Raw genomic sequence first — 57,671 nt, forward strand, 5'->3', positions numbered from 1 at the left:
TTACCACCAATCCCAAGCATAATGACTCCTTTAAATGTAAAATGATGATTGAAGGCAGTCTATCTAATTTATGTTAGCTTTTACTAAAAATGTTAGATAAATGCTATAAAAATTGTAGATTGTATGGAATGTGTTACGAAAATAAACAATTTATTCTCTTAATATTATATAAACTCAAATAATCAACTAATGCTCCAAAAATAGATGCAACTTATTATATTCTCCACGCTCTAAAAACCTAACCTTCCCGCTTGGCAAATTATTTAAATGCACAAACCCATACGCAATGCGCTTTAAATCCAACACTTCTAAACCAAAATGCGCAAAAAAGCGTCTAAGCTCTCTATTTTTCCCCTCTTTAAGAATCACTTTAATCTTAGAATATTTTGGAGCATTCTTAATGCAAGTGTAACCCACAAATGGCGCAAACTCCATTGCTTTAATCTTACTTTTACTATGCCCCCCAGCAGTTGCATTTTCCAATGCGATTCCATTCTCCATCGCATCAAAAACACTCTCTTTAATAAAACCTGATAGCTTTAGCAAATACACGCGCTCTAGCTCACTCTCCATTAAAGATTGCACAACTTTAACACTATCGCTAAGCAGCAAAAGCCCTTCACTTGCAAAATCTAATCTTCCAATAGGCTTAAAATGCGCAAATCGCTTCGGCAAGGAATCATAAATCACTCTACGCCCCCTATCATCACACTTGCTAACAATTTCTCCCTTTGGCTTATTATACACAATCACAGAGTATTGCTCCTGCTTCCTTAAAAGCTTGCCATTTAAATAAACTTTTGTATTTTTATCCACTTGATAGGAAAAATCACTCACAACTTCCCTATTAATCGTAACCTTGCCTTCTTGAATGAGCCTATCTGCTTCACGCCTTGAAAATTTTGAATGGTGTGCTATGTATTGATTGAGTCGCATTTTAGTTCTTATTTTTTAAATTGAAATTTGTGCGCTTTTAAAAGCATTTTTAATGCGTCCTTATGCTTTCCTTGTAAAATCAATGAAAACCCCCTATTATCTTGCTCCAAGCTACCTCCACAAGAAAATTTTTTCTTTGCCTCTTTTAAAATCACTTGCATTGTTTGCTTGGTTTCAAAAAAGATTCCACAATGCGTAACATCCTTACCGCTTGCCTTTTGTTCATTTATTCCTAAAAAATAACTCTCACGCTCTTTGAGCTCACCCCCTTTAGCGCAAACACAAGCACTCTCTAACTCTCCGCACTTCTTACACACACAATCAAAATCATCGCTAAACTTAGCCCCCATATTCAAATCTAATCGCACCACTGCAACTCACTTAATGCGCTTTTTATCTCACTATGCACTTTAAATCCACTCACCAATTCTAATTCTTGTGTTTGTGTCCTAAAAAGGATTCTAAGTTCGCGCTTCCCGCTATGTATCATTGCAAATTCCCTCAATCTTTGCAAACTTTGACTCTGTGTATTTGCATCAAGCAGCACCAACAAAGGCGCATTAATATCAGCTTTTTCAAGCGCAAAATCCACATTTTCTTTTTTTGCCTCTTCTAAAGTTAGAATCTTTTCAGCTTTGAGTTTTTTAGTTTCATTTTGCTCTTGCACTTGGCATTTAATCGCCACTGGAATCTCTTTGTCTAAGGATTCTATCTTCATCAACATTTGCTCAAAAATCGTCAATTCCACGCTTCCATATAAATCCTGAATTTTTAACATTCCATAGCGTTTGCCATTTTTAGAAAACTTCACAACAACATCCTCAATCTGCCCAAGGATTAAGATTCTGCTATTCTCTGCTAAATCTTTGATTTGATGGCTAGCAGTGTAGTTTATCCCATTAAACTCCTCTTTATACGCATCAAGCGGATGTCCTGAAGCATAAAATCCTAAGCTTTCCTTTTCAAATTCTAAAATCTCTTTTTGACTAAATTCTCCAAGATTTTTCAAATCCAATCGCACACGCATTAGCTCCTCATCATCACCAAAAAGAGAACCTATGGCTTCTTTTTGTGCATTTTGTGCAAGCTTTGCTGCTTCTGTTAAATCCTCCACTTGCTCCAATAAAGATTTGCGCGTATAACCCATTCCATCTAACGCTCCGCTTTTAATAAAAGCTTCAAGTGCTTTTTTATTAACCTTAGCAGGATCAATGCGCTTTAAGAAATCCTCTAAATTCTTAAACTCACCCTTTTGCCTGCGCTCTTCTAAGATAATATTAATCGCAACTTCCCCAGCCCCCTTAATCGCTCCAAGCCCAAAGAGTATGCAAGCCTCACCCTCCACCTCAGCAACGCTAAATTCAAGCTCGGATTTTTGAAAATTTGGAGGAAGAACTTTGATTTTCATTTGATTTGCTTCTTCAATGTATTCTACAATTTTATCCGTATCGTTTTTCTCAGAAGTTAAAAGGGCTGCCATAAACTCTTTTGGGTAATAAGTCTTTAAATATGCTGTTTCAAAGGTAATCATCGCATAAGCTGCGGAGTGGGATTTATTAAATCCATAGCCTGCAAATTTTACAATTAGTTCCCAAAGCTCTTCTGCCTTCTCCCTATCAAAGCCCTGCTTAGCTGCACCATCTGCAAATTTACTTTTATTATCCGCCATAATTTGCGCATCCTTTTTTCCCATTGCACGACGGATTAAGTCTGCCCCACCTAAAGAAAATCCACCAATTTTTTGCACAATTTGCATCACCTGTTCTTGATACACAATCGTCCCATAAGTAGGACGCAAAATGGGTTCTAACTCCGGAAACATATACACAATAGGTTCTTTGCCGTGCTTTCTGTTAATAAAATCATCTACCATTCCTGATTCTAATGGACCAGGACGCCCTAGTGCAATGGTTGCAATAATGTCTTCAAAAGTGCTTGGACGCATTCTTTTATTAATCCCTTGAAACATACTAGATTCTATTTGAAACACTCCTAGCGTGTTCCCACTCTGTAAGGTTTCATACACTTTTTGATCATTCACATCAATGCTTAAAAAATCAATCGCTACACCATAACGATTTTTAACAAGTTTTAGAGTTTCATCAATAAGCGTCAAAGTCTTTAATCCCAAAAAATCAAACTTGATTAAATCCACATCTTCAAGATATTTCATAGAATATTGCGTCGCAATGATTCCATCGCGCTGTGAGCGATAAAGCGGGGCTTTGTGCCATAACTCTTGCGTGGAATCTATAACCACCGCTGCTGCGTGCGTTCCTGGATTTCTCTTTGTGCCTTCCAAAATCAAGGCAAACTCCCACACCTTCTTTGCAAGAGGATCTCTTGTAAGGAGCTCTGCAATTTTAGGCTCTTTATTATAAGCAGCCTCCAAAGTAATTTCTAGCTCCTTTGGAATTAGTTTTGCAAAGTTATCTGCATCATTATAAGGCATTCCCATAACACGCGCAACATCTCTAATTACCGCCTTTGCCTTCATCATACCAAAGGTAACCACTTGCGCAACATTATGCCTGCCATATTTTTCTGTAACATAGTCTAAAATCTCTCCGCGCCGATTTTGACAAAAATCCATATCAATATCAGGCATACTCACGCGCTCAGGATTTAAAAACCGCTCAAAAAGCAAATCGTATTTTAAAGGATCAATATTTGTGATTTCTAAACAAAATGCCACCAAACTCCCAGCAGCACTTCCCCTACCCGGACCTACTGGGATTCCACGCTCTTTTGCCGCACGCACAAAATCCCATACAATTAGCATATAACCAGAAAATTTCATAGAATTAATGATTTCTATTTCTTTTTCTAAACGCTCTTTATATTTTGTATGCTCTTCTTTTGGAATCCTTATAAGACGCTTCTCTAAACCTTCTCTGCATTTATAAGCAAAATACTCGCTATCTTGCGTGAAATCCTTTCCTTCAGCCTTAGCATATTCTTGCGTGAATTTAAAACTAGGAGGCGTTGGATCCCCTAAATGCAACTCTAAATTACATTTATCTGCAATCTCTTGCGTGTTTGCTAATGCTTCAGGCAAATCTGCATAAAGCTCTGCCATTTGCTCTGGAGTTTTGACATAAAATTCTTGCACAGTGTGGCGCATACGATTAGGATCATTAAAGTCTTTGCCAAAGCCGATACAAAATGCCACTTCCTGCGCTGTGGAATCGCTTTGCCTTGTGTAATGCGTGTCGTTTGTGGCAATGATTTTAATCCCCGTTTCTTGTGAGAGCCTTAAGAGTTGATGATCAATAAATTGTTGCTCCTCAATGCCGTGGCGCATAAGCTCTAAATAAAAATCCTCACCAAAGATTTCTTTATACTCTAATGCAACTTCCTTTGCCCTATCATAACCCTTGCGCCCCTTGTTATCATCTTTTTTTACATTCAAATGCCATTGCACTTCGCCATTTAAACACGCACTGCTACAAATTAGCCCTGCACTGCGCTCTCTTAACATTTTTTTACTAATGCGTGGCTTCATATGGAATCCATACAAACACGCTTGAGAGCTTAGATACATTAGGTTTTTATAACCTTCTAAATTCTTTGCGTATAGGCATAAATGGAAGCGTTGATTGCTTTTATCACCAATTTCTTCTGCATTGTGCAAATAAGCCTCCATTCCTAAAATAGGCTTAATCCCCTCAGCTTTCATCGCCTTATAAAACTCAATTGCGCCAAACATATTGCCGTGGTCTGTCATTGCCACACTATCCATTCCACATTCTTTGATTTTTTTAGCAAGCACTTTAATTTTATTCAAGCCATCTAATAAAGAATATTCCGTATGCAAATGCAAATGCGTAAATTTTGGAGCTTGACTCATTTTCAAACCTTTTAAAAAATTTGTGCGATTCTAACCTAAACTAACTAATAGAGATATAAGACTCGCTTTAAGGGCGCAGTGTTTTTAGCTCTTGTGTAATTTTTTCTAATTTTTGGCGTTGCTCAACTAACGCATTTTGATTTGTTTCAAGCACAACTTTAGGCGCATTTGCTACAAATTTTTCATTCTTTAGCATTGCTTCTAACTTAATAATTTCTTTTTGTGTTTTTTGCGCTTGTTTTTCTAAACGCTCAATAATAGGTGTTAAATCAATATCAGCAATGGGTAAATACGATTCTAACTTTTCTGTAATATCCACAATGCAATTTGGAATCTTTTCTTGCACAATCTCTAGCGATTCCACCTTTGCAAGCTTACAAACATAGCTAGTGAATAGCACTTGCATAGATTGTGGAATATCCACATTCACATACGCCTTAGCAATCTTTTGATTTGCTAAATCAATGGTAGCCTTAGCGCGTCTAATAGAAACAATGGAATCTAAAATCTTGCTAAAAGTCGCAAAGTTCTCCGCATTTGTGTAGCTTAGACTTGGAAAGGGGCGCACCATAATAGAGCCACTTTGCTCTAACTCTGAGCCATCTAGCCTATGCCACAAATAATCGCTAACAAAAGGCATATAAGGGTGCAATAAAAGTAGAGATTCCTTAAACACAGCACCAAGCTCAAGGATGGAATCCTTATCCGCCTTGCTTAGCTCAATCCCCCAATCACAAAACTCATTCCACAAAAAGCGATACAGCACGCTTGCACCATCATTAAAACGATAGGATTCCAAATGCTCACGCACTTCCTTGATATTTTGACTCAAAAGCTCGGTAAAATATTGTCCAAGCGGAGTTTTTGGAATGCCAAGCTCGCTTAAATTTGGAAATCTCTCCGCATTTAAAAGTAAGAAATTTGTCGCATTATAAAGCTTGTTTGTGAAGTTTTTTGACACTTCCATTTGTTGCGATGAGAGCTTCACATCACGCCCCTGCGCACAAAGAATCGCTAAAGTAAAGCGCAACACATCAGCACTATATTCTTCAATTTTTTCTAAAGGATCTACCACATTGCCTTTAGATTTACTCATTTTATTCCCAAATTCATCGCGCACAAGAGCGTGTAAATAAATATCAGGATAAGGAAGCGTCTTTAAGAAATGCTCCCCCATCATTAGCATTCTAGCCACCCAAAAAAACAAAATATCAAACCCTGTAATTAAAAGAGAATTAGGATAAAACTCCTGCATATCATTAAGATTCCATAATTCCCCCTTACCAAACTCACCATTTGCACACCCAAGTGTTGAAAAGGGCCACAACGCCGAGCTAAACCAAGTATCTAGCACATCAGGATCTTGCGTAATATTCAAGCTCTCACAATGCTTGCACGATTTTGGAGTCTCCACACTTGCAAATTGCCCCCCACAATCCCCACAATAAAACACAGGAATTTGATGCCCCCACCAAAGTTGCCTTGAAATACACCAATCACGCAATTCACGCATCCAAGCATTATAATTATTCTTCCATTGTTGCGGAAAGAAACGGCTTGCATCTGCATTTATCTTTTCAATCGCTCCAACTGCCACTTCCTTTTTCAAAAACCATTGCTTTGAAAGGTAGGGCTCTATCACATTCCCACAGCGATAGCAATGCCCCACTTGATTCTTATAATCTTCAATTTTTTCCACAAATCCAAGCGATTCTAACTTTTCTACAATGCGACTTCTTGCTTCTAATCGCTCTAATCCTACAAATTCCCCCGCATTTTCATTTAAGATTCCATCTTTATCAAAAATCACAATCTGCTCTAAATTATGCCGCCTCCCCACTTCATAGTCATTCACATCGTGTGCAGGCGTTACCTTAACCGCCCCTGTTCCAAACTCCCTATCCACATAAGAATCCGCAATAATAGGAATCTTTCGCCCAAGCAATGGTAGCACAACGCTTTTTCCAATTAAATGCCTAAAACGCTCATCTTGTGGATTTACCATTACCGCACTATCGCCAAAGTAAGTTTCAGGACGCGTGGTAGCCACCACAACATAATCCTTGCTATCTTCTAAGAAATAACGCAAATAATACAACTTGCCCTGATTCTCTCTATACTCCACTTCAATATCCGATAATGCGCCATCGTGCGTGCACCAATTAACTAGATACTCCCCTTGAATAATCAAGCCTTCATCATAAAGTTTGACAAAAACTTCCCTAACAGCATTTTGTAAGCCTTCATCCATCGTAAAGCGCGTCCTACTCCAAGCAGGCGAGCTTCCAAGTTTGCGCATTTGATTTAAAATCATCCCCCCGCTTTTTTCTTTCCACTCCCACACCTTTTTAATAAACCCCTCACGCCCTAAATCTTCTTTTTGGATTCCATCTTTTAAGAGTTGCTTTTCTACCACATTTTGCGTGGCAATCCCAGCGTGATCTAAGCCCGGCTGCCACAGCGTTTTATAGCCATCCATCCTTTTAAATCGCGTGATAATATCAATAAGCGTATGATTTAATGCGTGTCCAATGTGCAAACTCCCTGTAACATTTGGTGGTGGAAGCATAATACAAAAATTTTTGCCACTCTTTTGGATTGCTTTATTGCCATCAATCTCAAAATACCCCGCCTTCTCCCAAAACTCATAATACCGACTCTCCACTTCTTTAGGATTATAAGAAGTTGCCTTTTGTGAAGATTGTGTTTGTTGCATAAAAAGCCTTTTTATCTTAGCAATTAAAAACTGGAATGCTTTTTGCTAAGTTGCTAGATGAATTTTTAATCTCAAAATTCTACCAAAGATTCTTTAAAATCTATTTTCAACAGGAAGTTCATAAAAATAGGCTTTGGAATAAAAACTTTATGGTAGAATTAAACTGACAAACAAGGAGTGCATTATGAAAGGCGAAAGGTTTCAAGTTAAATCCCCCATTTTAGGTTTTGATAATATCAGCGAAGTAAGCTTTGCAGAAGTAGATGATGGTGCATTAGCATTTCTCTCTATGGATAATAATGCGGAATTGCTTTTAATTAACCCCTATAAAGTGCGTGAATACTCTTTTGAAGTGCCAACAGCAATCCAAATACTATTGGATATGAAATCTAGCTCTAATGTGAAAGTCTTTTGCGTGTTTGTGCGCGAAAATGAAGCAGAAGTGCGCATTAATTTCTTAGCCCCCATTATTTTAAATTTTGATAATAACACGCTTGCCCAAGTTGTGCTAAACACAAAAGATTATCCAAACTTTGGTGTTGCAGAATCCATTAAGAACTACATCAAAGCGTAATTAATTGCCCTTATCCCATCTAAATTCCCAGCAAAAAGAAGCTTGCCAAGCCCCAAGCGGATACAATCTAGTCATCGCATCTGCTGGCACAGGTAAGACTTCTACTATTGTTGGGAGAATCTCTTTTTTGCTTCAAAATGGAATCCTTCCTAGCGAAATTCTACTTTTAACCTTTACCAACAAAGCCGCTGCTGAAATGCTATCCCGCCTTAGCACAAAATTTGATGCAAAAATTGTTAAAAATATTGAAGCAGGCACTTTTCACGCCGTTGCTTATCGGCATTTAAAGGCTAAGGATTCTGTCATCTTAAAGCAACCAAAAGAACTAAAAGTGCTTTTTAAAAGCCTATATGATAAACGCATTTTTTTAAATGCGCAAGAAAATACTCCTTATAGCGCAAACTATCTGTATGATTTGTTTTCCCTTTATTTTAATGCGACAATTTCTGAGAGCTTTGCAGAATGGTTAAAGCATAAAAACTCTCAACAACTAGAATATGCAGAGATTTATTTAGATGTTTGGGAGGAATTTAAAGCCCTAAAGCAAGAATATCACTATGTAGATTACAACGACTTATTGCTAAACTACAAAGCAAGCTTGCTACAAAATATGGAATCGCATTTATATAAAGAAGTCTTGGTAGATGAATACCAAGACACAAATCCTTTGCAAGATTCCATTCTCCAAGCATTAAACCCACCATCACTCTTTTGTGTAGGCGATTATGACCAAAGCATTTATGCTTTTAACGGAGCGGATATTAGCATTATTGCTAGCTTTAAAGAGCGTTATCCTAATGGAAAAATTTATAGCTTAACGAAAAATTATCGCTCCACAGCATCAATCTTAAACCTTGCAAATCGCGTCATTGAAAAAAATCCGCGCATTTATCCTAAAAAACTTGAAGTCGTAAAGACGCAAAACTTTGGAAACCCTGAACTGCTTGTGTATGAGGAGCTATTTTTACAATACGCAGGAATTGCCAATAAAATCAAGCTATCAAACCGCTCTTACCAAGAAATTGCTATCATTTTTAGAAACAATTCTAGTGCTGATGGCATTGAAGCTAGCTTGCGTGAAATTGGGATTCCAACACGCCGCAAAGGGGGAGTTAGCTTTTTTGACTCTAAAGAAGTGGTGTATATGCTAAATCTATGCACCTTGCTTTTTAATCCAAAGGATATGATGGCTTTTATCCACACTCTAAGCCACACAAAAGGAATCGGAAACGCCTTAGCAAAAGACATTTACGAAGCCTTATTGCTTTTAGGGAAGGGAAATTTAAGGCAAGGAATCTTACATCCAGATGCTACCATTAAAGAGCCTTTCAAAAAAGGAATCCAAAACACACAACTAGGACTTTTTGATGATTTTTTAGAATTCAATAACACAGCGCGATTCCACACACTACCCTTAGAGGAAGGTTTTAAAAACAATGCTATTTTAAGCCATCCTAAGCTAACTAAAGAGGGGGCAGAATTTTTAAACGCCCTGTATTGTTTTTTTAAGTTTTTTAACACTTACGATAAGCCCTACACATTAATCGCTAAGATGCAGATGCTACCGATTTTTCAAATCGTCGCACAAAAGTTTGCAAAAGAGAGAGCCATCACAAAAGAAGGTGTGATTTTAGAAGAAAAACGCCAAGAAGCCCTAGAGAAAATTCATCGTAAAATCTCTCTTTTAAAAAACTTAGCAGAGCATTATGAGGACATAGGACGCTTTTTAAATGCAATGATTCTAGGTTCTAATGAAATGAGTGAGGGGGAAGGAGTGCATCTCCTTAGCATTCACGCTAGCAAGGGATTAGAGTTTTCTGAAGTGTATATCGTAGATTTAATGGAAGGGAGATTTCCTAACAAAAAGCTAATGCAACAAGGCGGAAGCTTAGAAGAAGAGCGCAGATTGTTTTATGTCGCCATAACACGCGCCAAAGAGAATCTTTATCTTAGCTATGCCAAAAAAGATGCACTAAAAAATATGAATTACGAAGGCTCAACCTTTCTTTATGAAGCCGGACTTTTAAAAAGCTCTTTAACTTAATTTAGATTCCATTTACTCAATAAATCTCTAATAATTCAAAATCTTTTATAATTGTCTTCTTTGGTGTATAAGGCTTTGCAAACTCATTGCCAACCTGATAAATGGGTAAAAACTTAAAATCACTTGAAACAAAATCTTCCCCATAAACATAAAAATGTTCTTGCTTTTCTTGCTCTTTTCTTTCCTTGTGCTCCTTAGGCACTTTTGGAAGCTCTAATGCCACACGCTGCATATCTTTTCCCTTAAAATATGATTCCAATTCTTTAATGCGCCAAGCAACTTCTTGATAATACTTCTCTGCTTGCGTATTTGCGCTTGTGCTTTTTTTCCAACTATAACCTTTATTATAGGACTTGATGATATTCTTCCAATTTCCCTTATGCTCCTTTTGCCAAAACTTCAGCTCCAAAATCGCAATTTTTGCGGCAAACTCATCGTCCTCTACAAGCATTGCACCCACCATATTTTGCGTAAAACCATTTTGCTTTAATTGCGGATAGCGGTTAATCACTCCGGGTATATAAGCGTGAAAATTCCCTGCACTTGGATCTTGAAAATTCATTTTATACTCACCTGCACAAGACTCTTTCCAAGCAATTGCTGCAAGTGTTAGCCCAAACCCTTCACTCTCTCCTGCAAGATAAGAGCGCAAAAGCACTTCTTTTTGGGATTTTGAAAACTGCGCTAAAGGGACACAAGCATTTTTAAAATCGACTTTTGGAGCAGCAAATGCAACACCAAAAAGCATCAAACTTAAAATAATCCTTTGCATAACAACTCCTTATGCAAGTGTCATAGCAATTTTTATTCCAAATCCTACTTGCTTAAAACCTTTAGAAATCTATACATAAAGGTTTTTTAGCATAGTTTCATAAGCTTTTTTAGTCCCGGGTCGCACATCCGTCATAAGACTTACAATAATAATCACCAAAGAAGCCGCAACAAAACCCGGCACAATTTCATAGAGTGGAAAATTAAAAGCTACTGCTAAGAAATTTTTCCAAATTACCACCACAACAGCCCCTGTAATCATCCCTGCAATAGCACCCCAGCGCGTCATTCTACTCCAAAAAAGAGAGAACAGCATTACTGCTCCAAAACTTGCTCCAAAACCTGCCCACGCATAAGCGACTATGCTTAAAACACTTGAATTTTTATCCGTAGAAATAACAAAGGCAACTAAAGCCACAAGCAAAACACCGATTCTACCTAGCCTCATTACATTTTGTGCGCTAGCATCTTGTTTGAAAATACGGCGATAAAAATCCTCTGCCAAAGTAGAGCTTGACACAAGAAGTTGCGAACTAGCCGTGCTCATAATGGCAGCTAAAATAGCACTAAGTAAAACCCCCGCTATCCAAGAATTAAAGAGAAGCTGACTCATTACGATAAAAATTTTTTCAGGATCCTGCAAACTTAAGTTAAATTTATACACATAAGCCACACCTAAAATCCCTATAAAACACGCTCCAATAAGAGAAATTACCATCCAAGAAATCCCTACAAAAGTAGCAATTGGTATCTCTTTTGTAGAACGAATGGACATAAAGCGCACCAAAATATGTGGCTGTCCAAAATACCCAAGCCCCCAAGCAAGAGCTGAAATCATAGCAAGCGTTGAAACTCCTTCTCCCATAGACAAATGTTGCGGCTTAATTTGTGTGATGATTTGCATAGCCTCATCATAGCCACCAAGATTAGATAGCATTACCAAGGGCACAACTATCAAAGCACCCATCATCAAAAGCCCCTGAACCATATCTGTCCAACACACTGCCTTATATCCACCCAAAAAGGTATAAACTACGATAATAAGTGTGCCAATACTAAGGGCATAACCATAATCAATTCCAAAAGTGCTTTCAAAAAGCTTCGCCCCTCCTACAAGTCCAGCAGAAACATAGAAAGTAAAAAATACTAAAATCACCACCGCACACACAATGCGTAAAATGTGCTTATCATCATCAAAGCGCGTTTCAAAATAATCAGGTATAGTAATGCTATTTGCAATCACGCTTGTATAGATTCTAAGCCTTTTTGCCACAAAACTCCAATTCAAAAATGCCCCCACGCTAAGTCCTATGGCAATATAACTCTCCACAAGCCCACTTGCATATAAAGCTCCGGGTAAGCCTAGCAAAAGCCACCCACTCATATCGCTAGCCCCAGCACTTAGAGCTGAAACCACAGGACCAAGTGAACGACCGCCCAAAAAGTAATCCTCTGCACTTTTATTACTCTTAAAAAAATAAAAACCAATAAAAAGCATTAAAGCAGAATAAGCAATAAAAGTGATAGCAATTGGCACATTAATTGTAATAGATTCCATATTTTTCCTTTTTAATGATTTAAAGCACGAGAACCCAAATTTCCATAGCGATGATAGGATATACTTAGTGCTTTTTCATTATGATAATACAACAACTCAAAGCGTCCATTTAATAAAGGCTTATCGCGGATAATGATTTTTGCTTCTTTTGCGCAAGCTTGATATAAAGAATCAGTCTTATCTGCTTGAGCGTGATAACGGATCCTCTCAAATTTAGTGCTTTGAGCAATAAATTGTTCTTTGCTTTCCTTCACAAACTTCGCTTGCAAGCTAGCTTTCTTACAAATCTCACTAGCTAGCTTGATGATTTCTTGCTCGTCGTGGCTGATATAAAGTTCTATGTCTAAAGTGTTTGCAGCTAAAACTACTCCCAAAACATCTTGCAAATTATCATTCTCGCACACCCTAAAGGCTATGTTTTTAATCTTTGTGTAGGAGAAAAGATTATCCTCACCACGGATATTGACATAGTCTTTTGCTACACCAAACTCGTGCTTGTAGTGATAGGCGTAAGACTGCGCCATTACAATAGCATTATACATAGCCTTTTTAGCACTCTCATCAATGCGTAAATCAAGCTTCTGCAAAGCTTTTGAGAAGCTATTTTCTAGCACATTTGTATCCACCTTTGCACTTATATTTGTAAATTGCGTGATATAGTTGTAAATCCCCACTTTTCTACCAAAGCCTATAGCAGATTTTTTCACCCCACCAAAAGGCTGTCTTAACACGATAGCACCTGTTGTAGGCTTGTTGATATAAATATTGCCTGCTTCAATATGTGTGTGAAAATACTCCCATTCGCGCTCATCTAAGCTCTCAAATCCAGCCGTAAGCCCATATCCTGTGGAATTAACAAGGGCAATCGCCTCTTGCAAATCCTTTGCTCTCATCACGCTTAATATTGGCGCAAACAGCTCATTCATATGCGTAAAAGCACCCTTTTTAACACCATATTTGATACCCGGCGTCATTAAATGGGGATTATCATCAATAAATGTAGGTTTCAATGCCCACTCTTCACCAGATTCTAGCACATTCATAGCTTTTAAAAGCTTCTCGCTTGGCTTATCACACAATGCCCCCAACTTATTTTTAAACACAAAAGGATTGCCCACAGCTAAAGAGCTTGCTGCATCTACAAGGGTTTTTTTAAACTCTTCATCATCATACACCTCATCCTCTAGCACAAGCAAAGAAGTCGCCGAGCATTTCTGCCCAGAATTTGAAAAGGCAGAGTGGATAATGTTTTTCACTGCACTATCTCTATCAGCAAATTTAGAAACTATGGTAGCATTTTTACCCCCTGTTTCTGCGCTTAAAAGCAGAGTTGGGTTTGCTTTTAGCATAGCATATGCTGTGTCTTCACCGCCTGTTAAAATAGAAAAATTTATCGCCGCATCACTTAAAATGTGTGTGGATATATCGCTACCCTTAGCAGGCAGGAAAATCAGAGCATCCTTTGGAATCCCAGCATCCCAGAAGCATTGACAAAGCATAAAGCCTGTGAGTGTTGAGAGTGATGATGGCTTATAGAGCACAACATTACCCGCTGCTAATGGGGCTGCTATCGTGCCTACTGAAATACCCACAGGAAAATTCCACGGCGCAATGGTAACACCTATACCCTTTGGCGTGAAAGTTGTCTGTGGGTTCTGTTCTCTAAGCTTTTGTAAAGAATGCGGATAAAACTCCACAAAATCAATAGCCTCGCTTACTTCAGGATCAATCTCTAAAAAAGTCTTGCCTGTCTCTAATGCCGCAAGCCCTATCAAATCACCCCTACGCTCACGCATAAGTTGCGCTACTTTTGCTAAAATCGCATAAATTTCTTCAAAGCTTTTTTGGGGATATGTAGAAGCCTTAGCCACTTCTAAAGCATTTTTTAACTCCTTTTCACCAGCTAGATGCGCCTTTCCTATGGTGCGATTTGTGATTTTGTCTTTGACTTCTAGGGTGTTTAAGCACGCCTTTTTACAATCTAGCTCTCCAATAACAGGATAAACAGCATAAGCACTCAAATTCTCATACTTAGCCCTAATAGTTTCAGCCCATAGGCGATTTTGCGCTAGGATAAAATCTGTATCGCTTTCATTGTGGAATGTTTTTGTCTCAAATGAGCTTGGCACTTTAGAGATTTGATTTCTGTTTTGCGTTCTGCGTGTGGTATTATCAAGGCTTTTTATACCATCAAGTGCGTTTAAAAAGATAGCTTTTTGCTCCTCCCAAGCCTTTGAATCAACTTGTAAATTGAAAAAATAGCGCATAAAGTTATCTTCACTTGTATTTTCATCAAGACGGCGCACGAGATAAGCGATAGCATTGTTGAAATGCGATTCATCACACACAGGGGCATAGAGAATTACATCGTGCATTTTAGAAAGCTCATAAGAACACTGCAAACTCATACCCTCTAGCATTTCAAAGGTAAAGCTAGCCTGCGCTCCTGCCTCATTAATGCGCGTATAAGCATAGGCAATTTCAAAGATATTATGGCTTGCTATGCCGATATTTATGTATTTAAAATTTTCATTTTCTAGCACCAAATCAAGCATTTTATTGTAATTGCTATCAGTATCCATCTTTTTGCTAAAGGTCGGCAGCTCCCAGCCTCTTTGACTTGCTATAGTTTCTTCGCTCTCCATATTTGCGCCTTTAACGAAGCGAATTTTAATAGGCTGCATACCCTTTAAAACCCTTTCTTTTGAAAAGGCAAGTAACTTTTCAAGGTATCCATAAGAATCAGGAATATAAGCTTGCAAGACAATCCCTGCTCTAATGTCAAACTTCGCTACACTCTCCATAAAGGCAGCTACTGTGAGCTCTAAATCCCTAAACTCTTCCATATCTAAATTGATAAATTTGCTCACACCTTGCTTTTTCTCTTCTTCTAATGCAATAGCATAGAGTTTATCAAGTCTTTTTACCACTTCATCTTTAGAATAGTCAAAATCTATGATGTTAATTTGTGAAAAAATAGTCGTGATTTTGATAGAAATATAAGTGATATAGCTTGATTGTAGAGCCTCTTCATATTTTTGCATACGATATTTGCTCTCCATCTCGCCTAGCACCTCTTCGCCGATGAGATTGACATTAAGCGTGATATTTTGCTCCTGCTTGCGTCTAGCGATGTGTGGAGCTAGAAAACTCTCACTAGAATCTAAAACCATAGCCTTTGTGTCATTGCGCAAATGTGAGATGAAAAATGGCACACTAAGCTTGGGAGCGAGTTTGCCAATATGCAAAAAAGTAAAAAGCAAACATTTCTCAAATGCAGAGAAAAAATCCGCTATACCATATTTACCTAGCGTGTGTTCTATCAGCTCAAAACTCGCATTTGCATCTTTGCAACGAAAAGAGCGATCAAGTAATTCTATGAGCATAACTTTATTTGTAGGATTGTTTAGGAGTTTTTGCATTTTAGCGTGAAATTGCCTTTCAGTGGTAGATAAATTTTTAGCAATTGCACACTGCAATTCTTCAGCTAAAATCAATGCCTTGTGTACCATTTTGTAATAATCCTTTCATTTTTTCAAAATAATACAAAAAAATGCTTTATCTTTACATTATTTTAAGGCAATACTTACTCATGGCATTTTAATTTGTATAATTTAGTAACAATTTAAAATAAAAAAAACAATGCTTTATTAGAAATCACTTTTACATTTTTATTGAACAAGTTTTAATTTAAAAGTAGCAACCGCTCCGCTTTTATCTTTACGATTTTCCAATGTTACACTCCCTCCAAGCGCAGTTGCTGCTTTGTTTGCTAAAAACAATCCCAACCCCATTCCTTCCTGTTCTCCACTTCTTTTAAAAGGTGCGAAAACATCAAAGTCTGTGGCAATTCCACCCCCTTCATCTAGCACTTCTATTTTTAAGATTCCATTTTCTACATAGCTTTTTAAGCATACCGCCTTATCTTTTGGAGTAAATTTAAACGCATTTTGCAAGAAATTTTGAACAATTTGTCTTAGTAATACTAGCTTAATTGGAATCTCTAAACCCTGTGTTTGAAGAATACAATCAAATTTCCTATCTTTGTGTAACAATGCAAAATCCCTTACAATACTCTCTAGCACACTTTGAACATCAATCCTTTTTGCATTCTCCATTGGCAAAGCGTGCATCAAATCAAAAAGCACTTTAATACTAGCTTGTGCTTCATCGACACTTTTTATATTTTCCCTCAATGCATCAACATACATCTCATTCTTACGCTGTTTTAAGAGCGTAACCTCACATTTTGCCTTAATGACTGCTAAGGGAGTTTTTAGCTCGTGTGCGATTCCACTATAAAGCTGTTTTTGAGCTGTATAATATGTTTCTATACGCTCTAAAAATGCTATGAGTGCTTGTGTTATGGGAGTCTTTGGAATTGTAATAGGATTTAAATGCTTCACTTTTAATGCGTTTAAAGCAGTAATTACCCCCTTAAATTGCTCTTTTAGATTCCTTTTATTTTGCCACATCAACACTGCAATCATCATCCAAACAATAACATTCAAAAACACCAAAGCCAAACCCAATAAATTTAAAAGCCTAACTTCTTGTGTAATATCTTGCGCAATTTGTAGCGTTTTATCTTGGAAGGGTATTTGCAAAACATATTCCAAGCTCCCTGCATTAATGTGTTTTTTAAAAGCAATGCTTGGTGTTTTAAAATCCAAAATTGCAACTCCTTCTAAAAGCGTATCATCAAAATATTGATGGGCAATTTTTTGGAGTTTGGATTCTATATTATCATAAGTTGTGGTGTGAGCATAAACATAAAAAAGTATAGAAAGCACCGCCAAAAAGGCGATAAAAGCACATATAAAAACTTTTTGCAATAAACTAAGCACCTTTTGGATAGCAGAATCTATATCCCCTGCGTCTTACTGTCTCAATGGTTGCAATATTAAGTGGCTTATCCATTTTTTGACGGATTTGATTGATTGCTACTTCAATAACATTTGGCGTTACAAGCTCTGGCTCCTCCCAAATTGCATCTAGTAATTGCTCTTTTGAAACAATTTGATCTCTATGGCGTGCAAGATGCGTTAGCACTTCAAAAGGCTTGCCCTTAAGCTCAATTTCTTGTCCTTTGTAAGTAATTTTTTCCTCATCAGGATTAATCACTAAATCTTCAATTTCAATAAGATTTGTCCCACCAAAACGCAAGCGCGCTTCAATTCTAGCAACCAAAACACTAAAATCAAAGGGTTTTGCTAAGAAATCATCAGCCCCCGCCTTTAAAGCTTCTACTTCACTTTGCGCATCATCCTTTGCAGAAATAATAACAACTGCTGTGCGCGGTGATTTATTTTTGACTTGATTAATAATCTCTAAACCATTTCCATCCGGCAACATCCAATCCACAAGCACCAAATCATAATTACGAATGCTAATATAATATGCACCATCTTTTAAATTTTCTGCGACATCAGTTTGATAATTAAACTCATTTAAGCCCTCAGTAATCGTCTTATTAAGGCTAACTTCATCTTCAATAATCAAGATTCTCATCCCTTATATCCTTAGTGATAGAATTAAAAAATTTCAGAATTGTATCATAACTTTAGCTATTTTTAAACAAAGTTTTATGAAAAATTAAAAAAATAATAAGGATTTTTTAATATTAAAGGAATGATTTTGGATTCCGCATTTTAAATGAAATTTATCAATGCACGGAATCCAAACTTTAAAAGATTAAATTCTACGCTGCTTTAAAACATCAGCTATCAAAAAGGAAAGTTCAATCGCTTGGCTTGCATTCAATCTAGGATCGCATTGTGTGTTGTAGTTACAGCCCAAATTTTCTTCTGTAATTGCTTGCATTCCCCCAACACATTCTGTTACATCTTCCCCTGTCATCTCTAAATGCACGCCACCAGCATAAGTCCCCACACTCCTATGAATCTCAAAAAACGCTTTCACTTCACTCAAAATACTATCAAAAGAACGGGTTTTATAACCACTGCTTGCCTTTGTTGTATTGCCGTGCATTGGATCAATACTCCACACAATCTCTTTGCCCTCACTCTTAATGGATTTTAAGAGTTTTGGAAGTTTTTGAAGAATTGCATCTGCACCCATACGCACAATCAAATTCAAACGCCCTGCTTCATTATTTGGATTTAAAATCTCACAAATCCCTAAAATATCATCTTTTGTAGCATTTGGTCCAATTTTTACGCCCACAGGATTTTCAACACCGCGCAAAAATTCTAAATGTGCGCCATCTAAATTGCGCGTGCGCTCGCCAATCCAAAGCATATGCGCAGAACAATCATACCAATCACCCGTTAAATGATCTTTGCGCGTTAATGCTTCTTCATAATTTAAAAGCAATGCTTCGTGGGAAGTGAAAAACTCTGTTTCGTGTAGCGTTGGTGTGTTTTTTGCAGTGATTCCACACGCCTCCATAAATGCTAAAGTCTGCGTGATTTTATCTGCCATTTCACAAAATCTTTCACTTTGCACACTATTTACAAAATCAAGATTCCACCTTTGCACTTGATTTAAATCTGCTAAACCACCTTGTGCAAATGCACGGATTAAATTTAATGTAGCAGCAGATTGATGATAAGCTTGTAAAATTCTCTTAGGATCAGCCTCTCTAGCCTCAGCACTAAACTCCATTCCATTAATAATATCCCCACGATAGCTTGGCAATGTGATTCCATCAATGGTTTCTGTGTCATTACTTCTAGGTTTTGCAAATTGCCCCGCTAAGCGTCCAACTTTCACAACTGGACAGGCTCCTGCATAAGTTAAAACTACTGCCATTTGCAAAATCACTTTAAATAAATCCCGAATCCTTACTGCATTAAAATGCACAAAACTCTCTGCACAATCCCCACCCTGTAATAAAAAAGCTTCGCCCTTTGAAACCTTTGCCAAGTGCGCCTTGAGCGATCTTGCTTCTCCTGCAAAAACCAAAGGGGGATATTGACTAAGTTCATTTTGGATGCGATTTAATGCTTCTAAGTCTTTATAAATAGGTTGCTGTAACGCAATTTTATCACGCCAGCTTTTAAGATTCCAATTTGTTGCTTGCATAAAATATCCTAATAATTATTTTTACTATAAACTCTATATTATTTGATAGATTAAAGTGGATATTCTACCGCACAAAAAATAAAATCATTCTTTTACTGCACCTTGCTTTTATTTGCCTAAATACACTTGGCGTGGGCGTGTAATTCTTGCGTGTGGATTTTTAATATGCTCCATAACTTGCGCACACCAACCCGGCATTCTACCAATCACAAAAATAGGCGTAAATAGAGTTACAGGAATCCTAAGGGCAGTTAAAATAATTCCACTATAAAAATCCACATTAGGATAAAGATTTCTTTCTTTAAAATAATCATCATTGAGTGCGACTTCTTCAAGCTTTTCAGCAATCTCACTTAAGCGTGCATTCATTTTAATGCCTTTTTTGTTTAACTCATCTTTTAATGCTTTAATTGCTTTTGCACGCGGATCATAACTTTTATACACGCGATGCCCAAAGCCCATTAGCCTAAAGGGATCATTTTTATCTTTTGCACGCTCTATAAACTTATCGACATTATTCACATCACCAATTTCTGCAAGCTGCACCAAAACTTTCTCATTAGCTCCCCCGTGTGCTGGTCCCCAAAGCGCATTAATGCCCGCAGAAATCGCTGCATAGGGATGCACACCTGTGGAAGCAACATTGCGCACCGTTGTTGTAGAAGCATTTTGTCCGTGGTCTGCGTGCAGAGTAAAAATTTTATCTAATGCTTCCACTTCCAAAGGCGTAATTTCTTCTTCCCCTTTAAGCGTATATTTTAACTTCCCATCTGGATACGCACGCAACATATAAAGAAAATTCTCCACATAATCCCTACTAATATCTGGATAAACAAAGGGAATACCAATGGAATTGCGATAAGAAAATGCTACCAAAGTTGTGATTTTTGCAATGATTCTACGCGCCATTGTTTGGTAATCCTTTTCTTCTTCCATTGCATTATGATCAAAATAAAATGTAGAAAGTGCCGCTACTGCTGAACTTAAATTTGCCATAGGATGCCCGCCATCTGGAAATGCACTAAAGATATTTATCAGCCCTTCGTGCAAAAATCCACGATGACGCAATTCTAAGTCAAACTCTTTAGATTCCTTTTCATCTTTTGGTGCTTCACCTGTGATTAATAGCTTTGCAACATCTGTAAAGCGATATTTTTCCACAATCTCTTCAATTGGCAAACCCTTATAGAGCAAATGTCCATTTTTACCATCAACAAAGCTAATTGTGGATTGACAACCTGCTGTTGAACCATAACCTGGATCATAGGAAAAAATATTTGTGCGCTCAAATAATTTACTAAAATCAACCGCCTTAGGACCCCTTGTGCAGTCAATCAAATCAAAATCAAACTTTTCGCCTGTTTCATTATTAATCAGTGTAATCGTTCCCATACTTAATTCCTTAAATAAATTTGAATTTTTCCCTATTCTAACGCACTTTTTTCAAATAAGTCAAAAAAATGTTTAAATCTTTCCCAAAAATTTACCAATTTTTGATAATTTTACACATCCTTAATGGTAGATAATATCAATATCACTACTTGGATTAAATTCAAAAATCTCCGTATCCATTTTACCATCCACCACAATATTAGAAAAAAGAATTTCCACTTTATTAGCAAAACCATCGCTAAAATGCACCTCTTTTAAGATTCCATTCTCTAGCAATAATGTGTATTTTTGCTGCAAAATCTCTGCTTCATAATGGTTATCTTTTACCTTTTTTGCATTCTTTAGCAGGCTTAGTAAATCCATATTTTCTTGCAATTGCGTAAAAATTGCCTGCTTTAACTTCGGTTCAAAAATAATCATTGTTGCATTATGGATATAAATCTCTTTAGGGATTGGCACTTCATACTTCCAAAGCACACTAGTTGGTGCTAGAGCCTTAAGTGTTCCTGTGTATTTTAAAACACTTCCCTGCCCCTCAAAGGAATGCACCCTTTGTTCAAAATTTGCACTAAAACTTTGGATTACCTGTAAATCCTTTGCCTCTGCTAGCGCATTTAAAACACAAATAACGATTCCAACTTTTAAAAAATTTTTTATAAAAACTCTTAAACTTCTCATCGCAAAGACTCTAATGTTTAGAATCTTTATGCAAGAAATATAGCCCAACAGCAAGCGATAAAATAGAAATTGCAAAGAAAAGCATATCCTGCGAAGTTTTCAATCCCATATTTAGAACTTTTGAGAAAAACGCCACAATAAGAGCCATAACAATCACTTTAGCCAACTTATCTTTAAGCTGATCTAAAGTATGGATTTCTAAGACTTTAGATTGACTTTCATCTTTAATTTCAATTTTAGCAATAAATAATTCATACAAACCAAAGGCAAAAATTAAAAGCACCACAGCAATCAAATACAAGTCAATTGCCATAATAATAGAATTTAACAAAATTGTATGGATGTCCGCTTCATCGGCTAATGCACCCATATAATACAAATAAGTTTCTTTTGCTACCTTTATAATATCCACACTTGCTACAATAAACAGCAAAATTGATCCAATCAGCGATAAAACCACTGCCAAAAGGATAAACAACCGCGCATTCCACATTAATTTTTCAAACAATACTCTCAAAGATAAAATCCTTCTTTCAAAATAAATGGCAATTATAGCAAAAACTTGCGCATTGCTTTACCCTTAAACATTGAGCATTAATTTTTATATTATGCAACTTTAAGCATAATTTTTTAGATTCCATTTTAGAATTTATCTCCAACACACAAAATAAGGAAAGAATGATGCGTTATCTGTATCTACTGCTTACAATGGTTTTCTTTTATGCTTGTTCCTCTACGGATTACACAAACCGCTCACAACTAATGCTTTTAAACGCAGAGGAGGAAATAACACTTGGTGAGCAAAGTGCTAAAGAAATCCTAAAGAGTGCAAAGATTAGCAAAAATGCCACGCAAACAAAAAAAGTAGAGCGCGTAGGAAGTAAAATTGCAAGCGTTGCAAATCGTCCAGATTTCAAATGGGAATTTTATTTATTAGAAGACGCACAAACGAATGCTTTTTGTTTGCCCGGCGGAAAGGTATTTGTCTATACAGGATTGCTTGAGTTAGTTAGCAATGATGATGAACTTGCTGTTATTCTCTCTCACGAAATTGCACACACTATTTTAAGGCACGGCGCAGAGAGAATGAGTATGCAAAATATCCGTCAAATTGGTGGTAGCCTTTTAGGACTTATTGTGCAATCACAAGCTCCAGAATACACTTCACTTTTTAATCAAGCCTATAACATAGGTAGCAATGTTGGCATAATGCTCCCATTTAGTCGCTCTCACGAATTAGAAGCAGATAAAGTTGGAATCACTTTGATGCAAAAAGCAGGCTATAACACAAAAGCAGCAATTACCTTTTGGCAAAAAATGGCGGCAAAAGGCAAAGGCGGTTCAGACTTCCTATCCACACACCCAAGCGATACCAAACGCATACAAGCCATTGAAGAGATTTTAAACCACAAATAAGTATTATTGGAATCCTAAAACACAATAGTTTTATTATTATAGATAAAAATCTTCTCTTCTAAGGCTAGGTTTAACGCCTTAGCAAGCACGATTTTTTCCACATCGCGCCCACTTTTTTGCATAGCTTTCCAGCCCATTGCGTGATTTACCTTTATAATATCTTGGTAAATAATAGGTCCTTCATCTAAGGCATTATTCACAAAATGTGCCGTTGCACCAATCATCTTAACACCCCGTTCATACGCTTGCTTATAAGGATTTGCACCAATAAAAGCCGGCAAAAAGCTATGATGGATATTAATCATTCTCCCTTCAAACTCCCCTACAAACTCAGGGCTTAAAATCCGCATATATTTAGCAAGCACAATGTAATCGCAAGGATATTTTCTAAGCTCTTGTAACACCTTTGCTTCGTGTTCTTTGCGACTTAAATTCTCACTCAAAACACAAATAAAAGGCAAACCAAATTTCTGACACAAAGACTTTAAGGAATCGTAATTTGAAACCACCGCCAAAATATCCGCATTTAACTCCCCACTATCATAGCGGATAAGTAAATCCCCTAAGCAATGGCTTTCCTTAGTGCATAAAATCACAATCTTTCTGCGCTTTACTACAAATATCTCTACTTTAGCTTCACTAGAGAGCAACTTCAAAATCTCACTCTTAAGCGCATTTATATCACAATTCCCTAGCATTTCTGAACGCATAAAAAAGAGATTATTCTCCACATCTACAAACTCATCGTTTCTTAAAATATTCAAATTAAAATCAAAAATCACGCGAGTAATTTCTGCAATTAAGCCTTTCTTATCTAGGCTTTGGATTTTTAAAATCATTTTCATTATATGTTTCTACTGCACTTTACTAAATTGCTCTAAGCCTTTAAGGATTCCGTTTTGGATTCCATTAGAGATTTGCTCACCAAAGATTTTTTCTAAATACACTTCTAATTTATCTTTCTCTTTCTCTAACCATTTTGGCTCTAAAATATTTGCCTTTTGAAAGAGCAACATTTGCGCTTCATAAATACTTCCTACCTTATCCACAAGCCCAAGCTCTAGCGCATTTTTCGCACTTAGGATTCTACCTTGCGCAAAATTTGGCTCCTCTGCAATATCAAGCTTCCTTGCGTTTGCCACTTCCTCTACAAACGCCCAATATTGCTCTTTAACCAAATCCTTTAGCATTCCTTCTTCTTCCTTATTCCAAGCACGCATAAATGTTCCCGCTTCTTTATAGACTCCCGCTTTAATGGTTTGTGTAGTGATTCCTAGCTTTTTAGCAAGCTCACTTATATCCACTCCATTAACAATCACTCCAATAGAACCTAACATTGCCCCACGATTTGCAACAATAGAATCCGCCCACATGCCTGCTAGATAACTCCCACTTGCCATTGCTCCTTGCGCATAAGCCACCACGGGTATTTTAGAATTCACGCGCTTAATGGCTTCAGAAATCTCAACACTAGGTGCAAGCGCACCACCGGGGGAGTCAATCACAAGTAAAATTCCTTTTAAATGTGGATTTTTCTCTAGCAATTCTAACTCTCCTAAAAAAGCATCACTTTGAAAAATCGCCCCATACAAATTAATCCTTGCAACATTTGCGTCATCTACCTTTGCTTCTCTCTCAGGCATAAAAATTAGCACCACAACAAGCAAGAAAATCAACGCCTTTAAATGCTTCCCTATAAATTCCAAAGGTTTAATAAAAAAATCCAAAAATCGCATAAATGCCCCATAAATTTTAATCAACTAAAAATTATAGCACACTCAAAAACATTAAAGTCTATTTTTGTTAAGATTCCGCCTTATATTTTGTTTTTAAGGTATGGATTCTATGCAAAAGATTCGTAACTTCTCCATCATTGCTCACATTGACCACGGAAAATCTACGCTTGCTGATTGCTTAATCCAAGCTTGTGGAGCAATTAGCGCAAGGGAGATGAGCGCGCAAGTTATGGACACAATGGAGATTGAAAAAGAGCGTGGAATCACTATTAAAGCACAAAGTGTGCGTTTAAACTACAACTATAAAGGCGAAAACTACATTTTAAACCTTATTGATACCCCCGGGCATGTGGATTTTAGCTATGAAGTCTCTCGCTCTCTTGCAAGTTGTGAAGGCGCATTACTTGTTGTAGATGCAAGTCAAGGTGTAGAAGCCCAAACCATCGCAAATGTGTATATCGCCTTAGAAAATAACCTTGAAATCATCCCTGTGCTAAATAAGATTGATTTACCCGCAGCAAATCCACAGCGTGTCAAAGATGAGATAGAGCAAACCATAGGGCTTGATTGCGCAAATGCACTAGAAGTGAGTGCTAAGGCAAATATCGGCATTAAAGAATTGCTAGATAGCATTGTTGAAAAAATCCCTGCTCCAAGTGGCGATGCTAATGCTCCAACAAAAGCCTTGATTTATGATTCTTGGTTTGACAACTACTTAGGCGCATTAGCCCTTGTGCGTGTGATAGATGGGAATATCTCTTTAGGGCAGAATCTTTACATTATGGGAAGTGGTAAAAACCACGAAGTTTTAGGGCTAATGTATCCCCACCCCCTGCGCCAAGAAAAGACAAAAAACATTAAAAGCGGTGAAATTGGAATCGTAATTTTAGGGCTAAAAAATGTTACAGATATTGCCGTTGGCGATACAATGACAGATTTTAAGAATAAGACAAAAGAACCCATTGCCGGCTTTGAGCCTGCTAAACCCTTTGTGTTTGCGGGGATTTATCCCATTGACACAGATAAATTTGAAGATTTACGCGATGCGCTTGATAAGCTTAAGCTTAATGACTCTAGCTTAACCTATGAGCCTGAAACTTCTGTGGCATTAGGTTTTGGATTCCGCATAGGCTTTTTAGGGCTTTTACATATGGAAGTGATTAAAGAACGCTTAGAGCGTGAGTTTGGATTAGATTTAATTGCCACAGCACCCACGGTTGTGTATGAAGTAAGACAAACAGATGGCAAGATTCTCTACATTCAAAACCCAAGCGAACTCCCACCAGAGCAGAAAATTGCACAGATTAAAGAGCCTTATGTGCGTGCAACCATTATCGTTCCTAGCGAGTTTTTAGGCAATATGATAACCCTGCTTAACAAAAGGCGTGGAATCCAAAAGAAAATGGAATATCTCCAAGAAACGCGTGTGCTTTTAGAATATGCGATTCCAACAAATGAAATTGTTATGGACTTTTATGACAAGCTAAAATCCTGCACCAAAGGCTATGCAAGCTTTGATTATGAGCCGCTAGACTATCAAGAAGGCGATTTAGTCAAGCTTGATATTCGTGTGGCTAATGAAATTGTAGATGCGCTAAGCATTATCGTGCCCAAGTCTAAGGCGTATGAGCGCGGAAAAGAGCTTGTAGAAGCAATGAAAGCAATCATCCCAAGACAGCTTTTTGAAGTGGCAATCCAAGCAAGTATCGGCAATAAAATCATTGCTAGAGAAACAATCAAATCAATGGGCAAAAATGTAACCGCAAAATGCTATGGTGGCGACATTACAAGAAAAAGAAAATTATTAGAAAAGCAAAAAGAAGGCAAAAAGAGAATGAAAGCCATTGGCAAAGTTACCCTGCCGCAAGAAGCCTTTCTAGCTGTGCTAAAGATTGATTAACCTCCGCTTTTGCAAGGATATTTTAGCATTATTCATTAATGTTTAAAGTCTTAGCCTCCTTTAAGATTAGTTTTCTTATGTAGGTGCTTGATTCAGTGTTAAATTCTAGCTCCATCAATTTTTTTAGCGTTTCATACTCTTTTTGATTGAGCCTGCAAACGACCATATGTTCCCTTCTTAATTCTTTATCAATTGTTTTTCTACCTAATGATTTTTTCTCTGCTTTGCTATATGTTTTTTGAGAGCTTGTTTCAGACTTTAAGGCTTCATCAATTGTAAAAGGCTTTTTTTCCATTATGCTTTTTCCTTTCTAATAAATTGTAAAAGTCTTTGGTATTCATTAAAGAAATTTGTATAGCTTAATCTTGAGAGATTATTTTCATTATAGAGTTCAGTAAAAGAAGCCCCACTGCTCATAGAATTTTCAATAATTTTTGAAAATTTAAAAAAGAAAAGATTTAAGTCTGTGAAATTACTTTCAAGAGTTTCACAAATTTGATTTTTTTCTTTACAAACTCTACCATCATTACCTATTTCATTTAAAGTTTCTAGCGTTCTAAGCAATGAATTATAATTGCTTGTGCAAGGAATAATAATAATATCGCCCTCTTCCACAATGCTTAATACACCTTTTTCTACAAAACCGCCAAAATCATAAACGCAATTGTCTATTTTTTTTGGTGTTGGTAGAATTTTTGCTTTTTTAGGATAAATTTTTTCAATAATAGAATTATCATTGCTCTGCAAAAAATATCCCAAATCTTTACCTTTTTTATTTATGATAGATATAATCATCATTTAGCCTTTAAACTTAAATGTATAACATTATATTCTATTATTTATTAATAGAGTATAAAATATACTTATAATTAGTTAAAGCTATATTAGCTATACTTATGCTTTGCATAAACACGGCTAAATACATAGAACAAGATTCTATAAATTTGCAAACAGGAGAAGTTATGAAAAATGCATTATTGCAAGATTTAGAAAATCGCTTTGAAACCTTAAAGTATGTTAGAAATTTAGCACAAAGTTATGATGAAAAATTGTTTTGTTATCTTTTAGAACAAAGCACATACAAAAATGAATTTAAAAATAGATTTTTTATTATGCGCAATAACGCTTATATTTTTAAGCTTAATGACTTTTTAACCTTCTTAGATCTTAGAAGTTTAAGCGGTAGCTTCACAAGCTATACAAATAAAATAGGACTAGCATTTAAAACAAAAAGATTCCTAAAAGCACATAATGAAGTTGTGCTAAATTTTGCGTTTAAAGATGGAGTGATAAAAGGCGGACAAAGTAAAGATGAAGACAAAAAGAATGAAATATTTTTCAATGAGATTCTAGCAAAAGATGAAATAGATGTGCTATTTGCTAGAAAGGCTTTGCAAAACTTTGAACTTGTGGGGCATTCAGTATTGAGCGATAAATCGCATAAAGCTTTGGCGGAAGCGGCGGCACTTACGCAAAGTAAGCTTCTTGCTTCCGCTTCGCAAAGCCACAATTTCTCATCTCAAGGCTTAGAATGCCAAGATTCTAGTATAGATTGCTACGAAAAATCTAACGATTTTTCTCGCAATGACAATGAAGCAAAATCTCAAAATGACAAGCACAAAACAAATCCCCCTTCTCCGTCATTGCAAGGGAGCGAAGCAATCCATAATCAAAAAGCGAATTCTAAGAATCAAAAAGCAGAAAATAGCACACAGCTTAAAGATAGCTTAAAAGCAGGGGCTAATCTCTTAATCAAAGGCAATAATCTTTTAGCTTTACATTCTTTAAAAAAGAAGTTTGCAAATCAAGTCAAGCTAATCTATATTGATCCGCCTTATAACACAGGCAATGATAGCTTTAATTATAATGATAACTTCAATCACTCCACTTGGCTAACCTTTATGAAAAATCGCCTTGAAGTAGCTAAAGAGTTTTTAAGAGATGATGGCGTGATATTTATACAATGTGATGACAACGAACAAGCTTATTTAAAAGTGCTTTGTGATGAGATTTTTGGGAGGGAGAATTTTGTAGCTACAATTTGTTGGCGTAAAAAAACAGGCGGCGGACAAGATTCTATATATTTTGCTAAAGAACACGAATATATCCTATGTTATCAAAAACAAAAATGGCAGATTATAGATAGCACACAAGAACAAAATGAAAAAGATTTTAGCAAAATTATCAATGGCAAAAAAGCAAGGATTTCTAAACTTGAGAAATGGGGTATTGGGGCTTTAAAGACAGATGCACCTAGTCTTTATTATGCGATTAAAGACCCAAATGGAAACGATTTTTATCCTGTTGCACCAAATGGAGCAGATGGGCGTTGGCGAAAAAAACCTGAAAATTTAGATAAAGAACATATTTTTTGGCAAGAAGATTCTAAAGGAAGATTAACGCCTTATGAAGTGATATATTTTGACGAAGTAAAACATATTGATAAAATATTGAAAACTCGCACTATGTGGCTAGAAAATGGCAATACAACACAAGCCACAAATGAAATAAAAGCCCTTTTTGAAAATGGCAATACAACGCTTTTTGCCACGCCTAAGCCCGAAGCCCTAATTAAACGCATTATAGAAATATCAACACAAGAAAACGACTTAGTAATGGACTTCTTTGCAGGAAGTGGCACCACTTTAGCTGTAGCTCATAAAACGAAACGCAAGTGGATAGGTATAGAACAAATGGAGTATATAGAATCTATTACAAAAGAGCGGCTTAAAAAAGTAACAGAAGGTGAGCAAGGTGGTATCAGCAAAGCAGTAAATTGGCAAGGAGGTGGGAGCTTTATCTATGCAGAGTTAATGCCTTTAAATGCGACATATAAAGAAAAAATACAAAATATAAATGATGCAAAAATGCTAGATTCTATTTATAAAGATTTAGAATCTAAAGCCTTTTTAGATTATCGTATAGATTTAGATAGTCTTTTAAAAAATAAAGAGTTTAAAGACTTAGATTTACAAGACAAAAAAGAAGCCTTGCTAAGCATTTTAGATTCCAATATGGACTATGTGTTATATGGAGATATACAAGATGAGGATTATGCAATCTCTAGCGAAGTTATAGAACTTAATAAAATATTTTATGGTGATAGCGATGAGTAAAAAACTATATGAAACCTTACTAGAAGAGTTTGGAAAAAGAGGATTAGAAGAGATAGAGATACCTTTTTATATCAAAGAAAATTTATCCAAAGAGCTAAGAATCTACCAAGAAAAAGCACTGAAATATTATTATGCTAATGGAGATTCTATAAAACAAAATCATTTAATGTTTAATATGGCAACAGGTAGTGGCAAAACGCTCATAATGGCTGCTTTAATGCTTGAATGTTATAAGAATGGATATAGGGATTTTATTTTCTTTGTCAATTCTAATTCTATACTAGAAAAAACTAAGGCGAATTTTGCTGATAAATCTTCAAGTAAATATCTTTTTAAAGAAAATATTAATATAGATTCTAAAAATGTAGAAATTAATATTATTAATAATCTAAGTGAGAGTAAAGAGGAATGCATCAATATACATTTTACAACGATACAAGCTTTATACTCTTTGTTTAAAACAGAAAAGGAAAATTCTTTAAGTTTTAGTGATTTAGTGGATAAAAAGATTGTGTTATTAGCCGATGAAGCACACCATTTAAATAGCAATACCAAAAGTAAAAGTGAAAAAGAAAATAAAGAGGGGTGGGAGAAAAATATACATAAGGCTTATGCAAGCAATAAAGAAAATTTATTATTTGAATTTAGTGCTACAATACCACAAGAGGCTAATGTTTTAGAAAAATATACAGATAAAATCATTTATGAATATGCTTTAAAAGAGTTTTGCAAAGATGGCTATTCTAAACGGATATTTCTAACAAAATATAGCAATGAAACCTTAGAGTATAGAATCTTAGGCAGTATGCTAGCAAGCCTTTATAGAGAGCTACTCGCACAAAAGCATAATATACGATTAAAACCTGTAATAATGTATAAGAGTGAATCTATAAATGAATCAAAACAAAATCAAAAGCTTTTTATAGATTTTTTAGAAAATTTAGAAGATTCTCAAATAAGTAGATTCTATGAAAATATTGATAAACAAAGTGAGCTTTTACATAAAAGCTTAGAATTTTTTAAAAAAGAATATGGCTTATCGTATGCAAATAACATTATTCACTTTTTAAAGAATAACTTTAAATCATTGTATATATTAAACACAAATAATGAAAAAGAGCTTGAAAAAAATCAAGTATTATTAAATACCTTAGAAGATATAAGCAATGAAATAAGAGTGATTTTTTCAGTAGATAAACTCAATGAAGGTTGGGATGTGCTAAACCTTTTTGATATAGTAAGACTTGGAGGCAATAAAGCTAGTAAGGCTATTACAACTAAGGAAGTGCAGCTTATAGGAAGAGGTGCTAGATATTATCCTTTTAAAACACCTTCATTGGAATTTAATGATAATTCCAATGATGATTTTATGTCTATAAGAAAATATGATAATGACTTAGACAATGAGCTAAATGCATTGGAGAGACTAAGCTACCATACTATTAATGATGTCGCATTTATTAAAAATCTTAATGAAAGTATGAATAAGCAGGGCTTGTTATTTGAAGAAGAAAAAATGCGTGTGGATTTAATTGTCAATGAAAAGATAAAGCCTATTATTGATAATAACGAAATTTATTATGCTAATAATAAAAGGACTAGAAGAATAGATTTAACACATTTTTCTATGACAAGAACTGAAATAGAGCAGAAAATAAAAGGACTACAAATTCCACTTTTTTCAAACTCTATAAAAGAGAGTGAAGAAAAATTTGAAAAAATGAAAGAAGAATATGATTTGCAAAACTCTTCAACACTTGAATCCCTTATAGAGACTAAATATTTTTTAAAAGCAATGAATATGTTAGGACTTAGTTTTAAAGAAATTAATAAGAATCTTGACTTCACAAGCAAAAGGGATTTTATAGAAAATTATTTAAAAAAAATATATGTATGCTTTTCAAAAAAACAAACATTTAATATGGAAAATAATATTGAAATAGCAAAGTATGTTTTGAAAAATTTTAAATCCTTAAAGCAAAGTATCAAGCAGGAATATGAAGTAAGGGATTTTGAGGCTCATAAATTTAATATAGGCGATAGAATAATCTTTAAAAACAATGATGATAAATTTGAAGATTCTAAATTTACTTGGTTATACCATAAGGCTTTTTGCTATGATAGTAAGCTAGAAATAGAGTTTTTGGAATTTATACAGAGCAAAAAAGATGATATTGATGCGATATTTTCTCAATGGTTTATTGTGCGAAATGAAGGATTTAAAGAATTTAAAATTTATGATAATCGCAAAGATGAAGTAACTTATGGAATGGGCTTTGAGCCTGATTTTATTTTCTTTGGCAAAAGATTGGATGAAAAGAATGATAAGTTTTTAAGTATTCAATGTTTTATAGAAATAAAGGGAGAGCATTTAGTGCATAAGGATAGCTGGAAAGAGAAGTTTTTAGAAATCTTAAAGGGTGAAAAAATTAATGCAGAGATAAATAAAACATTGACATTAGAATCTTTACCATTTTTCATAGATAAAGATATAAGCAAAAATCAAACATTTATTGATGAATTTGACGAGTTTTTAAATAAACAGAAATAAAAATATTAAGCCCTATTCTTTATCATCCATTTATTTATTGTGTTTAAAATTTTGCAAATATTTATAAATTGCTTCAATCTCATTTGCTGTTAAATAATACTTTGGCATCACACGCTTTCCTTTTTGCAAAGCATCTTTAAAAGTTTCAAAATCTAAATTATTAATGCGCGGAGCATAAATAAATTTTGTCTGACCTTTGTGCGTGTAATTTGCAATTTTATCCCCCTGCCCATATTGTCCGTGGCATTCCACACAACCAATTCCGCGCGGATTTTCATAAAGCATTTTTCCATATTCAAGCGGAGTAATAAAACTTTCTCCTGCCTTCAAAAACACTACACTGCATATAAAAGCTAGCATAAAATACAAAGCAATCCCTTTAAAATTTTCTCAAATCATAGCAAAAATAGATTTAAATGCACTTGTAAAGGCTTTAGTAAAAATTCTAAATTGGCTTAAAGATATAAAAACTTTACTTTTACTATAATTGCAAAATTATTTTAAAAAATTTTAATTTTTAAGGGCTTAGGAATGCAAATTTTAGATGGAAAGGCACTCGCACAAGAGATTGAAAACACTATCCAACAAGAAGTGCAACTTCTAAATAAAGAAGGCATAACTCCCGGGCTTGCTGTGATTTTAGTTGGCAATGATCCTGCTTCACAAAGCTATATCAATATGAAAGCAAAGGCTTGCAAGCGCACTGGAATCTACTCTATCACACACGAAATGCCAGAAAATATCAAGCAAGAATCCCTCTTACAAACCATTGCAATGCTTAATCAAAACCCAAACATTGATGGAATCCTAGTGCAACTCCCATTACCAAAACACATTGACACAACTGCTGTTTTAGAAACCATTGCGCCGCACAAAGATGTTGATGGATTCCATCCTTTTAATATGGGGCGCATTTTTGCAAATCTTGATGGCTTCATTCCTGCTACACCAATGGGAGTTATCACGCTTTTAAAGCATTACAACATTGCATTACAAGGGAAAAATGTAGTCATTGTTGGTGCTAGCAATATCGTTGGCAAACCTTTAGCCGCCCTATTTTTAAACCAAAACGCAACCATTACGCTTTGTCATATTTACACACAAGATTTAATCCAGCACACCAAAAAAGCGGATATTTTATGTGTGGCTGTGGGAAAACCAAATCTTATTTCAAAAGATATGGTAAAAGAAGGAGCAATCGTTGTGGATATAGGGATTAGTAAATTAGATGATGGTAAAATCCTAGGCGATGTGGATTTTTTAAATGTCTCTCCAAAATGCAGCTTCATCACTCCAGTCCCCGGTGGCGTTGGACCAATGACAATTGCTTCACTGCTACAAAATACACTAAAAGCGGCAAAACTCCGCACTAAAAAACACTAAGGATTCCAATGCGCAATATTTTTGTTAAATTCTTTCATTTTGCAAATAGCTGGATAGGCACAATTGTGATTGTGCTTGGGGTTATTTTTTTTGGCATACAAGCCTTTGTGATTCCAAGCGGAAGTATGTTAAACACGCTACTTATTGGAGATAATCTCTTTGTTAAAAAATTTTCTTATGGAATCCCAACACCTACAATTCCTTGGATTGAATTACAAATTTTGCCCGATTTTAACAAGAATGGACATTTATTTGAAGGAAAACGACCAGAGCGCGGAGATATTGTCGTTTTCAGAGATCCCAATGCACCAAAAATCCACTTTGTTAAGCGCAATGTTGCCATTGGTGGTGATGAAATTCTCTACACAAAAGAAGGATTATGGGTGCATTTTAGCAGTGCTTCTAACTACAAAGACACGAGTGCTAAATCACTTACATTTAATAACAAAACATTCTACTATGAACCTTACGCAAAGCATCACGCGGGAGTGCATTACACAGACACTTCCCTAGATGCTTTCCACCAACTCATAATTTTACAGCACAATGGTGAGAAAATTGCAATGGAACCTGTGCGCTTGAGCAATGGTGCCTTAGGATTCCACGCTATTGTTAAGGAGGATGAATATTTTATGATGGGTGATAACCGCAATAATTCTAGCGACTCTCGCTTTTGGGGTGCTGTGCCTTATAGATACATTGTAGGCAAACCTTGGCTTATCTATTTCAGTTGGGATGATGCTTTTAATATCCGTTGGGAGCGCATTGGAAAAAGTGTAGAAAGCTTAGAAAAACAAGCCCTTAAAACAAAAATGGAATCCTAAATGTTTGACATTCCATTGCTTTATAAAATTCCCATTATGATGCTTGCGCTTTTAGTAGCAATCATCGGGCACGAGATAATGCACGGCTACATTGCACTAAGGTTTGGCGACACAACGGCACGCGATGCAAAACGCCTAAGTTTAAATCCCATTGTCCATATTGATTTAATCGGCTCAATTGTAATCCCCGGAGCTTTGTTTTTAGCAAATGCTCCTTTTTTATTTGGTTGGGCAAAGCCAGTGCCTGTGCGCATTGATCGCGTTGTGTATAATGGCGGATATTTTGGAGCTTTTAGTGTTTCAATAGCAGGCGTGGCGTATAATTTTACTCTAGCAGTGTTTGCTAGTGTTTTAATTTACACACTAGAGAGTAATAGATTTATCGCATTAGAAAATGGACATTTTCTTTTATTGCTGTTTCTTTATTTTTTCTTACAACTTCTCATTTATAATGTTGTGCTAGCTGTGTTTAATCTTATTCCGATTCCACCTTTAGATGGTGCAAATGCAGTGGCTTATTTTGGATTAATGTTTAAAAATGATTTTTTTGCAAGAATTTTTAATAAGATTCCACCAATGACTGGAATGCTAGCACTCATCATCCTCTTAAGCACACCGCTATCAAATCTCATTTTTATCCCCGTGCAATCCATTATTAATTTGCTTTTATAGGAGATTTTATGCAGTTTTTCATCGCAAGTGATCACGCAGGTTTTCATCTAAAAACTTCCGTTTTAGAAATGTTAAAACAAATGGAATATGAAGTGATAGATTTAGGACCAACGGATGCAGAGCGTGTGGATTATCCAGATTTTGCAAATATTTTATGCAAAAAGGTATTAGAAAATACAGGAAGTTTTGGAGTCTTAATTTGTGGTAGCGGAATTGGAATGAGTATTGCTGCTAATCGCCATCAAGGAATCCGTGCTGCACTTTGCACAGAGCCTTATAGTGCTGCGATGAGCCGTGCGCACAATAACGCCAATGTGCTTTGCCTTGGTGCGCGCATAGTTGGAATCGGAATGGTAGAAAGCATTCTAAAAAGCTTTTGTGAAGGAGTTTTTGAAGGTGGTCGTCACGCTTGTCGCATAGACAAATTACAATAAAGGAATCTTTATGGCGCAATTTACGCAATGGCTATTTTTAACCACTTTTATTCTTTTTATTTTATTTATGGTTGTTAAAACTTTCTTTTACAAAAGCATTGCCCAAAAAGAAGAAAAAAACAGCGCAGTGATGAAACTCACCTTGCAAGAAGCAGAGATTCTAATCCGCAAACACCAACTCCAACTCCAAAGAGCACTAGGAAACATTGACATTCTAACTGATGAAATCACTGCCCTACGCAATGAAGTCAAAGCCTTAAAACAACGCAATTCTCAATACCGCGTAGAGAGCGAAAAATACAAAAGTAAAATTAAAGATTTAGAACAAAAAATTGAAGCACTGCTATAACACTAATGCGCATTTTAAGCGTGCCAATTCTTTTTGGATTCCATAAATTTTCCACGCACTGCCTTTGCAAAGGGAATAAAAGCGTGGCGGTGTTTTTTAGCAAGATTTTGCATTTTTTTTAATCGCATTTTAGGAATTGCATAAAGCATTTGGTATTCCTCCGGTGCATACAACCAATCTCCTTTAGGCTTAAAAACTCTGAAACTTAAGCGATTTAAACGGCTAAGGCGTGGAAGCTCCATAAAGATTCCATCTGAAATATCCATTCCAGCCCTTGCAATAAAATTAAGTTCTAAAAGCATTTTGGGATATAAAATTGGCTTTGCAAAGCGCGTGTTGCTTTGGATTTTGCTATTTTTATGGAATCGTAATGCGATTTTTAATGCCTTTGCGTTTTTGCCAAAAGCCTGTGTTTTGCAATGCGTTAGCACACTATTTGGACTAATATAGCCTAAAATATCCCCCTTTTTAATGCCTGCTCTAGTTAGAATTCTGCCTTTTTGCACTTTGCCTAAAAGCGTTAGTGAAAAATGTAGTTTATCTCCAGCAATCGTATCGCCGCCAATGATTTTAACCCTATGCTTTAAAGCGCATCTTCCTATTACATTAGCAAGACTGCTAACTTCCTTAAAACTCTTTGGCAAGGCAAGTGTCAAAAGGCAAAAAGATGGAATCGCATTCATCGCATAAATATCTGAGAGATTCACAACAAAGCATTTTTCCACAAGGGATTCCAAACTCCCCCACACACGCTTAAAATGCACATTTTCAAAAAATGCATCACTTGCCACAATATAGCCTGAGCAATCCCTAGCAATCAACACCCCATCATCGCCAATTCCTTCTGTCGCACCGCTTTGCACTAGGGAGCGGATAAACGCCTTCTCTCTATCTTGCATCCATTAATCAATTTTCATACTCAAATCCACCCAAACTGCTTGATGGATAATCGCACCTGATGAAATCGCATCTACTCCACTTTTTGCATACTCTAAGACATTTTCTAGCGTGATATTGCCACTGGCTTCTAAAAGCACATTTGGAGCTATTGCATTGCGCATTTTGACAACATCTTTAATGCTCTCAATGTCCATATTATCGCACATTAAAATATCAATCTCAGCTTCTAATGCTTCCTTTGCCTGCAATAAATTCTCGCATTCTACTTCAATCTTTGCGGTAAATGGAATCTTTTTGCGAATGTCTTTGACAAATTTATTTAACGCTAAAATCCTTGTTAAATGCGTATCTTTTAACATCAAACAATCATCTAATCCTAAGCGATGATTGATAGCACCACCATTGCGCGTGGAGTATTTTTCAAAATCCCTAAGCAACGGGCGCGTTTTACGCGTATCAAGCAAGATACAATTTGTGCCTTCAAGCTTTTGCACAAATTTATGCGTAAGTGTTGCAATCCCACTAGAATGCTCTAAGAGATTTAAAATTGTGCGCTCTGCACTTAAAATCTCTGTCATTTTTCCCTTGAAAGTTACAAGTTTTTCACCTCTTCTAAAAGGCATTCCATCTTCAAAGGTAAATTGACATTCTGTGTTTAAAAGCTCACACAAACGCTCCACATACATTTTACCCGATAGAATCCCCTCTTCTCTAGCGATGATATAGGCTTCAATTTCTGTATGATTTTGCATACGCATATACAAATCCCCACGCCCAATGTCTTCTTTAAGCACTTCTTTTAAAAAATCATCTAATAAAATTTTGTGCATCTTTTTCCTTTTTAAGATAATTCTAACATTTTATCCAATGCCTGTTTTGCTTTTTTTACAATGTTTTCATCAAGTAAAATCTCATTAAAAGGCTTATTTTCCTTAAGAGACTCCAAACATTTCAACACATCTTCAAGCGTTGTTTCATTCATTGTTGGACACTCTGGCTTTGTAGCACTCAGCACAAAGGTGTTTTGGATTCCATTAACTTTTGGTCTTAGACGATTTACCAAGTTAAACTCCGTCCCAACGGCAATTTTTTGATTAGAATCTAACCCTTGCACATATTTAATAATCTGACTTGTAGAACCCACAAAATCTGCTTTTTCTACGACTTCAGGCTTGCATTCTGGATGCACAACAATTAAAATCCCCGGATATTTTGCACGATAAAAATCGATGTCTTTTGTGCTAAAGAGTTGATGCACAGAGCAAAATCCGTGATAACAAACCACATCTGCATCCCTAACTTTATCCACACTATCCACACCTAAAATCGCACTTTTTAGCCCATTTTGGTGCGCAAGATTCTGCCCTAAACAATAATCGGGCAAAAAGAAAATCTTTTTTTTCTGTTTGAGTGCGTATTCTAAAATCTTAGAAGCATTAGAGCTTGTGCAAACCACACCACCTAGTTCTGCAACTTTTGCCTTAACCTCGGCATTAGAATTAATATAAGTTACGGGAAAAATTTCTGCAATTCCATACTCTTTTAATTGCGCAATAGAAGTATCAAAATAATCGCTATCAATCATTCTAGCCATAGAACAGCAAGCAATTTTTGGCATAAATACGCGTTTTTTTGGAGCTAAAATCTTCACACTCTGCCCCATAAAGCCAACCCCACAAAAGATAATCTTTGATTTTTCACTTGCACTTGCCTTGCGTGATAACTCTAAGCTATCGCCTGTTAAATCCGCCATTTCCACCACTGCATCGCGCTGATAATAATGCGCAACAAGCAGTGCGTCAAGTTCTTTTAATAACTCTTTAATACGCATTTTCATTTTCTAATCCTTATGTCATTTTGGATTCCAACTTTTTATCAATCTTTTTAGCAATACATTGACCAAAATAGACTTTTTCTTTAAGCCTTAAATCATACTTCCAATTTTTACTCAACAAAACAATGGTTGAACCCATTAAAAAACTTCCTATCTCTTCGCCCTTTTTTACAGCAATGGGTGTGTGAAAAAGTAGCGTTTTAGACTCCTTAAATCCCACAACTTCAGGTGCGAAGTTAATTTGGATTCTCCCTACATTTAGCGCACCAATAGCAACAAAATATAATGTAGCACCAAAATCATCTTCACACTCTAGCACAACGCGCTTATTTTTGCTAAACACTTCATTATACCTTAAAAGTGCCTTTTCACTCACACTTAAAAGCCGCCCTGCAATAAACTCTAAGCGTTTTATCTTTAAGTTAAGCGGAGCGTGGAAGCGGTGATAATCCCTAGGTGAGAGATAGAAATTAACATAAGCATAGCCCTCCTCTAGTCTTGTTTTTATAAAATCACTCACGAAATAGGGCTTTCCTTTAATTTGCATCGCACAATTCTCTGTGCATTCCCCAAACTCCATAATCACGGAATCACAAGGGGAAATCATATAGGATTGCGTTGTATCAAAATTACGCATTTTTAGAAGAGAGCGCGTAAAAAGTGCATTGAGTGTAGGATAATTTGCAAGCGTATCAAACTCATCAAGCTTAATATCAAAAATCCTAACATAAATGCGATTGATTAAATTTTGAATCAATGGCGGAAAAGCGCAAGAAGCAAACTTCTCAAACAAAAAAGAGATATAATTTGTATAATGCAAAACTACTCCCTTACCCAAAGGGGATTTTCTTCTAAATTTGGACGATTACATAAAACTTCAAAAGGCTTAAAACGCTCTTTATAGCCCATTGATGCGTGATTTTGTATCCAATAACCCGGATAAAGATATTTAATATTATACTCTTTTGCGATTTCTATTTGTTTAAGAATGGAATATGTTCCAATAGAATATTGCGCAAAATCGTGGTCATAGAAGCAATACACCGCTGAAATTGCCTGCGCCATCACATCTGCATACGCAACACCAATCAGCTGACTCCCCATATAATAATCAAACTCATAGCCAAAATCCAAAAACCCTTGCACAAAAGTATTATAATAAGCATCAAGTGTAATCTTATGATATTCCCAGCCCTTTTTACTCTGCATCTTTTGGTGGTATTTGTCATAAAGCACTAAATGCGCTTTACTCACCCAAGGACGCCTAATTTGTAAGGTTATGGGATGCTTTAAAACACGCTTATGGGATTTTGAAAACACAAACTTTTCACAATCTTGGCGCATAGAAACACAAGCCTCACAAGCAGTGCAAATAGGAACAAAAAAGTAATTTCCAAAACGCCTCCAACCACGCTCTAGCAAATGCACATAAAAAGGAATCGTGCAATCTTTTATGTAAAAATAACGAAACCTTGCTTCAAAATTTGCAATATAACTACAAGGACGCAGATCCTGGGCTAGCTCATACACTTCCATTATTTTAAGCTAATATTTAATCCTGTATTTTGCGGTATGGACGCATTTTTTTGAAAATCTTTTTTAGCATTTGTAACTTTATGGAGATAATTTCTAGCTTCTTCGTATTTTAAGGAAGTGCGTAACTTCCTATACACTTCTGCTGAAGTCATAGAATTAATGATTTTTACTGCCTTTGCCCTGTCCTTATCAAACACACTTAACACATTTCCACTTCCTGTATTATACGCCGCAATGACACAATATTCGTGAGAGAGTGCATTATTGACACCTTTAATATAGCGCGTGAAGAGAATGTCTAAATACGCTGAACCATATTGAATATTAGTCTTTGGAGTAAAAAGCATATCTTTAGTTGGGATTCCATCTTTTTTATTCAAAGCTTTATATACATCTCTGCCAGCACTCCCGGGGACTACTTGCATAAGCCCATAAGCTGGAATATGGCTAACAGCATAAGGATTAAAACTGCTCTCTGTCTTAATAATAGCAAAAATCAATGCTTGCTCTAAGTTATACTCCTTTGCATAAAGCGCAACATACTCACCATATTTATGCTCGCTTTTAATAGCGTGATCTTTTACCATATTAAATTGCACATAATAAACCTTTTTACTCTCCCCTTTTTCTATGATTTGTTTTGTTTGCAATTGATTTGCAAGAAGATAGTCTGCATAGCGATTTGCGCGCCAAGGATAAAGCACAACTTTACCTTCATTATCCTTTACCAAATCTGCCAAATAAGGCTTACCCTTAAAAGAAACTTCTTTATCCGAATACAAATCCACTTGCTCGGGATCTTCTGGAGTTAGCAATGTTGTTACAATTGCTTTCTTTAAAGATGCCTTAGGATCTTTTGTATCCAAAGTCGCAACAGAAATCACACCTTTAGCAAAATCCACTTGTGCGCGTGAAAGATAAGAATCTGTGTATTTCACATAAACATCTTGTGAAGCAGTAGGAGCATTATTCTCACCCCATTGCTTTGCTACTTTTTGCGTTAAAACTGCAACAACTTTTTTGAAATTCACCTGCAAATTTGCAATGTCTTTTTCAAGCTGCTCAGGATTTAATGCGTAATCTACCACCTTTTTAACCACTTGCTCTTTTGAAATTTCACCCATTAAAAAGCTAGGATTATAAATTAAATCCCGATAGCCTAGCAGACAGCCACTAAACAAAACTATGCAAATAACACTAATGCCAAAAATCTTTAAAGTTTTAAAAGAGGGTTTCAAAGGGCTAACATTTCAGCTTGTATTTCTTTTGTTTTTTGCTTACCCACAAAAACACTCGCTAGATAAAAGGCGAACTCCAAAGCCGTTGCTGGACCTCTTGAAGTGATAACATTGCCCTCTTGAATCACATTAGAATCGGCTTTGTAGTGTGGATTTTCAATCATTTTTTCAATGCTAGGATAGCAAGTGAAGGATTGCTCTTTTAAGATTCCGTGTTTAAAGAGTGCTAAGGGTGCTGCACAAATTGCAGCGATGATTTTACCTTTTGCATTAAGTTTTTCCAACACTTCTTTAAGGATGCTAGAAGCAATTAGATTTTGCGTGCCTTCCCAACCCCCGGGAAATACAATCCCATCTAAACTTTTGCAATCTACGGCATTTAAAAATTTATCTGCAACAACTTTCACACCCTTTTGTGATTCCACAATCAAGTTAGAATCCAAAATATCATTTTTAAATTCCAACTTTTCTTCTACATTTGCTTCCACTTTGGCTACAATCACATTGCAATCTGCACGCCTTAAAACATCAATCACGCTAATTGCTTCAAGCTCTTCAAATCCCTTTGCTAAGACAACCAAAACATTTACTGCCATACATTATCCTATTTTACTTTATCTAAATATTCACCTGTCTCTGTATTAACGCGGATTAAATCCCCTTCTAACACATGGTAAGGCACTTGCACAACCGCACCCGTTTCAAGCGTAGCGGGCTTTTTACCCGCACTTGTTGTGTCGCCTTTAAAATTTGGCGGAGTTTCTGTAATTTTTAGCTCAACACTCTGTGGCACACTCACCGTAATTGCCTTACCATTGTGGAACATAATGCTAACTACCATTCCATCAATCATCCATTTTGCCGCTTCACCCACTTGATTTTCATCAAGTCCGATTTGCTCATAGTTTTCATTATCCATAAACTGAAAATACTCGCCATCGTGGTATAAAAATTGCATAGAGCGTTCTTGTAGATTCGGCTCTTCACATTTATCTCCTGCGTGAAAAGTCTTTTCAAGCACTCTGCCATCTAAAAACGACTTCATTTTCACACGCACAAACGCCGCCCCCTTGCCCGGCTTTACATGTTGATACTCTGTGATTCTATAAGGAATCCCTTCTAGCTCAACTTTTAAGCCCTTTTTTAAATCTCCCATTGCATACGCCATATTTTTCCTTTTTAAATCTTATTTACACTCTTTAAAACACTTATCCTAATGGAATAGCCTTATTTTTACTTTGATAATTCAATTTTAGCTTTTTTGCGTAGCTCTTCACCTTCTTTTTTTACTTCTTCGTGGAACTTCTGAAGTTTTAGTTGTTGCTCAATCTGCCCCTTAATATCCTTTAAAGCAATTGTTCCTGCTGGTTTCTTATCTTCAGCTAAAATAATATGGTAACCAAATTGTGTTTTTACAGGAGCTGTTGTGTATGCTCCCTTTTGGAGCTTAAATGCAGCATCTGCAAACTCAGGCACAACCTGATTTTTTGCGATATAGCCCAACTCTCCACCATTGCTTGCAGAACTATCCTTAGATTTTTCTTTTGCAAGTGCATCAAACTTGCTTGCAACATTTTTACCCGCCTTTTTAAGCTCTGCAATAATTGCTTTTGCTTCCTCTTCACCACTGACTAAAATATGGCTCACTTTCACGGTTTCAGGTTGCGCAAATTTGCTTTTATTTTCGTTATAAAATTTTGTAATCTCCGATTCTGGAATTTTAACTTTATCCATTTGCTTACGCATCCAAACCTCAAGCATTAAATCATCTTCAATGTTAGTAATGGCTTCTTTATATTCTTTTGAATCTTGTATTTTTTCTTTTTTGGCTTGCTCAATTAGTAATTTACGCTCAATTGCTTGGTTAATGATTTGTGTTTTTGCTTCTTGCGGCAATTGATCAAAGGCAACACCCGGCATTGCACGCATCAAAGCTGCAATGTCTTTGTCTGTAACATCAGAACCATTAACCTGTGCATAAGTTTTGGCAAAACTCGCATTTTGCAATAATGCAAACGCAATCACTGAGCTTACAAGAATTTTTTTCATTGCTGAACCTTTTTATAAAATTTGCGAAATTTTACCTTGAAATATTTAAATGTTTAATTAATATTAATTTTATGCAGACGAAATAGCCCCATTTAAATCCTAAAAACTCCCAGTTAAAGACACCCAAAGTCTTCTTCCCTCTTCAATGCGATTGTATTGTGAAACATAAGTTTTCCTCTCTTTATCTTGCACAAAACTATCTGTAAAGGATTTATCCAATAAATTATGCACAGCAACATTCAATTTCCAAGCATCATTAATGGCATAAGTCATCCCAACACCTAGTAAAAAAACATTTTTATAATAATCCCCTATGGCTGCATCTCCCCCTGTATATCTCCTACCCTGCCATTGCCCTTTAATGTAAGGATGGAAATTATGCACCTTATATCCTATCTTTGAAACAATATTATGCTTTAAAGTATTCCTCTCTGGCTTGCCAATGTCTTTTTTAATAGAAGATTCTTGCACTTCAGAATCCAAGTAAGTATAAGAAATATCAGCATTGAGTTTTTCATAAAATGTTACTCCTCCTGCTAATTCTAAACCCATATAGCGCACTTCTCCGTGGTTAATTGCTTGAAAACATCTATCATAAGTGCATTCTCCTATGCTAGAAATTTGCCCTCCTTTATTAACACTAGTGCTTGAAATTTTATCCTTAAAGTCTGTCAAAAACCCTGTGGCACTAAGATAATAGGAATCCCAATTATAAATAGCACCCAACTCATAGTTTAAAGAAGTTTCCTCTTTTAAGCTTGGATTTCCATAAACTGGAAACCTTCCCTGCCCAGAAAAATTATAATATCCAGCAATCAAACGATTAGGTTGCGGGGCTTTAAAACCCGTTGCCACTCCCCCTTTTAGAGTCAATGCTTGGCTAGGGTTATACACAAAATACACACGCGGAGAAAGATTATTTCCAAAGACTTCGTGCTTATTATATCGCGCACCAAAAGTCAAATGCGCATTTTGAGATAAAGAGAATTCATCTTCAGCAAAGATTCCTAGTAGATATTGATCAAATTTTGTAGGATTTGCAATATTATCCTGCATTTTTTCTACACGATATTCTATCCCTGTGCTAAGGATATTCCTCTCCCCTAAAGGCAAAATTGCCTTCATATCCGCAATAATGTCTTCAGCAATAATATCTCTATTCTTCCCTAAATGTGGCTGTGTAGAAAGCCCTACAACCTCACGCCCATCGTTTGTTACACGATTATACTGCAACGCAGAATCTAAAGTAAAACTTTCATAAATCCCTTGATGCCTTAAAAATGTTACAAGCTTATCAATCTGCATAGTTTTTGTGTAACCACCTGTTAAACCCCCATTCTTTAGGGGCTTAGTAAGCGTCCCAAGTTGCCCATTTGCATTATCAAAAATACTCTTAGAATAATCCACATCAAAGGTTATGCTATCCTGATGGCGCAATAAATAATCAAGACGGACTCCTACATTATGATTATTAGCTCTTGTGGGACTTTGCGCTTGATTAGCCTCTAAGATTTTCCCATCAGGTCTTGTATAAGTTACATCAGAACCTGCCCTATAAAACTCTCTAGCCCTTAAAGTTAATCCAAGTTTATCCCCCCTAATAGGTCCGCTCCCATAAACACTTACACCATAAGTATTTCCCCACGATGAATCCTGTTGGAACAATGCTTCAGTTTGCAGACTAACTCCCCATTTTTGTGGTGTTTTTTTCGTTACAATATTCACAACACCACCAAGCGCATCAGAACCATAAAGCGTGCTCATAGGTCCTTTAATAACCTCTATGCGCTCTATGGCTGAAATGGGTGGCAAAAATGCAGAAGTAACCTCATTAAATCCATTTGGTCCAACTTCCCCTCCAACACTCTGCCTTCTACCATCCACTAAAATTAAAGTGTAACCTGTGATTCCACGCATTGTGATATTATAAGAACCTGTTTTTCCCTTACTTGCAAACAAATCCACACCCGGTATATCAGCAATCGCCTCCGCAACATCACGATAAGGCTTACTTTCTAAATCCCCTCTTTTAATCACAGAAATACTTGCTGGAGCTTCTTTAATATCTTGCTCAAAGCCTGAAGCACTCACAACAGAATCTTCTAATAAAAATCTCTCTGTTTGCGCATATACTCCTTGAATCAAAAGCCCTGCTAATGGAATTAAAACGAAACTTTTATACATTCAACATCCTTTGTTATATTCTTTTAGTTAAAAATATTTTTAACAATTTAAATACTATAATAATTGTTATTAATATTAAATAAAAACATCATAGACTAACAATAATGATTTTAATTATTATATAAGTTTCCATCTTTATAATTTTAATTCTTAAAATACTTAAAGCTCAAGGAAATTATGCAATGGAAATTCTCAAGTCCTACATTGACATTGTGATTTTTGGAATCTTAGGTTTAATGGCTTTTATTGCCATTTGGTGCGTGATTGAGCGTTTATTATTTTTTAGAAAATTAAATCTTAAAGACTTTAGCTCTCAAGATAGTTTTGATGATGCCATCACAGAAAATCTAACAACCTTACACATTATCTATTCCAATGCCCCCTATGTTGGATTGCTTGGCACGGTAATTGGAATTATGATAACTTTTTATGATATGGGGATGAGTGGAAACATTGATGTGAAATCTATCGTTGTTGGGCTATCTCTAGCCCTTAAAGCAACTGCGCTTGGATTATTAGTAGCAATTCCTAGTCTTATGGCTTATAATGCTCTTTTTAGAAAAGTAAATCTCCTAAGCACACGCTATAAAGCAAACAAAGAGCAATTATGATAAAAATGCAAAAAACAGAAGGGTTAAACATTATCCCCTTCATTGATATTATTTTAGTGCTTTTAGCAATGGTGCTTAGTATCTCTACTTTTATTGCACACGGAGAGATTAAACTAGAGCTTCCAAAGACAGATTCTAGCACGCAATCTACGCCCAATAAAGATAAGATTCAAATTGCAATTAATGCAGAAAATATCTTTTTTCTTGATGGAAAAGAATCCAATCTACAAGAGATTCAAACCAAATTAGATTCCACACATAAAACAACAGCCATAGAACTTAAAAGCGATAAAAATGCAAAATTTGACAGCTTTATTCAAGTCATTGATATTTTGCGCAAAAACCATCACGAAAACTTCCAAATCATAACAGAGAAAGCACAATGAACATATTTCTAAACCACAAATCTCAAGCCTTTTACATTACAAGCTTTTGTTTTTTACCTTTATTTTTAGGATTCCTATATAGCATTTCAGTGTTTAAAGTTGCTCCTCAAAAACAAGAATCTTTCAATCTAGCAATGCAACAATTCATTACCCAAGCTCCAAAAACTCAAGAAATTCCAAAAATCACACAAACTCCACAACCAAAACCCATACAACCCCAAACAAAGCCTAAAACACAAGAAATGCCTAAACCCATTCCCAAAAAACCAAAAGAGCTTCCCTCCAAAAATCCTGCCAAAACCTATAAACAAACCCCTCCCGCACAGCCTTCTAACCCCACTGCCACTCCGCAACCTCACACATCCCAAATGCCAGCAGTATCCCCTATTCCAACTGAAGAGTTTGTTGAAATTCTATCCTTTGGAAAAGACAACCACCCCTTCTTAAAAGCAGTTAAACAAGCAATAGATTCTAATATAAGCTACCCACGACAGGCACGAAAAATGCACATACAAGGCGAAGTGATAGTAGAATTTTTATGGACAAAAGACAAAATTCTCAAAGATTTAAAAGTGCGCAAAAGCTCTAGTCACCCCATCCTTGATGCAAGCGCACTGAAAACAATCCAAAAAGCATCACTGCATTTCCCAGCGCACACAAACGATGTGCATTTACAAATTCCCATTGTTTTTATGCTAAAAAGATTTTAAGAGAGAACCCGTAATTTTCAAGTGCATTTTATGATTTATTAATGATTTCTGTTATAGAAATAAAAATTTAGAAATTTAGATCAATTTGTAAAACATTAAAGGATACACAATGCTTCCTCTAAAAGATACCTTTTCCATTGCTGATAGTGTTTTAGGAATTGCCGCGGATGAAAATAAAATCTATGCTATTGATAATCGCTATAATGTTTATGTATTCTCGCATAAAAGCAGAACTCTAGAACAATCCACCTCCCTTAAAAGCAATAAACATCCTCTTTTTGACTTTAGTAAAGCAGTAGGTTTTGCCAATCAACAAAAACGCTTTGCAATTGGCTTTAGCGGATCTAATGTAGGGTCTGTAATTAGCTTAGAAGAAAACATCAGAGAACTAGAGTCACTAACTTGGCAAAAAAAAGAAATCACCAATGCTGTATTTTCCCCTAATGATACCTACTTAGCAACCGGAGGGGAATGCGGAAGAATTGTTGTGTATTATGGAGATAATTATAATTTTCTATTAAGCTCCTCGCCTTTTTCTGATGCAGTTTCTACGATTTCTTTTAGCGATGATGAGCATTATGCCCTAGGAGCCAGCTTTAGTGGCGAACTTATTGTAGCAGATATCCCCTATGATAAAATCATCACTAAAATAACATTTAGTAGCGTGGTTGAAGATGCACTTTTTGACAAAGATAACACAAGAATTTTTTGCATCACACGCGATGGCGAAACAATCCTATATGACTTAATAGAAAATAAAATCCTTAGCAAAAATCAACTCAAACACACTTGGCTTACACTTTGCAAAAGAATCCCAAATACAGATTTTGCCCTCATTGGCTCCAGAGATAATCTCTTATATCTCGTAAGAATCTCCTCAAATAAGCTTGTAGAAACCTTAAGGGTTAGACACCAAGGAATCACCGCTATGCATTTTTATCAAAATTTTTTATTTTTAGGGTATAGCGATGGCGTCATTGAATCCTACGATACTGCATTTCAAATGGAAGCCTTCTTACGCATCTTAGAAATTGGCAACCTAAGGGATATTACAGCAATGTTTTATCAGGATAATATCTTTTTATGCACCTTAAAAACCTACAAAGAAAAACTAGATGCACAATGGAAAGAAGCCTTAAAAAAAGCTATTGTTTTGTTGTCTAAAAACTCGGTTGAAGAAGCAGTTACATTAGTTGATCCTTTTATGCGTGATTTAGAAAAAAAACAAGAATTTAACACTTGCTTAGAACAAATCCATTACATAGCAGATTTCATTGATACAGCAGAAGAAAAAAATTACATTAAAGCCTATGCTCTTGCAGAAAAATACCCTTCTGTTAAAAATACTCTAGCCTACGAAAAAATAGAGCAATTTTGGCAACAAGTTTTTAACACCTGCCAAACTCTTCTTATCGAAGATGCTACGCTAAACATCAACAAAGCAAAAAAACTTTTAAGCGTATTTGCTAGTGTAGAATCCAAAAAAGGAGACATACAGCTGTTGCTCAATAATGCAAATGTCTTTTTAGAAGCAGAGCAAGCCTATAAAAATAGAAATATTGTTCCCTACTTTTCCTTATGTGAGAAATTTCACTTCTTAAAAGAAACTAAAACTTACAAAAAAGCCATCTATACAAGCAGAAATCTACTCAAACAAGCAAGCATACTTGAGAAGAAAAATGAGATCGCACAAGCATTAAAATTATGCGAATACCTCAATAATATTCCTTTGTTTAAAGATATCACCAATGCAAAACTCAAAACTCTTCATCTTAAGGAAAAATTCTTAAAAGCTTGTGCAGACAACAACATAAAAGAAGCTTTTAATCTAGCAGAAACAAGCATTGAATTAAAAAATCTCCAAGAGTTCAAAACACTTTATGATGCATTTTTAAACATCTTTGACAAAGCATTTAAAGCAGCAACAAACGGAGAGCCAAAAATTGTGCTAGAGCTGCTAAAAGACTATACAACCATTGGCAATTTAAGAACAAAAATTAACACACTTTTAAAAGCCGCTTATCTAAAAGAATTCCAATCCAACAACTCAACACGCTCAAAAAACATTAATTGGCACGATAGCTTCAATGAATACATTAAACGCTATGGCAAAGATGAAGACATTATAAAAGTTGCGAAAGAATTAAGATTATATCCCATTTTAGAACATATTTTAGAATCCAAAAAAGACGCTCTGCAATGCTCTCTTATTGAACCTATGGCAAAATCCTTGATTGTAATGGAAACCCAAGAATCGTTTTAGATTCCGCCTTTTTGGTGATGAGCACTCCTAATTCTGTTATTTTCAAGCACTGCTTTTCCTTCGTTAATCAATACACTTAATGCGCGCTTAAAAGCCTTTTTACTCATATTACATTGCGCATAGATTTCTAAGGGTTTACTATCATAGTTTAACTCTAGCACTCCCTTAACCTGAAGCAATTCTAAGAGTATTTTGGATTCCAACTTTTTATCATTTTTAGACAAAGGATGCTTTAAGCTTAAATCACATTTTCCATTGGGATAAATCCGCTTAATATAACCTTCTCTAGCCGTATAAAGCACAAACTCACCAAAAATTTCATTATGATAAAGCAAGCCTAAATTTTCCCCATTCACCACACATTCAAAGCCTAATGGGGTTTTTCTAAAAGGTAGAATTTCCACTTTATCCCCCATTTTCAATGTCTTTAAATTCGCCTTAAAATCACACAAAAAGGGCTTAATATTCTCCTTTGCAAGCAAACGATTCTCTCTATCTAAAGTCAAAAACACCGCCACTTCACTGCCAATAGGATAATTTTGTGGAATCTTTGTTGGCATAAACACATCTTTAGCAACTCCTAAATCTAAAAAACAGCCTAAATGATTTTTATCCACCACTTTTAACACTGCAATTTCCCCTCTTTGCGCCTTTGGCTTAAGCGTTGTTGCCACAGGGCGATCACTAGAATCTGTGTATAAAAACACTTCTATTTTATCGCCAATTTTTGCCCCGCTTGGCACATAAACATTAGGAAGCAACACCTCATCAACATCAAGCAAATACGCCCCCTGCTTTGCAAAACGCACAATTTCAAGCGTTTTAACTAATCCAATACTTTTCAATCTCTATTCCACATTAATTATAAGATTTATCAATATGAAAAGCGCGATAAAACTTCTCTAAATCCCCATAATCTTTTAAAAGCCCCTTAGCCTCCAAGCCCCTTAGCACTTCTATGGAGCAATCCGTTTCCCTAGGCCACTCCCTAAAATGCCCATCACGCACATCTTTATCTGTTGCGTCTATGAAAACAATAGAATCTAAAATCACCACATCGCGCTTTGCGTCAATATTATTCACCACACGCCAAAGTAGCATATATAAATTTTCTAAATCATTTTTTGCGTTATCCACAACCACAACAATGCGCGCGTGCTTTTGCAAGACTTCTAAATCATTTAAGCCCTCTAAATCATTTTTGGATTCCAACTTTTTACATCCTAAAATCGCCTGAGTTATGGAATCCTTTTTCTCCACCGCAACTAAGACGATAGGATTTTTCGTCTCTGTGTAAATTTGCCTAACGCGCCTAACCTCCACGCCTTTTTCTAGCGCATTTGCTAAAATCTCTTGCAAAGCATTATCACTAAGCACTTCACATTCCTTTAAATCCTTAGCATAATCTTGCGTGCAATCCACCCCTAGCTTCCCCCCCCTTGCAAACTCAGGAGAAGCGTGATCTAGCGCATCACACACACCATCGCTAATTAAACAATTCTTAACGCTAAAGCGATTTAAGAGATAAGGGATAATCTCTAAATCTTGAAGTTTTGGCGCATTTTCATCTACAAAAATTGCGTGTTTGACAAAACTCATCTGCCCCACTCCCCAAAAGGCGTGCATACTCTGTTTTGCAGCATTAGGAAAGCGTGCCTTCATTTTTGCTAAAATGAGATTATGGAACACCCCATTTTCAGGCATATAATAATCCACTAAATCCGGCGTTGTTGTTTGCAATAAGGGCAAAAAGATTCGCTCTGTGGGATAGCCTAAATACTTATCTTCTAAAGGGGGCTTGCCCACCACAGTGGCTAGATACACAGGATTTTTCTTAGAAGTAATCGCGCACACTTTAAGCACAGGATAAGGCTCAATAGGCGTGTAAAACCCAGTGTGGTCGCCAAATCTCCCTTCATCACGCATTGTAGGCTCTACAAAGCCCTCAATCACAAAATCCGCATCATAAGGCACGCATAAATCATTACTGACGCAACGCACAAGTTTTGCCTTTTGCTTTTTGATAAAGCCATAGAGCATTAATTCATACATTCCATAAGGCAGTGGCGCAGTGGCACACCAAGTATAAAGCGGATCTCCACCAATAGCAATGCTAACAGGCATTTTCTTACCCGCCTTGCGATATTCTTCTAGCAAATGCACGCTATCTTTATGGATTTGCCAATGCAGCCCTAAATGATTTTTATCATACACCTGCAAGCGATACATTCCAAGATTGCGCACACTTCCATCAAGGCTTTGCGTGTAGCACTGCCCCATTGTGATAAATCTCCCGCCATCATCACTCCAAGTTTTAAGCACAGGAATTGCTTCTAAATCCACTTCACTGCCTTGCTTAATCACTTCTTGGCACAAGCCCCTACCCTTTAAAATCTTAGGCGATAAGTTGCGCAAATTCCAAAGACCAGGAAGCAAAGCTAGAGCCTGCTTAAAGCTTCTAGGGGGCTTTAGTTTAAGTAGCCTTGCAACTTCACTTGCTTGAGCTTCCACATCTCCAAGGAGCAATTCTACAAGCTTAAAACTCCCAAAAAGATTCATAAGCACAGGCGTTTCATACTGCACACCCCTAGCCTTATCCACAGGATTAACAAACAACAACGCCTTAGAATCCCTGCTTTTAACTTCTAAATACGCTAAATGTGGAATCTCTAACTCCACATCTAAAGGCTCACTAATCACTTTTAGCGCGTTATTTGCTTTTAGCTTATCAATGGTTTGTCGCATTTGCACTCCTTATTTTGCAATCAATGTTTTCTCTATCCTTCCATTATCTATTGCCTTTAATTTAAAGGCTTCTACGCATTTTCCCTCACACACTTCGCATACAATCATTTGAAAAATGCTAGGGATTCCGCTTTTTTCTGGCACACTTAAGCGGTTAGGAATCCCTGTTAAAAAGCGATTAATAGGCTCTTCACACTCCATTCCTATCACACTTTCCCTAGCTCCACTCATTCCCACATCACTCACGCCAAAACTTCCTTCAAAAATCTCTAAATCATCTGTTCCAATATGCGTATGCGTGCCAAAAATCGCTGCAATTTTACCCTTTAGCATCATAAACATCGCACGCTTCTCACTTGTAGCCTCCGCGTGAAAATCCACAATAATATTCCTAATCCCTTCCTTTTGCAAGGCTTCAATGGTAGCATTTGCACAGATAAAAGCATTATCACATTGTGGCATACCAAAATGCCCCATTAAATTTAACACCGCAAATTTTTCCCCCTCCACATCCCCCTTATACACGCCACTTCCAACAACACCTTTAGGATAATTATGCGGACGCAACACGCTAGAGTTTTCAAGGGCTAAAAATGCGATAACCTCCTTTTTATCCCAAGTGTGATTCCCCCCTGTAAAAATATCCACCCCATAGCCTTGAAGCTCGGCAATGCTTTTACCTGTTAATCCAAACCCGTGGCTTGCATTCTCCCCATTTGCAATCACAACATCAAGGCAATAATCCTGCCTTACTTCCTTCACATAACGCGCAACTTGATTCCTACCAACCCTACCTACAATATCACCAATAAATCCAAAGCGCATTCCTATCCTTTTTGTAGCTTTTCTAAATGCAAAAACACCGCCTTTAGCACATCATCTTCATCCTTGCTACTTGCTTTAATGCTTGTCTTATCGCCATTATTTGAAGTAAAACTAATGTTTTGCTGATAATTCATAATGCTTGTAATCCCACATTCTCTTGCGATAATCTTAATACGGATTAAATCCAAAAACTGCCTTGTGTAAATATCTAAACGCCCAAATCTCTCTTCAATCTCCCCTTCTATTTCAAACACAGCCTTTTGCTCCTTACATTTTGATAAACGCCTATAAATCTCTAAACGCAAGCGTTCAGACTCTATTAACTCCGCATTTAAAAACGCCGTTACGCTTAATTTAACCTCTACATTTGCTTCCTTTTGCGCCACATTTCCACTTAAGGCAAAAATTGCATCTTCAAGCATTCTAAGATAAAGCGAGTAGCCAATATTTTTAATATGCCCACTTTGTGCCTCCCCTAGCAAATTCCCTCCACCGCGAATTTCTAAATCGTGATAGGCTAACGCCCCCCCACTACCTAAAAAGGAATTTTTCTCTAAAGCTAATAAACGCTTTTTAGCATCCTCTGTGATGGCTTCAAAATCCTCCACAAGCAAATAACAAAAGCCTTCTTTATTTCCACGCCCAACACGCCCACGCAACTGGTGCAAATCTGCAATCCCAAAGCAATTTGCATTATCCACTAAAATCGTATTTGCATTGGGCAAATGGATACCCGATTCCACAATGCTTGTGCAAAGTAGCATTTGATACTCCCCCCTAGCAAAGCCTAGCACAATATCCTCCGCCTCTTGTGCTTGGATTTGTGAGTGTAAAATCGCAATCTTAAGCGTTGGCAACACGCGCAAAATTTCCTCTTTTTTTTGCGCGATTGTCGCAATGCTATTGTGGATATAAAACACCTGCCCACCACGGCGCATTTCACGCATAATAACTTCTTTTAAAAGCGCATCATCAAGGCTTTTTACAAAGGTGCGTGTTGGTTGCCTCTCACTTGGGGGAGTTTTTAGCTCACTTAAGCCTTTAATGTGTGAGAGTGCCATATTTAGCGTGCGTGGAATGGGTGTTGCTGACATTGAGAGCAAATGGATATTTTGGCTTAAATCCTTAATCTTTTCTTTTTGTTTCACGCCAAATTTATGCTCCTCATCCACTACCATTAAAGCAAGCTTTTTAAACTCCGCACTAAGTAATGCGTGTGTGCCAACTACTGCATTTAACTCCCCATTTTTCAAATCGCTTAAAATTTGCTTTTTTTCTTTTGTGCTAACATATCTATCTAAACGCGCTAATTTAAGTCCAAAGGGCGCAAATCGTTCTTTTAGCGTGTTAAAATGCTGATAAGCAAGCAAGGTTGTAGGCACAATCATCGCTGATTGCAAACCACTTAAAAACGCTACAAACATCGCATTCATCGCAACTTCTGTTTTCCCAAAGCCCACATCCCCACTAAGTAGCCTATCCATTACCTTACCGCTACTTAAATCCCTAAAAATCTCCTTAACCACCTGTGCTTGATCCTCTGTATAATGGAATCCACTTTTATTTTGAAAGAGCAAAATCTCTTCTTTTTGCACATCACACACCACACCATCTATTAACTCACGCTTTGCCGCAAGCGCAATGATGGCATTTGCAATCACAAAAAGCTTTTCTCTAACCTTTTCTTTAAGCTTTGCAAAAGAACCCTTCCCAAGCTTATCTAAAAGCGGAATCCCATCAGCAATGTAGCGGTCTATCCTCTCTAAATTTTCCACAGGCAAAAGAAGCTTATCCTCACCCAAATAGCGCAACACAATAAAATCACGCGTCGCTCCAAAAATATTTGCCTGTGTGATTCCACTAAAAATTGCGATTCCATAATCACAATGCACCACATAATCGCCAACATTTAACTCATCTAATAAAATCTTAACCCTAGTGCGTTTTTGTTGCTTTTGTGGAGCATTAAGCGAGAGAATCAAATGCTCTTTACCTAGAATATTAATCGCATAATCCACACCAAACTTAAAAGTATAAGGCGCATCTAATGGAATCCTAGCTTGACGCACCTGCGCTTCGCTCTTTGCTAGGATTGTGATTGCCTTTGTGCTATGGAGTTCTAGGAAGTTTTGTAAGGTATTAAAATTATAATCAAAATCTTGATATTCCTGTGTGGAATCTAAAATCTTACCTTCAAGCACGCATTGTAATTGACTAGCATTTTGCTCCTTAAACTCTAGGGCTTCTTTTGCTAAACCCTTGACACTTGGTAAAACTACAAAAGGATATTCACTTAAAAAATCCTTTGTGATTCCAAGTTTTTCTAAACACCAAAATCCATAGCCTAAAATATCCCCACTTCCACTATCTAGCATTGAATACTTACAAGAAAGCTCTAAAATTGTTTCTTTTAGCTTCTCATAAGATTCCGCATTTAAATTTAAAAATGCAGGAACAATCTCCAAAGACTCCAACGATTCTTTAGAGCATAATTGCGTCTGAGAATCAAAATGCCGCACACTCTCAATCTCATCATCAAAAAGCGTGATGCGATAGGGCTTTTCACTATTTGGCGTTAAAAGATCAATAATATCCCCACGCACTGAAACTTCCCCGCCAAGCTCTACTAAATCCACAAATTCATAGCCAAAATGCAACAAACTCTCTTTAAAACTCTTAAGGCTTAAAACATCGCCAACTTTAAGCCGCATTGTCAAAAGCGATTCCATATTTGGCATAGGGTGCAAAAGCGTATGAAAGGGCGAGAATAAAATCTTGCCCCCAAAATTCCCTTCGCCTTCAATATTCCCTTCACTTGGAAACGCATAAAACTCTCTTAAAGTTTGAAACAGCGCATTTAACTCTTCTTGGTAGCTCCTTAAATCCTCCCCAAATGCTGCCCTAAAATCGGGCAACACAAAGGCTTCAAATCCTAAAAACTTTGCCACATCGCTACAAGATAAAGCACTTCTCCTATCTTCACATAAGACTATAAGCCCATCTTTAAAGAGTGTTTTAAACTCTTTGCTATGTGTCTTTAAAAATACATAAAGGCTACTCTGATGCAATGCCTTCCTCTGTTTTTTGATTTAAAGGAATTGATTTTAATGTTTTTAAATCCTCTTGCTTTTTTTCAAATTCATTATTTTTATGCACAACGCTTTGCCCAACAAACTCCCCACCTTTTTCAATGATAAGCTCTTTTGCGACAATGCTCCCATCAATTCTGCCTTGGGGCAAAATCTCAACAATGCTACAAGTGCAACTCCCCATAAGTTTTCCGCTAATGACTAAATGCTCCGCATTAATGCTGCCATCAACATTCCCTGTTTTACCGATTGCCACATTTGTTTTTGCAACAACATTTCCTTCTAAATCGCCATCAATGTGTAAATTACACTCACTATACACATCTCCTTTTATTTTTGTTCCCTCTGCAATAATGCTGGTGTTTGCTGAATTTCCACCAATTGATTTATCATTGTTAGTAAAGATTGCCATTTGACATTTTTCTCCTTTTCAAAAATTTGTGTGTAATCCCGCATTGTCCATTCAATAAAAGGACGCGGATTAAGGGCTTGCCCTAAATAACGGATTTCATAATGCAAATGCGGACCTGTGCTTCTCCCACTATTACCAGAATAAGCAACAACCTGCCCACGCCTTACAAAATCCCCTTTTTGAACAGCAATTTTACTCAAATGCGCATAAAATGTGCTAAAACCAAAGGAATGCTCTAATTTCAACATCACTCCATAACCACCATTATAACCATTATTAACATAATAAGCCACACCATCAGCTGGAGCATAAATAGGTGTTCCAACAGGCATACCATAATCAACCCCTGTATGCAAGTGCTTGCGTTGGGAGACAGGATTAATACGCTCTCCCCAATCAGAAGTTACACGGTATTCACTACGCATAGGCAAGCCATTTGGAATTAGTTGCATTACAAAGGCTTTTTGCGCTCCTGTAATGCTAGCTAAATCCACACGCTCAATCAAACTTAATTCTTTAGGATTCACCACTCTATCACTTAAACCCACAATCCCCTCTAAATCCTCTATCCTATCAGAAACTTTAACAAGTTCCTGTGTTTTCTCATCAATCAAGGCTTGCAATTCTTCATTTTTCTCATTAATTTTATAATATTCTTGTTGCATCAAATCGCGTTTAACTTCAATTTGACGCACTTCTGTTAATAATAATCGGATAGAGATAAAACTAAAGAAAAAAATCACCACCACAAGCAAAATCACATACAACACAATTTGCTTCACATATTGGCGGATATTATATTGCTTAGAGCCATTAATATCAGTAATTGTTACAACAAAACGATTTTTCATCTACTTTTCTTCTATCTTCTTTGCTTTAAAATCTCTCAAAAACTTCGCCACCACGCTAAAAGAACCGCACACAAGGTATTGCGATTCCTTT

Annotated in this window: 50 protein-coding genes (1 of these 50 running past the window's edge); 15 read left to right on the forward strand and 35 right to left on the reverse strand. The window is 36.3% G+C overall.

Annotation, left to right across the window (positions count from 1 at the left end):
- Window positions 1–186 precede the first annotated feature (186 nt).
- The 4 genes from MRZ19_RS00740 to MRZ19_RS00755 form a co-directional block, all read right to left on the reverse strand.
- Window positions 187–936: a pseudouridine synthase gene (locus MRZ19_RS00740; RefSeq protein ID WP_291029350.1), complete on the reverse strand. Its 750-nt coding sequence runs from the start codon at window positions 934–936 to the stop codon at window positions 187–189.
- An 8-nt stretch (window positions 937–944) separates the two neighbouring features.
- Window positions 945–1,307, reverse strand: a complete 363-nt coding sequence (locus MRZ19_RS00745; RefSeq protein WP_291029352.1) for a translation initiation factor — start codon at window positions 1,305–1,307, stop codon at window positions 945–947.
- The gene (dnaE, locus tag MRZ19_RS00750; RefSeq protein ID WP_291029354.1) at window positions 1,295–4,786 is read right to left on the reverse strand and encodes a DNA polymerase III subunit alpha; all 3,492 of its coding nucleotides are present in this window, start codon (window positions 4,784–4,786) and stop codon (window positions 1,295–1,297) included. Before dnaE ends, MRZ19_RS00745 begins: the two co-directional genes overlap by 13 nt.
- Window positions 4,787–4,853: 67 nt before the next feature.
- Window positions 4,854–7,502, reverse strand: coding sequence for a valine--tRNA ligase (locus tag MRZ19_RS00755; protein ID WP_291029356.1), 2,649 nt, complete (start codon window positions 7,500–7,502; stop codon window positions 4,854–4,856).
- A gap of 184 nt (window positions 7,503–7,686) precedes the next feature.
- On the opposite strand from MRZ19_RS00755, the gene fliW reads away from it, so the two are divergent.
- Both fliW and MRZ19_RS00765 read left to right on the forward strand, forming a co-directional pair.
- Complete coding sequence (gene fliW / locus MRZ19_RS00760) at window positions 7,687–8,076, forward strand: flagellar assembly protein FliW (protein ID WP_291029358.1); 390 nt, start codon at window positions 7,687–7,689, stop codon at window positions 8,074–8,076.
- A gap of 4 nt (window positions 8,077–8,080) precedes the next feature.
- Window positions 8,081–10,120, forward strand: a complete 2,040-nt coding sequence (locus tag MRZ19_RS00765) for an ATP-dependent helicase (protein WP_291029360.1) — start codon at window positions 8,081–8,083, stop codon at window positions 10,118–10,120.
- A gap of 16 nt (window positions 10,121–10,136) precedes the next feature.
- Here MRZ19_RS00765 and MRZ19_RS00770 read toward each other — a convergent pair whose 3' ends face one another.
- From MRZ19_RS00770 to MRZ19_RS00810, 9 genes are all read right to left on the reverse strand, one after another.
- The gene (locus MRZ19_RS00770; RefSeq protein ID WP_291029362.1) at window positions 10,137–10,892 is read right to left on the reverse strand and encodes a hypothetical protein; all 756 of its coding nucleotides are present in this window, start codon (window positions 10,890–10,892) and stop codon (window positions 10,137–10,139) included.
- Between the two features lie 69 nt (window positions 10,893–10,961).
- Complete coding sequence (putP, locus tag MRZ19_RS00775) at window positions 10,962–12,449, reverse strand: sodium/proline symporter PutP (protein ID WP_291029364.1); 1,488 nt, start codon at window positions 12,447–12,449, stop codon at window positions 10,962–10,964.
- Between the two features lie 11 nt (window positions 12,450–12,460).
- Window positions 12,461–15,961, reverse strand: coding sequence for a proline dehydrogenase family protein (locus MRZ19_RS00780; RefSeq protein ID WP_291029366.1), 3,501 nt, complete (start codon window positions 15,959–15,961; stop codon window positions 12,461–12,463).
- Window positions 15,962–16,120: 159 nt separating this feature from the next.
- Window positions 16,121–17,284 (reverse strand): HAMP domain-containing sensor histidine kinase, encoded by a 1,164-nt coding sequence (locus MRZ19_RS00785; RefSeq protein ID WP_291029368.1) that lies wholly within the window; start codon window positions 17,282–17,284, stop codon window positions 16,121–16,123.
- Window positions 17,285–17,288: 4 nt separating this feature from the next.
- A complete protein-coding gene (gene hsrA / locus MRZ19_RS00790) occupies window positions 17,289–17,960 on the reverse strand; it encodes a homeostatic response regulator transcription factor HsrA (protein ID WP_291029370.1) in 672 nt (223 codons plus the stop codon).
- A 183-nt stretch (window positions 17,961–18,143) separates the two neighbouring features.
- Complete coding sequence (locus MRZ19_RS00795; RefSeq protein ID WP_291029372.1) at window positions 18,144–19,496, reverse strand: class II 3-deoxy-7-phosphoheptulonate synthase; 1,353 nt, start codon at window positions 19,494–19,496, stop codon at window positions 18,144–18,146.
- A gap of 108 nt (window positions 19,497–19,604) precedes the next feature.
- Window positions 19,605–20,888, reverse strand: a complete 1,284-nt coding sequence (locus MRZ19_RS00800; RefSeq protein WP_291029374.1) for a citrate synthase — start codon at window positions 20,886–20,888, stop codon at window positions 19,605–19,607.
- 120 nt (window positions 20,889–21,008) lie between these two features.
- On the reverse strand, window positions 21,009–21,566 hold the full coding sequence (gene lolA, locus MRZ19_RS00805) for a LolA-like outer membrane lipoprotein chaperone (RefSeq protein WP_291029376.1): 558 nt from the start codon (window positions 21,564–21,566) through the stop codon (window positions 21,009–21,011).
- A 10-nt stretch (window positions 21,567–21,576) separates the two neighbouring features.
- Complete coding sequence (locus MRZ19_RS00810) at window positions 21,577–22,059, reverse strand: YqhA family protein (RefSeq protein ID WP_291029523.1); 483 nt, start codon at window positions 22,057–22,059, stop codon at window positions 21,577–21,579.
- Between the two features lie 185 nt (window positions 22,060–22,244).
- On the opposite strand from MRZ19_RS00810, the gene MRZ19_RS00815 reads away from it, so the two are divergent.
- Window positions 22,245–22,982, forward strand: coding sequence for a M48 family metallopeptidase (locus MRZ19_RS00815; protein WP_291029378.1), 738 nt, complete (start codon window positions 22,245–22,247; stop codon window positions 22,980–22,982).
- A 14-nt stretch (window positions 22,983–22,996) separates the two neighbouring features.
- Here the strand turns inward: MRZ19_RS00815 and purU are convergent, their stop codons facing one another.
- Both purU and sppA read right to left on the reverse strand, forming a co-directional pair.
- Window positions 22,997–23,827 (reverse strand): formyltetrahydrofolate deformylase, encoded by an 831-nt coding sequence (gene purU / locus MRZ19_RS00820; RefSeq protein ID WP_291029380.1) that lies wholly within the window; start codon window positions 23,825–23,827, stop codon window positions 22,997–22,999.
- 9 nt (window positions 23,828–23,836) lie between these two features.
- A complete protein-coding gene (gene sppA, locus MRZ19_RS00825) occupies window positions 23,837–24,718 on the reverse strand; it encodes a signal peptide peptidase SppA (RefSeq protein ID WP_291029382.1) in 882 nt (293 codons plus the stop codon).
- Between the two features lie 109 nt (window positions 24,719–24,827).
- Between sppA and lepA the strand changes: the two genes are divergently transcribed.
- The gene (lepA, locus tag MRZ19_RS00830; protein ID WP_291029384.1) at window positions 24,828–26,618 is read left to right on the forward strand and encodes a translation elongation factor 4; all 1,791 of its coding nucleotides are present in this window, start codon (window positions 24,828–24,830) and stop codon (window positions 26,616–26,618) included.
- A 28-nt stretch (window positions 26,619–26,646) separates the two neighbouring features.
- On the opposite strand, the gene MRZ19_RS00835 is transcribed toward lepA, so the two are convergent.
- Both MRZ19_RS00835 and MRZ19_RS00840 read right to left on the reverse strand, forming a co-directional pair.
- Window positions 26,647–26,913, reverse strand: a complete 267-nt coding sequence (locus MRZ19_RS00835; RefSeq protein ID WP_291029386.1) for a hypothetical protein — start codon at window positions 26,911–26,913, stop codon at window positions 26,647–26,649.
- Complete coding sequence (locus MRZ19_RS00840) at window positions 26,913–27,413, reverse strand: hypothetical protein (protein WP_291029526.1); 501 nt, start codon at window positions 27,411–27,413, stop codon at window positions 26,913–26,915. Before MRZ19_RS00840 ends, MRZ19_RS00835 begins: the two co-directional genes overlap by 1 nt.
- A 167-nt stretch (window positions 27,414–27,580) precedes the next feature.
- Here MRZ19_RS00840 and MRZ19_RS00845 point away from each other — a divergent pair, with 167 nt between their 5' ends.
- On the forward strand, window positions 27,581–29,734 hold the full coding sequence (locus MRZ19_RS00845) for a site-specific DNA-methyltransferase (RefSeq protein WP_291029388.1): 2,154 nt from the start codon (window positions 27,581–27,583) through the stop codon (window positions 29,732–29,734).
- Window positions 29,727–32,285 (forward strand): DEAD/DEAH box helicase family protein, encoded by a 2,559-nt coding sequence (locus MRZ19_RS00850; protein ID WP_291029391.1) that lies wholly within the window; start codon window positions 29,727–29,729, stop codon window positions 32,283–32,285. Before MRZ19_RS00845 ends, MRZ19_RS00850 begins: the two co-directional genes overlap by 8 nt.
- 30 nt (window positions 32,286–32,315) lie before the next feature.
- On the opposite strand, the gene MRZ19_RS00855 is transcribed toward MRZ19_RS00850, so the two are convergent.
- Entirely contained in the window at window positions 32,316–32,645 is a 330-nt protein-coding gene (locus MRZ19_RS00855) for a cytochrome c (protein WP_291029394.1), read from the reverse strand.
- A gap of 171 nt (window positions 32,646–32,816) precedes the next feature.
- Here MRZ19_RS00855 and folD point away from each other — a divergent pair, with 171 nt between their 5' ends.
- Genes folD through MRZ19_RS00880 form a run of 5 tightly spaced genes read left to right on the forward strand, consistent with a single transcriptional unit; the run spans window position 32,817 to window position 35,947 of the window.
- Entirely contained in the window at window positions 32,817–33,668 is an 852-nt protein-coding gene (folD, locus tag MRZ19_RS00860; protein WP_291029396.1) for a bifunctional methylenetetrahydrofolate dehydrogenase/methenyltetrahydrofolate cyclohydrolase FolD, read from the forward strand.
- Window positions 33,669–33,676: 8 nt separating this feature from the next.
- Entirely contained in the window at window positions 33,677–34,492 is an 816-nt protein-coding gene (gene lepB / locus MRZ19_RS00865; protein WP_291029398.1) for a signal peptidase I, read from the forward strand.
- Window positions 34,493–35,164: a site-2 protease family protein gene (locus tag MRZ19_RS00870; protein WP_291029400.1), complete on the forward strand. Its 672-nt coding sequence runs from the start codon at window positions 34,493–34,495 to the stop codon at window positions 35,162–35,164. It begins immediately after the preceding gene.
- An 8-nt stretch (window positions 35,165–35,172) separates the two neighbouring features.
- Window positions 35,173–35,598 (forward strand): ribose 5-phosphate isomerase B, encoded by a 426-nt coding sequence (gene rpiB / locus MRZ19_RS00875; RefSeq protein ID WP_291029402.1) that lies wholly within the window; start codon window positions 35,173–35,175, stop codon window positions 35,596–35,598.
- A 10-nt stretch (window positions 35,599–35,608) separates the two neighbouring features.
- A complete protein-coding gene (locus MRZ19_RS00880; protein WP_291029404.1) occupies window positions 35,609–35,947 on the forward strand; it encodes a hypothetical protein in 339 nt (112 codons plus the stop codon).
- Between the two features lie 14 nt (window positions 35,948–35,961).
- Here the strand turns inward: MRZ19_RS00880 and MRZ19_RS00885 are convergent, their stop codons facing one another.
- The 10 genes from MRZ19_RS00885 to MRZ19_RS00930 all read right to left on the reverse strand — a co-directional run bounded on the left by MRZ19_RS00885 (window position 35,962) and on the right by MRZ19_RS00930 (window position 45,688).
- The gene (locus tag MRZ19_RS00885; RefSeq protein WP_291029406.1) at window positions 35,962–36,846 is read right to left on the reverse strand and encodes a thiamine-phosphate kinase; all 885 of its coding nucleotides are present in this window, start codon (window positions 36,844–36,846) and stop codon (window positions 35,962–35,964) included.
- A gap of 3 nt (window positions 36,847–36,849) precedes the next feature.
- Window positions 36,850–37,677, reverse strand: a complete 828-nt coding sequence (nadC, locus tag MRZ19_RS00890; RefSeq protein ID WP_291029408.1) for a carboxylating nicotinate-nucleotide diphosphorylase — start codon at window positions 37,675–37,677, stop codon at window positions 36,850–36,852.
- An 11-nt stretch (window positions 37,678–37,688) separates the two neighbouring features.
- Window positions 37,689–38,684: a quinolinate synthase NadA gene (nadA, locus tag MRZ19_RS00895; RefSeq protein ID WP_291029410.1), complete on the reverse strand. Its 996-nt coding sequence runs from the start codon at window positions 38,682–38,684 to the stop codon at window positions 37,689–37,691.
- Window positions 38,685–38,694: 10 nt separating this feature from the next.
- Window positions 38,695–39,501 (reverse strand): phosphatidylserine decarboxylase, encoded by an 807-nt coding sequence (locus MRZ19_RS00900; protein WP_291029412.1) that lies wholly within the window; start codon window positions 39,499–39,501, stop codon window positions 38,695–38,697.
- Window positions 39,502–39,503: 2 nt separating this feature from the next.
- Window positions 39,504–40,217, reverse strand: a complete 714-nt coding sequence (locus MRZ19_RS00905) for an arginyltransferase (RefSeq protein WP_291029414.1) — start codon at window positions 40,215–40,217, stop codon at window positions 39,504–39,506.
- Window positions 40,217–41,455: a murein transglycosylase domain-containing protein gene (locus MRZ19_RS00910; RefSeq protein WP_291029416.1), complete on the reverse strand. Its 1,239-nt coding sequence runs from the start codon at window positions 41,453–41,455 to the stop codon at window positions 40,217–40,219. Before MRZ19_RS00910 ends, MRZ19_RS00905 begins: the two co-directional genes overlap by 1 nt.
- Complete coding sequence (locus tag MRZ19_RS00915; protein ID WP_291029418.1) at window positions 41,452–42,051, reverse strand: DJ-1 family glyoxalase III; 600 nt, start codon at window positions 42,049–42,051, stop codon at window positions 41,452–41,454. Before MRZ19_RS00915 ends, MRZ19_RS00910 begins: the two co-directional genes overlap by 4 nt.
- A gap of 8 nt (window positions 42,052–42,059) precedes the next feature.
- The gene (gene efp / locus MRZ19_RS00920; protein WP_291029420.1) at window positions 42,060–42,623 is read right to left on the reverse strand and encodes an elongation factor P; all 564 of its coding nucleotides are present in this window, start codon (window positions 42,621–42,623) and stop codon (window positions 42,060–42,062) included.
- Between the two features lie 65 nt (window positions 42,624–42,688).
- Window positions 42,689–43,504 (reverse strand): peptidylprolyl isomerase, encoded by an 816-nt coding sequence (locus tag MRZ19_RS00925; protein WP_291029422.1) that lies wholly within the window; start codon window positions 43,502–43,504, stop codon window positions 42,689–42,691.
- 99 nt (window positions 43,505–43,603) lie between these two features.
- Window positions 43,604–45,688 (reverse strand): TonB-dependent receptor, encoded by a 2,085-nt coding sequence (locus MRZ19_RS00930; RefSeq protein ID WP_291029424.1) that lies wholly within the window; start codon window positions 45,686–45,688, stop codon window positions 43,604–43,606.
- 182 nt (window positions 45,689–45,870) lie between these two features.
- Between MRZ19_RS00930 and exbB the strand changes: the two genes are divergently transcribed.
- The 4 genes from exbB to MRZ19_RS00950 all read left to right on the forward strand — a co-directional run bounded on the left by exbB (window position 45,871) and on the right by MRZ19_RS00950 (window position 49,658).
- Entirely contained in the window at window positions 45,871–46,299 is a 429-nt protein-coding gene (gene exbB / locus MRZ19_RS00935; protein ID WP_291029426.1) for a TonB-system energizer ExbB, read from the forward strand.
- Window positions 46,296–46,685, forward strand: coding sequence for a TonB system transport protein ExbD (gene exbD, locus MRZ19_RS00940; protein WP_291029428.1), 390 nt, complete (start codon window positions 46,296–46,298; stop codon window positions 46,683–46,685). Before exbB ends, exbD begins: the two co-directional genes overlap by 4 nt.
- Window positions 46,682–47,395: an energy transducer TonB gene (locus MRZ19_RS00945; RefSeq protein ID WP_291029430.1), complete on the forward strand. Its 714-nt coding sequence runs from the start codon at window positions 46,682–46,684 to the stop codon at window positions 47,393–47,395. The genes exbD and MRZ19_RS00945 overlap by 4 nt, the downstream gene beginning before the upstream one ends.
- Before the next feature lie 109 nt (window positions 47,396–47,504).
- Window positions 47,505–49,658 (forward strand): WD40 repeat domain-containing protein, encoded by a 2,154-nt coding sequence (locus tag MRZ19_RS00950; protein WP_291029432.1) that lies wholly within the window; start codon window positions 47,505–47,507, stop codon window positions 49,656–49,658.
- Here MRZ19_RS00950 and MRZ19_RS00955 read toward each other — a convergent pair.
- The 7 genes in view from MRZ19_RS00955 to MRZ19_RS00985 are tightly spaced (at most 13 nt apart) and all read right to left on the reverse strand, a layout consistent with a single transcriptional unit that may run on beyond the window.
- The gene (locus tag MRZ19_RS00955) at window positions 49,655–50,503 is read right to left on the reverse strand and encodes a S1-like domain-containing RNA-binding protein (protein ID WP_291029434.1); all 849 of its coding nucleotides are present in this window, start codon (window positions 50,501–50,503) and stop codon (window positions 49,655–49,657) included. The genes MRZ19_RS00950 and MRZ19_RS00955 overlap by 4 nt on opposite strands.
- Before the next feature lie 13 nt (window positions 50,504–50,516).
- Window positions 50,517–52,403, reverse strand: coding sequence for a menaquinone biosynthesis decarboxylase (locus tag MRZ19_RS00960; protein WP_291029436.1), 1,887 nt, complete (start codon window positions 52,401–52,403; stop codon window positions 50,517–50,519).
- 9 nt (window positions 52,404–52,412) lie between these two features.
- The gene (locus MRZ19_RS00965) at window positions 52,413–53,228 is read right to left on the reverse strand and encodes a TIGR00282 family metallophosphoesterase (protein ID WP_291029438.1); all 816 of its coding nucleotides are present in this window, start codon (window positions 53,226–53,228) and stop codon (window positions 52,413–52,415) included.
- A gap of 2 nt (window positions 53,229–53,230) precedes the next feature.
- Complete coding sequence (mfd, locus tag MRZ19_RS00970; RefSeq protein WP_291029440.1) at window positions 53,231–56,296, reverse strand: transcription-repair coupling factor; 3,066 nt, start codon at window positions 56,294–56,296, stop codon at window positions 53,231–53,233.
- A complete protein-coding gene (locus MRZ19_RS00975) occupies window positions 56,283–56,729 on the reverse strand; it encodes a polymer-forming cytoskeletal protein (RefSeq protein ID WP_291029442.1) in 447 nt (148 codons plus the stop codon). The genes mfd and MRZ19_RS00975 overlap by 14 nt, the downstream gene beginning before the upstream one ends.
- Window positions 56,648–57,580 carry a M23 family metallopeptidase gene (locus MRZ19_RS00980; protein WP_291029444.1) on the reverse strand — a complete coding sequence of 311 codons (933 nt, stop codon included), beginning with the start codon at window positions 57,578–57,580 and terminating at the stop codon, window positions 56,648–56,650. The genes MRZ19_RS00975 and MRZ19_RS00980 overlap by 82 nt, the downstream gene beginning before the upstream one ends.
- Window positions 57,581–57,671, reverse strand: partial view of a Mur ligase family protein gene (locus MRZ19_RS00985; RefSeq protein WP_291029446.1) — the 3' portion only. Its footprint extends 1,130 nt past the window's final position; only the last 91 of its 1,221 coding nucleotides appear in the window; its start codon lies off the right edge, out of view — the gene reads right to left on this strand; the stop codon is at window positions 57,581–57,583.

The sequence above is a fragment of the Helicobacter sp. genome (genome assembly GCF_022770205.1).
GTDB lineage: Bacteria > Campylobacterota > Campylobacteria > Campylobacterales > Helicobacteraceae > Helicobacter_D.

What these genes read in the sequence shown, in the direction of transcription:
- MRZ19_RS00885 (WP_291029406.1), bottom strand. Translation starts at nt 36,846, where the DNA reads ATGCAAGATAGAGAGAAGGCGTTTATCCGCTCCCTAGTGCAAAGCGGT.
- MRZ19_RS00795 (WP_291029372.1), bottom strand. Translation starts at nt 19,496, where the DNA reads ATGCAAGCAACAAATTGGAATCTTAAAAGCTGGCGTGATAAAATTGCG.
- efp (WP_291029420.1), bottom strand. Translation starts at nt 42,623, where the DNA reads ATGGCGTATGCAATGGGAGATTTAAAAAAGGGCTTAAAAGTTGAGCTA.
- MRZ19_RS00975 (WP_291029442.1), bottom strand. Translation starts at nt 56,729, where the DNA reads ATGGCAATCTTTACTAACAATGATAAATCAATTGGTGGAAATTCAGCA.
- MRZ19_RS00960 (WP_291029436.1), bottom strand. Translation starts at nt 52,403, where the DNA reads ATGCGACAAACCATTGATAAGCTAAAAGCAAATAACGCGCTAAAAGTG.
- MRZ19_RS00930 (WP_291029424.1), bottom strand. Translation starts at nt 45,688, where the DNA reads ATGTATAAAAGTTTCGTTTTAATTCCATTAGCAGGGCTTTTGATTCAA.
- MRZ19_RS00800 (WP_291029374.1), bottom strand. Translation starts at nt 20,888, where the DNA reads ATGGGAACGATTACACTGATTAATAATGAAACAGGCGAAAAGTTTGAT.
- nadA (WP_291029410.1), bottom strand. Translation starts at nt 38,684, where the DNA reads ATGAAAATGCGTATTAAAGAGTTATTAAAAGAACTTGACGCACTGCTT.
- purU (WP_291029380.1), bottom strand. Translation starts at nt 23,827, where the DNA reads ATGAAAATGATTTTAAAAATCCAAAGCCTAGATAAGAAAGGCTTAATT.
- MRZ19_RS00965 (WP_291029438.1), bottom strand. Translation starts at nt 53,228, where the DNA reads ATGCGCTTTGGATTTATTGGTGATATTGTAGGTAGGGTTGGTAGGAAT.
- nadC (WP_291029408.1), bottom strand. Translation starts at nt 37,677, where the DNA reads ATGCACAAAATTTTATTAGATGATTTTTTAAAAGAAGTGCTTAAAGAA.
- MRZ19_RS00905 (WP_291029414.1), bottom strand. Translation starts at nt 40,217, where the DNA reads ATGGAAGTGTATGAGCTAGCCCAGGATCTGCGTCCTTGTAGTTATATT.
- MRZ19_RS00835 (WP_291029386.1), bottom strand. Translation starts at nt 26,913, where the DNA reads ATGGAAAAAAAGCCTTTTACAATTGATGAAGCCTTAAAGTCTGAAACA.
- hsrA (WP_291029370.1), bottom strand. Translation starts at nt 17,960, where the DNA reads ATGAGAATCTTGATTATTGAAGATGAAGTTAGCCTTAATAAGACGATT.
- MRZ19_RS00740 (WP_291029350.1), bottom strand. Translation starts at nt 936, where the DNA reads ATGCGACTCAATCAATACATAGCACACCATTCAAAATTTTCAAGGCGT.
- lepA (WP_291029384.1), top strand. Translation starts at nt 24,828, where the DNA reads ATGCAAAAGATTCGTAACTTCTCCATCATTGCTCACATTGACCACGGA.
- MRZ19_RS00945 (WP_291029430.1), top strand. Translation starts at nt 46,682, where the DNA reads ATGAACATATTTCTAAACCACAAATCTCAAGCCTTTTACATTACAAGC.
- MRZ19_RS00780 (WP_291029366.1), bottom strand. Translation starts at nt 15,961, where the DNA reads ATGGTACACAAGGCATTGATTTTAGCTGAAGAATTGCAGTGTGCAATT.
- MRZ19_RS00880 (WP_291029404.1), top strand. Translation starts at nt 35,609, where the DNA reads ATGGCGCAATTTACGCAATGGCTATTTTTAACCACTTTTATTCTTTTT.
- MRZ19_RS00770 (WP_291029362.1), bottom strand. Translation starts at nt 10,892, where the DNA reads ATGCAAAGGATTATTTTAAGTTTGATGCTTTTTGGTGTTGCATTTGCT.
- lepB (WP_291029398.1), top strand. Translation starts at nt 33,677, where the DNA reads ATGCGCAATATTTTTGTTAAATTCTTTCATTTTGCAAATAGCTGGATA.
- putP (WP_291029364.1), bottom strand. Translation starts at nt 12,449, where the DNA reads ATGGAATCTATTACAATTAATGTGCCAATTGCTATCACTTTTATTGCT.
- MRZ19_RS00815 (WP_291029378.1), top strand. Translation starts at nt 22,245, where the DNA reads ATGATGCGTTATCTGTATCTACTGCTTACAATGGTTTTCTTTTATGCT.
- dnaE (WP_291029354.1), bottom strand. Translation starts at nt 4,786, where the DNA reads ATGAGTCAAGCTCCAAAATTTACGCATTTGCATTTGCATACGGAATAT.
- sppA (WP_291029382.1), bottom strand. Translation starts at nt 24,718, where the DNA reads ATGCGATTTTTGGATTTTTTTATTAAACCTTTGGAATTTATAGGGAAG.
- fliW (WP_291029358.1), top strand. Translation starts at nt 7,687, where the DNA reads ATGAAAGGCGAAAGGTTTCAAGTTAAATCCCCCATTTTAGGTTTTGAT.
- MRZ19_RS00950 (WP_291029432.1), top strand. Translation starts at nt 47,505, where the DNA reads ATGCTTCCTCTAAAAGATACCTTTTCCATTGCTGATAGTGTTTTAGGA.
- MRZ19_RS00855 (WP_291029394.1), bottom strand. Translation starts at nt 32,645, where the DNA reads ATGCTAGCTTTTATATGCAGTGTAGTGTTTTTGAAGGCAGGAGAAAGT.
- exbB (WP_291029426.1), top strand. Translation starts at nt 45,871, where the DNA reads ATGGAAATTCTCAAGTCCTACATTGACATTGTGATTTTTGGAATCTTA.
- MRZ19_RS00810 (WP_291029523.1), bottom strand. Translation starts at nt 22,059, where the DNA reads ATGTGGAATGCGCGGTTGTTTATCCTTTTGGCAGTGGTTTTATCGCTG.
- MRZ19_RS00850 (WP_291029391.1), top strand. Translation starts at nt 29,727, where the DNA reads ATGAGTAAAAAACTATATGAAACCTTACTAGAAGAGTTTGGAAAAAGA.
- lolA (WP_291029376.1), bottom strand. Translation starts at nt 21,566, where the DNA reads ATGAGAAGTTTAAGAGTTTTTATAAAAAATTTTTTAAAAGTTGGAATC.
- rpiB (WP_291029402.1), top strand. Translation starts at nt 35,173, where the DNA reads ATGCAGTTTTTCATCGCAAGTGATCACGCAGGTTTTCATCTAAAAACT.
- MRZ19_RS00915 (WP_291029418.1), bottom strand. Translation starts at nt 42,051, where the DNA reads ATGGCAGTAAATGTTTTGGTTGTCTTAGCAAAGGGATTTGAAGAGCTT.
- MRZ19_RS00980 (WP_291029444.1), bottom strand. Translation starts at nt 57,580, where the DNA reads ATGAAAAATCGTTTTGTTGTAACAATTACTGATATTAATGGCTCTAAG.
- MRZ19_RS00870 (WP_291029400.1), top strand. Translation starts at nt 34,493, where the DNA reads ATGTTTGACATTCCATTGCTTTATAAAATTCCCATTATGATGCTTGCG.
- MRZ19_RS00755 (WP_291029356.1), bottom strand. Translation starts at nt 7,502, where the DNA reads ATGCAACAAACACAATCTTCACAAAAGGCAACTTCTTATAATCCTAAA.
- exbD (WP_291029428.1), top strand. Translation starts at nt 46,296, where the DNA reads ATGATAAAAATGCAAAAAACAGAAGGGTTAAACATTATCCCCTTCATT.
- MRZ19_RS00925 (WP_291029422.1), bottom strand. Translation starts at nt 43,504, where the DNA reads ATGAAAAAAATTCTTGTAAGCTCAGTGATTGCGTTTGCATTATTGCAA.
- MRZ19_RS00840 (WP_291029526.1), bottom strand. Translation starts at nt 27,413, where the DNA reads ATGATTATATCTATCATAAATAAAAAAGGTAAAGATTTGGGATATTTT.
- MRZ19_RS00845 (WP_291029388.1), top strand. Translation starts at nt 27,581, where the DNA reads ATGAAAAATGCATTATTGCAAGATTTAGAAAATCGCTTTGAAACCTTA.
- folD (WP_291029396.1), top strand. Translation starts at nt 32,817, where the DNA reads ATGCAAATTTTAGATGGAAAGGCACTCGCACAAGAGATTGAAAACACT.